This window comes from Pseudomonadota bacterium (assembly GCA_027624955.1).
Classification (GTDB): Bacteria; Pseudomonadota; Alphaproteobacteria; order UBA828; family UBA828; genus PTKB01.
Genome location: JAQBTG010000009.1, coordinates 56,983 through 99,479 on the forward strand (window position 1 = coordinate 56,983; position 42,497 = coordinate 99,479).

The window sequence follows — 42,497 nt, forward strand, 5'->3', positions numbered from 1 at the left end:
CTGTCCACGACGACAAATTCGTCGCCAGCGCTCGGCGGGCCGTTGAAGCCGAGCACTTCCACTGGAGTCGAGGGCAACGCCTCAACGCGGTTTTTCCCGCGCTCATCCGACATCGCGCGAACCCGGCCCCATTCCGAGCCGGCGACGACGATATCGCCAACACGAAGCGTGCCACGCTGCACCAAACAGGTACAAACGACGCCGCGTCCGCGATCGACTCGCGATTCAATCACCACGCCATCGGCGTCACGATTCGGGTTGGCGGCAAGTTCGAGAATTTCCGATTGCAGGATGATCGCTTCTTCAAGTTTGTCGAGATTAGTTTTTTGAATTGCGGAAACTTCGACGGACAATATATCACCGCCCATTTCCTCGGTGACGATTTCGTGCTGTAGCAGCTCTTGACGCACGCGGTCTGCCTTGGCGTCGGGCCGATCCATCTTGTTGATGGCGATGATGATGGGCGCGCCGGCTGCGCGCGCATGGTTGATTGCCTCGACCGTCTGCGGCATGACGCCATCATCGGCAGCGACAACCAAAACAACGATATCGGTGAGCTTTGCGCCGCGCGAGCGCATCTGCGTAAACGCGGCATGGCCTGGCGTATCGATAAAAGTAATGCGCACATCATTGGCAATCTGCACCTGATAGGCACCAATATGCTGTGTGATTCCGCCAGCCTCGCCCGATGCGATATCGGTCGCACGCAGCGCGTCGAGCAGCGATGTCTTGCCGTGATCGACATGGCCCATCACAGTTACCACTGGCGGACGGGGAACCAGACTACCGGCCTCATCCGAATCACCTTGCAGGCCAATTTCGACGTCCGAAGCGCTCACCCGTTTGATCTTGTGGCCGAACTCATGCACCACCAGTTCCGCGGTATCGCCTTCAATGGTTTGGGAAATCGAGGCGGCGATGCCCATTTGCATGAGCTTCTTCACAACCTCGAAGCCGCGTACCGCCATCCGGTTGGCAAGTTCTTGCACGGCGATGGTTTCGGGCACCACCACCTCGCGCACAACTGGTCCGGCCTCGTCACCGCCGCCGGCTTCCGCCGCCATGCGGCGCTCGCGCTCGCGTTGGCGTTTCAGCGAAGCGAGGCTGCGGCTGCGTTCATCCTCACCACCGGTTTCGAGCGCTCGTGAAACTGTAAGTTTGGCACTGCTGCGGCGATTTGCGTCGCGATCCCGTTTGCCGGCTGACGGCGGGCGGCGAACTTCAATGCGCCGGCGGCCGCGTCTCGGCGAGTCATCTTCTTCAGCTGTCGCTTCGCGTTTGACGCCGGCCCGCTCGCTGACTGCTGCGCCCGAGACCTCACCCGCTGTCTCTCCTGGCACGGCGAGCCGGCGGGCAGCTTCTTCCTCCGCCTGGCGGCGTTTTGCCTCTTCCGCCGTGCGCCGGGCTTCTTCGTCAGCGGAACGGCGTTCGGCCTCTTCACGCTCGACCGCCCGACTCTGGTCCTCTTCCGCACGAAGCGCGGCTTCGACTTCCGCTTCCTGGCGCTTGCGCCCCTCTTCTTTGACGGCGGATTCTACTGCACGGGCACGGGTGGCTTTTTCCTCATTCGTCAGGGTTCTCAAGACAACGCGGGATTTGGGGGTGTCGCGCTCGGTTTCGGTTTTCGCGAGCGGCGCCTCGGCGGTTTTTTTGACGGCGGGTTCAGCCGCTTTCAACGTTCCGACGGCGCGCGCCTGCGTCGGCGCTGCGCTGACGCCGCCACCTTGGGTGATGTTACGCTTTTTGCGAACCTCGACGGCAACAGACCGGCTGCGGCCATGCGAAAAACTTTGCCGCACTTGACCTGCATCCGCGGACTGATTTCCCTCTGGCCGCCCCTGGCGCTTTAACGACAGAGGCTTCTTCTCCAGGCCGCTTTCGATCGTACCGTCGTCACTCATTCGCTTCCTACTCGATCCGCAATTTCGTTTTGCTGTTTAGCTGATGGGGACCCGACGTCGACATCCCATTTCTCCGCCGGCAGGCGCGATTCTCCAACGGCGCGAAAGCCGGCGAGACGGCCGCATTCGCGCAAAAACATGTCGCACAAGCGTGACGGACGGAGCGCCACATGCACCGCATCGGCGCGTCCCAAAGCGTGCGATAATTCACCGCGCGTAAACATCTCCACCGCGGGCAGACCATTGGCAAGTGCCCGCAACCGGGCGCGGGCGGACGCCGCACCGTCAGCAGCCTGCACCAATACCGCTGCCCGCTTGCTGCTCAAATCGGCCCGAACCTGATCATGCCCGATCGCAATGGCGCCGGCGCGCGCACTGAGGCCGAGATAATTGAGGGCGCGCGCGGCAAGCTGTTCACCGACCTGCTCAGCCAGTTCCTCTTCCAAAGTGACGGCAGCGCGCGCTGCCCGGGAGAAACTGCCACTGGATCGGGCTTGATCTAGCGTCGCACGATTCGCACTTAGCCACAAGCCCCGACCGGGCAGGCGTTCAGCCAGATCGGGAACGATTCTATTGTCCGGGCCGGCGACGAAGCGGATGAGATGTGCAGTCGAGCATTCGCGCCGTGACACAATGCAGCGCCGATGCTTGACGGGCGAACGCAGCGCAGCGCCCGGCGCTTCGGCCGCGCTGCTAGCGCGCGGTTTCCGCACGCTGTTTGTCTTCGTTCTGCTCACGGCGTTCCCGTTTCCTCGCCGCGCACCGCACTATCGTCCTCCGCCATCGAATCCGCCACCGAATCCGTTGCCGAATCTGCATCTGATTCAGCCGGTTCGTCGTCGAACCAATGCGCGCGTGCGGACATAATGATGGCGTTCGCATTATCGGGATTGGGAGCGATGGCGCCCAAAATTTCGATCAATTCATCGCCGGCGAGGTCGCCGAGATCGTCCAATGTTTTGATCCCAGCTTCGCCGAGAATGACGAGCGCAACCGGGCTCAGAGCCTCAAGTTCGGCCAATTCATCCTGCACGCCCAACGCGATGCGTTTTTCAGACATTTCGTTATTGAGATTTTCCACATACTCCGCCGCGCGGCGCTGCAGTTCCTGGGCGATCTCCTCGTCAAAACTCTCCACCGATGCCAATTCTTCGGTCGGGACGAACGCCACTTCCTCAACACTGGCGAACCCTTCGCTGACCAGCAGATGGGCGATCACATCGTCCACGTCGAGGGCTTCCATGAACAGTTCGGTGCGGCTGCGGACTTCTTCTTGGCGGCGATCCGATTCTTCCGCCTCGGTTAATATGTCGATGTCCCACCCCGACAGCTGGGAGGCCAGCCGGACATTTTGGCCGCGCCGGCCGATTGCCAAGCTGAGTTGATCATCGGGCACCACGACTTCAATGCGTTTGGCCTCTTCGTCGAGGACGACTTTGGATACTTCCGCCGGCGCCAAAGCGTTGACGATCGAAGCGGCCGGATCGGGCGACCACTGGATAATGTCGATTTTTTCGCCTTGCAACTCGCTGACCACAGCCTGTACGCGCGAGCCCCGCATGCCGACACAGGCGCCGACCGGGTCGATGCTTGCGTCGTTCGAAAAGACTGCGATTTTTGCTCGGCTGCCGGGATCCCGCGCGACCGATTTGATTTCGATGATGCCATCGTAAATTTCAGGCACCTCTTGGGCGAATAATTTGGCCATGAAATTAGGATGGGTGCGCGAGATGAAAATTTGCGGCCCGCGCTGTTCGCGTCGGACATCGTAAATATAACCGCGCACGCGGTCGCCATTGCGGAACGATTCGCGGGGCAGCAAATCCTCGCGCCGGATCACGCCTTCGCCGCGGCCGAGATCGACGGTCACGCCGCCAAATTCGGCGCGCTTAACCAAGCCGCTGGCAATTTCGCCGAGACGATCCTTGTATTCTTCATACTGACGCGCGCGCTCCGCCTCGCGCACTTTTTGTACGATCACTTGTTTGGCGGTTTGCGCGGCAATGCGCCCGAAATCGATGGGCGGCAAGGCGTCTGCCAGGTAGTCACCGATTTGCGCGGCCGGATTGCGCTCCTGCGCGGTCGGAATGCTGATCTGTGTGGCCTCGTTTTCCACTGGATCGGCCACCTCGAGATAGCGCATCAAGCGAATTTCGCCGGTTTCCCGGTCGATCTCGGTGCGGATATCATGTTCCTGGCCATATTTCCGCTTGCCGGCGTGGGTAATCGCTTGTTCCATCGCCTCGAGCACGAGATCGCGCTCAATTCCTTTTTCTCGCGCTACTGCGTCAGCAACCTGCAGCAGCTCATGGCGTGCCAGACCAACTGTTTCCGTTTCCATTTGCTCTACATCCGTTTTTGCGACTGGGCGGCCGAAATCAGTTCGTCCGTCAGTATCAATTTTGCTTTCTTGATGGTCTCGAACGGCACCACCGCACTGCCATCGTCGGCGGAAATCCGCACCTTGCCGTTTTCTACGCCGAGTACTTGCCCACGCAAGCGCGTGCGGCCATCAATCGGCGCCGTCATTTCGATCTTTGCGTGGAAGCCGACGAAGCGTTCAAAATCGCTGATCCGCGTCAATGGGCGGTCCAGGCCGGGCGAGCTAACTTCAAGATTATAGGCGCCGCCGATAGGGTCTTCGACATCGAGCAAGGCCGAAATCGATTTGCTGGCCTTTGCGCAATCATCGACAGTCAGTGGCTCGTGGTCTCGTCGTTCAATCATGATCTGAAGGGTCGGGCGTCCGGGGCCGTCGTAGCGCACACGGACCAACTCAAAGCCAAGGGCTTCAAGAGACGGTGCGATCAACTCCTCGACACGGTGCGTCTGTTCCATGGTTGCACCACATCGCTAACGTGCCGACAGCACAAATGAAAAAGCGGGCCCGCAGCCCACCTCAAACTTCATCACAAAGACCAACCTCGTTAATAATTGCGCCTAACCTATATCTGTTTTGGCCGATGCTTCAAGCGCTTTGTGGTGTGTTGCGTGATCTCGCCGCCGCGGCGGCCTATGGTTGGCGCAAATAACGCAGAAAAATCGCTGCTCGCCCGGCTTCGCGCGCCTTCTGTTCGTAGCGTGTTTCGGGCCAATCTTCAGGCCGCTCGCGCCAGTCCTGCGGGCGCTCCGCCAGCCAGTTAAAACGCCTTTCTCGGTTCATGTGCAGCAGCGTCCAACGGGCGAGTTCGGCATGGTCGGTGGCAAATCTGAACTCGCCGCCCGCAGCGAGAACATCGGCGCAGCGGGCGATTATCTCCGGGCTGACGATTCGCCTTTTGTGATGCCGTTTTTTCGGCCAAGGATCGGGAAAAAGCATAGCTATCCGGGACACCTGGCCGGCGCCGAGGCGAGCTAGCAGGAGACGCGCATCCTCGGGGAATATTCTAACATTGGCTAAGTTTTCCTCTGCGACCCGGCTGAGCAGCGCGGCGACACCGTTCAAAAACGGTTCGCATCCGATGAACCCGACATCCGGACGGTGCGCCGCCTGCCAAGCCAAATGCTCTCCCGCGCCAAAACCGATTTCGAGCCAAACTTCATCTATGGCGGCGCCAAAATAGCTGCGCGGGTCGATGACATCCGCGCTCTGCTCTAAGTCGATTTCGATTTCCGGGAGAAGGTCGCGCATGAGCGCCTGGCGTTTGGGGCGCAATTTGTGGCCCCGGCGGCGGCTGAAAACAAGACTGCGGCGGACTTCCAAGTCATTTGTCCCGTCGCCGGTCATGCCCCGTTGCCAGTCATGTCGTGCGGCACGCTTAGGCGAGGGCGCGCTTCAACTCCGCGGCCAAATCGGTCCGTTCCCATGAAAAGCCACCGTCAGGCTCCGGTTCACGACCGAAATGGCCATACGCCGAAGTGCGCGCATAGATCGGCCGATTAAGTTTCAAATGTTGACGGATGCCACGCGGCGTGAGGTCCATGGCGTCGCCAATAGTCGCAGCGAGTTTGGCATCGTCAACCTGGCCGGTGTTGTGGGTATTGACATAGATCGACAGCGGTTTTGCCACGCCGATAGCGTAGCTGAGCTGGATGGTGCAGCGCTCAGCTAGTCCGGCGGAGACGATATTCTTGGCCAAATAGCGCGCTGCATAGGCCGCCGAGCGGTCGACCTTTGACGGGTCTTTGCCTGAAAAAGCGCCCCCACCATGCGGCGCCGAGCCGCCGTAAGTGTCGACAATGATTTTGCGCCCCGTCAGCCCGCAATCGCCGTCCGGCCCGCCGATCACAAACCGCCCGGTCGGATTGACGTAAAACTCTTCCTCCGGGCACATCCAGCCGTCCGGCAGCACATTGACCACATGGGGGCGCACGATTTCACGCACCTGCTCCTGGCTGAGGCTTGCCGAATGTTGGCTGGATACAACGATCGACGTTGCGGCGACGGGCATTCCATTTTCGTAACGCAGCGTCACCTGGCTCTTCGAATCCGGTAGCAAGCCTGGCTCAGCTCCAGAATGGCGCGCTTCGGCGAGAGAGCGCAGAATCGCGTGTGAGTAATGAATGGCGGCGGGCATGAGCACATCCGTTTCGCGGCAGGCATAGCCGAACATGATGCCCTGGTCGCCGGCGCCTTCGTCCTTATTGCCGGTGCTATCCACACCCATCGCAATATCGCCTGACTGCGAATGGATATGAACCTCGACATGAGCGCGTGCCCAATGAAAGCCGTCCTGCTCGTAGCCAATCTGACGCACAGCTTCGCGCGCCACATCTTCCATCACGTCATGCGTAACGGTTTCAGGGCCACGCACCTCGCCGCCCAAGACAATACGATTGGTCGTCACCAGGGTTTCGCATGCCACGCGCGCTTCTGGGTCGCGCGCCAGGAACGTATCGACAATGGCATCGGAAATTCGGTCGCACACCTTGTCGGGATGGCCTTCCGAAACAGATTCACTGGTAAATAAGTAATTGGATAATGTCAAAATACCGACTCCTCTTTTTTCGGCCTGAATTTTTTCCTGATAATGCCAAGCTTCGACCAGGCGCGACGATTCTGTCGCACCGGTTTGTGGCAATCTTTAGCGAGACGGTCAAGCGCTTTGCCCGGCCGCGGAAGGGCTAAATGGGAACGCAGAGCCGGTTAGGCGCCGTCGCCGCTTTTATCGCCCGAGGCCGGCTTGGCGACGGCTTTTACCAGTTCGAACACCCGCTTGCGCACGCTCGGATCGGTAATCCGATAATACGCCCGTACCAGTTCAAGCGTCTCGCGTTTGATGAGCGGGTCGCCCTGGAAAGAGGCGATCTTAACATCGGCCAGTCCGGGCGATTTGCTGGCGACGATTTCGGGCGGCAAATCATCGAAAAAATAAGAAACGGGAATGTCGAGAACTTGCGATAATTGATAGAGACGGCTGGATCCGATTCGATTCGTCCCACGCTCGTATTTTTGTACTTGTTGAAAAGTTAAATTGATCGCGTTGCCGAGCTTTTCCTGGCTCATGCCGAGTAACGTTCGGCGCAATCGAACACGTTTCCCAACGTGAATGTCTATCGGATTTGGGTGAAGTGCCATGGGTTCTCTATGTGGTTCGCTATGTCTGAATTAGTTGTTGCTGAATATCGCCGGCGGGTTGCGTTTTACGATACAAAGGATCGCAGTAAACGAAACTTCGAACGACAGTTTCTCTTAACCTATTTCATTTTAATATGTCAACAACCGCATGGTTTTTCTGGTTGTTGTTAGGGATAGAATTACTCAATTAGTTTAAGCTTTATTGAATAGAGTCATCTCGTTTCACGAAATGCGCGCAAAAATACTATGCCGAGTGAAATAATTAGAACTAGGATCATTGTCAAGTCGCCCATCATCGCGTATGGCGTGCGCCCTAGCGCCCTGGGTAGGGCGGCTAGCAGTACGCCTTCGGTGCCGAGCGCAAGACGCCCTACATAGCGGCCGAGCGGATCGATGACAGCAGAAATCCCGGTATTGGCGGCGCGCACCAGGGGCAGGCCTTCCTCGACCGCCCTCAGACGAGCCGCCTGCAAATGCTGATAGGGGCCGGCAGTATTGCCGAACCAGCCGTCATTGGTGATGTTGAGCAGCCAACCGGGGCGGCTATCGCGCGCTGTCACCTGGCCGGGAAATATCGCTTCATAACAAATTAGCGGACTGAAGGACGGCAGGCCGGGAACGGTTAGCGTTTGTGCACCGAGTCCCGCCGAGAAATCCAAATTACCATGGGTGAGTTTAGCGAAGCTCATGATGCTTCGGAGCGGCATATATTCGCCGAACGGAACCAGGTGGTGCTTGTCGTAAGAGGCGCTCAGGCCGCCTTTTGCATCAATCGCGTGCAAGCTGTTCCATAATATGGGCGCTTCGCCTGGCTCGCCGCCGCGGCGCAGTGCGCCGGTGAACAGCAAGCCGTCTTCGGGCACGGCGGCGGCGAGCCAGGCCGCGAGGCGCGGGTCATTGCTGACATCGTAAGGCACCGCCGTTTCCGGCCAAATGACATGGCTGAAGGAGCCGGGCGGCACGGCGAGCGTCATGCGCCGGTGTTTTTCCATCGATGCCTGGCGCGCGTCGGCGCGCCATTTTAGTTGTTGCGGTATATTGGCCTGGACGATTAGCAGTTTGACACCTTCCAGCGCGGCTGGATGCTGGACTGCAAGACGAACCGTTCCGCCCACCCAAATCGCCGCCAGAAGGAGGATCATCGCGGCCGGCACGCGCCAGTTTCTCACCGCGTCCGATTCTTCCCGATGCTCGGCCAGGAGGGCTGGGGCCGCTGCCGCCAAAATGGTGATGAAGCTGAGGCCGTAAACCCCGGCCACCGCCACCATCTGAATCATGCCCTCGGATATGGTCCAGGACGTGCCGATCAGATTCATCGGAAAGCCACTTAATAGATGGCCGCGCAGCCACTCGGCGACGGTCCAAAAGACGGCAAAGACGAGCAGGCGCGAAAAGCCGGTTCGCCGGCTGAGGAACACAGCCAGCGCGGCGAGCGCCGGGAACAACGCCAATCCGGCGCTGAGGCCGAGCACCGCCGGCGCCGCTACCCAGGCGAATTTGTCCGGATCGGTCAGCAGTGCCGCGCCGACCCAATAACAGGCGGCAAGAAAATGTCCGAAGCCAAACCACCAGCCTGATAAAGCGGCCCGCCACGGCGAGCGCGCCGCAGCGATCAACCACAATAGGCCGGCGAAAGCGGGCACCAGCAGTGGCAGCACATGGGCTGGCGGCAGGGCGCCGGCCGCGGCCACGCCCAAGCAAAAGCCGAGCAGCGAGCGCCGCCAACCGTCGAGCGCCGCAACATGGTTGGCAAGCGTCAGGATGAAGCCGTTCCCGCCATGCCAAAACACGCCGACGGTGCGCCTTGAATTCACGTCTGGTCGGTCTCGCCCGGTGGCGCTGCCGCGCTGACGCGCACCCGTTTTACCCGCCTCGGATCGGCGTCAACGATTTCAAACGTCAGTCCGGAAGGGTGGCTCAGCCGGTCGAAGCGCAGCGGCACTCGGCCGGCCAGGCGCGAGACCAGTCCGCCCACGGTGTCGATATCCTCATCGAGTTCATTGTCTCTGAGTTGCACGCCAAAATGCGATTCTAGCGCCTCGATTTCCGTGCGCGCATCGGCCTCGACGACACCGTCGGCAGAGATGCTGAGCGTCGGCGTCGACACAACGTCGTGCTCGTCTTCGATCTCGCCGACGATTTCCTCGACCAGATCTTCGATCGTGACGAGGCCGTCGGTGCCGCCATACTCATCCACGATGACCGCCATGTGCAGCCGGCTGGTACGCATCTTGGCCAGTAAAACGACGACCGGCATTGACTGCGGAACGAACAGCACGGGCCGGATAATTTGCGACAGCTGAAATTGCTTCGTCCCGCCCCAATACGACATGACGTCGCGGATATGCACCATGCCGATGATTTCATCCAGCGTGTCGCGGTATACCGGCATGCGTGAGTGTCCGCCCTGTCGGATCATCTCGACGATATCCTCGAGCGCGGCACTCTCCTCGACGGCAACGATATCCGGCCGCGGCACCATTGCGTCCTGGGCGTTGAGGCTGCCAAAGCGCAGCAGGTTCATCAGCAGATCTCGTTCTTCCGGAGTAATCTGCTCGGAGATATCGTCTTCTTCCTCGATCATTTCTTCGAGGGATTCTTGCCACGTCGCGTCGCCATTGCGCGCGAAGGCGCGGACCAGCCAGCCGCTTACGGAACGTACAATTGAAGGTTCGGGATGGCTCTCTTCACTGGTTGAGGCCGTCCCGTTTCTAGATGGGGGTTTGTCGCTATCGTTCATCATTTTTTACTGCGGTAAGTGGCGCGTAGGGATTAGAAATTCCGATACCCGCCAGCGTCCGAATCTCAAGTTCCTCCATTGTCTTGGCATCACCATCGGTGATGTGATCATAGCCCAACAGATGTAACACGCCATGTATTACGAGATGGCTTAAATGTTCGCTCAAGCTTATGCCCGAATCCTTGGCTTCCTGCGCAGCTCTTTCGAGCGAAATCACTACATCTCCCAAGGCGTCACTTTCAAATGGTGCCGGCGACGGATTGGAGTCCGCGTAGGCAAACGCTAGAACATTGGTCGCCTTATCGACGCCGCGATATTCAGAGTTCAGGCTGCGCAGCAAGTTGTCGTCGGCCAGCACGACGGCGAGCTCGGTGGCGATGGTCTCGGCTGTCGAGGCCAGCGCTGCCAAGGCTGCCTTCCGCGTCACGCGGCGCGCATCAGGAAGCGCGGTCCGCCATGCTGATTGGCGTATCGTTATCCCGATCTCCATCTCTACCTTTGCCGTTCTGTTCTCGGTCCTGCGGCCCCGCCCGCACATTGCTGGCCGGGTATTCAATGCGACTGTGATAGACGCCCATGACGAGAACCCGCGTGAATGATTCTTCAATATTGGCGAGGTCGGCAATGGTGAGCGCGCAATCCGATAATTGTCCATCCGCCATTTTCTCGGCGATGATTTTCCCGACCCGTTCCTTCAGCTCGGCCGGGCTTGGGTTTTTGAGCGCTCGGGTCGCGGCTTCAACGGAATCGCCGACCATCAGGATTCCCGATTCACGCGTCTGCGGCCGCGGGCCGGGATATCGGTAATCCGCTTCATTGACCGGTCGTCCAGAAGATTGCGCTTGTTCCAGAGCGCGCTGATAAAAAACGCGCAACAAAGTGGTGCCCTGATGTTGCGTCACCGCTTCGATTACAGGCCGCCCCAGACGATGCGACCGGGCAAGCTCGATGCCTTCGGTGATATGGGAAAAGATGATACGTGCTGAAAGCTCCGGCGGAAGGCCGTCATGGATGTTGCCCTCGCGCTGGTTTTCCGCGAAATAGACCGGCCGAACCGATTTTCCGATATCGTGATAAAGCGCCATGACGCGGCATTTAAGAGCGTTGGCGCCGATTGCCTCGGCCGCCGCTTCTGCGAGATTGGCGATCATTACCGAATGGTGGTAAGTGCCCGGCGATTTCATAGCCAGCGCCTTGAGCAACGGATGATCGCCGGAGGCGAGTTCCATCAACCGCACGTCGGTAACTTCGTCGAACACGTACTCGAACAACGGCAGCAAGACCATGGCGAACGCCGCGACCAACCCGCCTGACACCAACGCAAACACCAGCACGATCGGAATTTCTGCATAGGCTGTGCCGCCGGCGAGAATGAGCACGAGAGGCACGGTTGCCGCCTGGACGGCGGCCACCGCGGCACCGACCATCAGCAAGTCCTTGCGATGACGGCAAGGCCGCGCGCCGATACCGGCAACCAGCACACCAATCAGATAATAAGCGGCAAGCCAAATCCCGCCGTCGGCGTGATAGGTCACGAGCAGCGAGAGGGTAACGCCGACCATCAGGCTCACCCGTGCATTGACAAAGATCGAGACGATTACCGCCGCAAGGGCGACGGGGCTGAGAAACGCAGCAGCCGGGAGGTCGATGCCAATGCCTTCAGCGATGCCGCGTCCAGCAAAAATCGCGCCGATGCTAATGAGCCCGGTGATGCTGATCGAGGCGAGCGTGATGTAGCCGGTCTTGCGGGTAAAATGCAGCGGTTGGCGGCCGGAGCGAAAAAAGAACGCGCCCAACCCAACTAGGCCGGCGAGAAATACTGCGAACGCCACGCTATCGACCCAGCCAAGCCCGCCTTGGCGGGCGTCGTTCAGCGCCAAAAGGCGCGACTGAGCACGCCGCGTCACGCGGTCTCCCTCCCGCACGATCACCTCTCCGCGGCCGATATGCATGGTCACTTCTTCGACCGCGGCGAGCGCTGCTTCGGCGGCGCTCTCGGTGGCGGTGGGGTTGAAGGTGACGTTTTGTTCGGTCATCGCCAGCGCCGTTTCGAGGATCCAGGTGCGCAGGCTTCGCGCTGAGCCGTACGGCGCCTCACCCGCTTTAGCCCGCATCATTCGCCACGCCCCGGCGACGTCAATGATAGCGTCGAAATGGAATAGCTTGGCGCCTTCGTCGCTGTCGGCGCGGCGGAGTTCTATCGCACCGCTCTCGGGTAGCATGGCGCGGTCTTCCATCACCATGCGCTCGGCAGGCAGTGCCAGGAAATAGGACAATGCTTCGCCGGCGTTCTCGATCTCCGGCAGCCCTTCGAGCAATTCAAATACGCCGGCATTTACCGGTAAGCCGAGATCGGCCTCGAAGGCGGCGAGCCGGGCGCCGACTGTCAGCTCGGTTTGCGCCAGACGCGCTTTCAAATTTTCCATCGCCACGACGGCATCGTTGCGCCGCTCAAAGAGAAACTCGGGATCGTAATCAAAGCGCGGCCGCACCGTTGAACGTGCCTGTGCGCGGCGCAACGCGGTTTCTTCCGGGTCCGCCACTTCCAAGCCGCGATCTGCCCGGATGGTGTCCTGGGCGATACTGCCCAAGGCTGGGGTCGGCAGGTCGGACGAGCCGAATGGCGCAAACAGCGCAGTCATCGCGATAACAAACAGGACCAGCAATGGCCAATCCAACAGCGGTCGCGCGATGTTCCAGCGTTCCTCCGCCAGCGCGCGGATCGCCGAAGTTGACAGCAATTTGCGCTCCGCGATGAGGCTGCGCTCGAACAGAGTTTCAGATTCCTCGGTCACGTTCGTTGCGCCCCATCGCGCGCCGTCTGTGCGTCCTTCTCGCGCTTTTCGTAGGCGCGCACGATGCGCGTGACCAGGGGATTGCGCACGACGTCGTCACTAGAAAATCGAATGAATGCCGCGCCCTTCATGTTCTCCAGGACATCGACCGCTTCCGCCAATCCGGATCGTGCGCCGATCGGCAAATCGATCTGCGACAGATCACCGGTGACCACCATGCGGGAATATTCGCCAAGGCGAGTCAGAAACATCTTCATTTGAACCGGCGTGGTATTTTGCGCCTCATCGAGAATGACGATGGCGTTGGACAGCGTGCGCCCGCGCATGAACGCCAGCGGCGCAATCTCGATATCGCCGGACTCAATCCGCTTCAGCACTGAATCTGTTGGCATCATATCGTGCAGCGCGTCGTATAGCGGGCGTAAATAAGGATCGACCTTTTCCTTGATGTCACCGGGCAGGAAACCGAGGCGTTCTCCGGCCTCGACGGCCGGACGCGAAAGTATGATGCGGTCGACCTGACCCGACAGATACATCGAAACCGCAACAGCGACGGCGATATAAGTTTTTCCGGTTCCCGCCGGACCGAGGCCAAACACCAGCTCGTGCGAGCGCATCGCCTCGATGTAGGCGGCTTGGCGCGGCGAGCGCGGCTCGACAGGATGCTTGCGCGTTTGAATGGGCTCGATCCGCGCCCGCGGCGCGCCGCCGGCGTCCGCGGCACCCCCAACCTGGCCCCGTGCGCTGGCCATTCTAATCGTCCCGTCGACTTCACTGCTGTTCACGGCCAGCCCGCGTTTGAGCTTGTCGTACAATTCGTTCAGCACCGCCTTAGCTACGCCGACCGATTCGGGCGGACCGGAAATCTCAAGCTCGTTGCCGCGTGAGCCGATTATCACTCCAAGGGCGTGCTCAATTTGCGCGATATGGCGGTCATGTTCGCCAAATAGCATCGCCAGCACCGCGTTATCATCGAAAACTATATGGGTCTGAGCGCTCGGCGCACTGGACTCGCCGGATTTCCCAGGTTCGATGACAGGAAGCTGGCTCATCTGGGCTGCCCTGCGGCCCGCGCCGCCGTCTCTGTGGCCGTCTCTGTGGATATACCTGCGGTCATCTCTGCATGCGCCGCCTACGCCGCCACCGCTTGTCCCGCCAGGCTGTTTGTGTGCGCCTCGATGATCACAACATCGGCGATGCGGCCGCGATACTCCTCTGGCATGTCGGCATGAACCCATTGGCCGAAGGCGGTGCGCCCCAATAGCTGATTGGCATGGCGCCCGGGGCGCTCGAACAGCACCGGCAGGGTGCGGCCGACCATGCTGGCATTGAATGTGGATTGTGAGCGGCCAAGAAGCGTTTGCAACGCTTTCAACCGCTGGCCCTTAACATTTTCTGGAACCTGATCGTCATGATCTGCCGCTGGGGTGCCCGGCCGCGGGCTGTATTTGAAGGAAAACGCCTGGGCGTAATTGACGTCCCGCGCCAGCTCTAGGGTCGCTTCGAAATCAGCGTCGGTTTCGCCGGGAAATCCTACAATGAAATCGCTCGAAAGGGCGATATCCGGTCTCGCCCGGCGCAATTCCTCGATCCGGCGGCGATAGTCATCCGCTGTATGCTGGCGGTTCATCGCTTTGAGAATGCGGTCTGATCCGGACTGTACGGGAAGATGTAGAAACGGCATGAGCGCCGCAACATCGCCATGCGCGGCGATCAAATCGGCGCTCAGATCGCGCGGATGCGAGGTCGTGTAGCGCAACCGCTTTAACCCGTCTAAATCCGCCAAGTGGCGAATGAGGTCAGCCAGGGAGTACTCGCTGTGGCCGTCGCCTGCGCTGTCATTGGCGCCGTGATAGGCGTTGACATTTTGCCCGAGCAAGGTGATTTCGCGCGCGCCGAGGGCGATCAACCGGCGCGCCTCGGACTCGACTTGTTTCACCGGGCGCGAATATTCCGCGCCGCGCGTGTAGGGCACGACGCAAAACGTACAAAACCGGTCGCAGCCTTCTTGAATAGTGAGAAAGGCGCTGACGCCGGAATTGGCGGAGCCGGGTTCCGCGTCCGGCAAATGATCGAACTTGCTCTCGACCGGAAACTCCGTGTCGACCACGCCGCGCGCTTCGGCGCGGCGCAGCAATTCTGGCAGCCGATGGTAATTCTGCGGCCCCATGACAAGATCGACAAACGGGGCGCGGCGCAATAGCTCAGCGCCCTCGGCTTGGCCGACACACCCGCTGACGGCGAGCATCATGCGCCGCCCGGCGGCGCGCCGCGCCTGTTTGATCTGGTTCATCCGGCCGAGTTCCGAATAGACCTTTTCCGCTGCCTTTTCGCGAATATGGCAGGGATTCAGAATCACCAGATCTGCGTCGTCGGGCGTGCCCGTCGATGCATAGCCATGCGCCGCCAAGACATCCGCCATCCGGGCGGAGTCATAGACGTTCATCTGGCAGCCATAGGTCTTTACGTAGAGTTTTTTCGTCAAAATGTTATCCCGCTGCTGTCCGCCGCGCCGCATATTCAAGCGCGCCTGAACAGGGGCAGGCACAATGTTGTTTGGATGTTCTCATTCTAAGCTGGCAAATCTAACACTCGTCCAGACGCTGTCAAGCGGAGCGCATGCGCCTTCAGCTGTGGGTCAGGCGGTTTTCGAGGCCCACCACGCGTGTTTGGCGACTTTGCCAAGGCGCCCGTGAATGCCGCGCGAGACGCCATCGGACACCACACGCTGACAGTGCGCCGCCATCTCCTTGCGCGAGGCGAAGTCGGCTATGGTCACCGGATCATGGAATTCGACCGCCACGGTGGTTTGCCCGAGGCCGAAGACATTCCACAAATGGCCGGCCATTTCCATATCGCCGTACCAAGCGAAATACGGCCGATATCCGTGCCCAACCGGGATGCCGTCGAGATGCGTATAGGAAACCGATACCGGCTGGACGGTAAGCGGTTTGCCGTCGATTTCAATCTCGGCGGCGCCGAAAAACCCGCTTTTAAACGGCAGCACTCGGTTGCCGTCATTGCTGGTGCCTTCGGGGAACAAAACTAAATTGTCTCCCATTTCGAGCCGGCGGACCATTTCGTCGCGATGCTCCGCGGTGCGGCTGGCCTTGCGCTCGACAAAAACCGTGCGTTGCAAGCGTGCCAGTAAGCCAAATAGCGGCCAGGCGCGCACTTCGGCCTTGGCCACGAACGACGCTGGCAGAACGGCGCCCAACACGGAAATGTCGAGATATGAGGTGTGATTGCACACGAACAGAGTTGGTCGCGTACGCGATATCTCGCCATGCTGCTCGACGCGAAAGGCCAACAACCGGCAGACGCCGCGGTGGTACATCATCGGCAGGCGTTTTGCGAACGGCATGTTGAACCGGATCAGAAAGATTTGAACGGGCAACAGCACCGCCGTCCAGCCGGCAAAGCGCAGCGCGGTAAAAAACGCCGTCATGTTAGTTTGTCCAAATATTTGCGCGTCACCAAATCCGTTTTGACCACAATGCTGACATCGACGCTGTTCCATTGCGGGTCGATCACCGCGCCGTCACCGACGAACCCGTTGAGCCGCAAATAGCCTCTGATCAGCGGCGGCACGGTGCGGATCGCGGCGCGGCCGTTGACCTCTTCCTTGGGCAACAAGTCCATCTTGACGAAATGATCCGGCTGCGCCACCGGGCGCATTTCGGCCGGCGCGAGATGAAAATGATAAAGATAAGAGAGCGCCATCGCATGCTCGGCCGGGTCGGTGCCCGGGAAGCTTGCGCAGCCAAACATCAGCGGAATCTCGTAATGCTTGACGTAGGTGGCGATGCCGCGCCACAGCAGCGTCATGGTGGCGCGGTTGCGATAGGGCGCCTCGACGCAGGAGCGGCCCAATTCAAGAATTTCTCCGGGCTGCTCCAAGATGCGATCGATATTATATTCCGAGATAGAGTAAAACCCGCCGTCGCGTTCAGCGACCGAGCGGCGCAGCAGGCGATAGGTTCCAACTACTTGGTTACTGCCGATTGGCAGGTCGTTATCGATTACCAACAGATGGTCACAATATTGGTCGAAGCGGTCGAAATCGCGCCCTTTGGCGGCCATTTCTTCGCTTGGCCGCGCGGTCATCTCTTCGTAGAAAACCCGGTATCTGAGCGCTTGGGCGGCGTCGATATCCGAATCGCCCAGCGCCAGCCGAACCGCCAGGCTGCCCGTTGTAATCCCGTCCATGAATCTCTGTTCGCCCACGCCGCTAGTCATCCTTATCCGCCGTGCTTTCATCGAGAGGGACGGCATAGAGTTCGAGCTTGTGGCCGACCAGCTTGTAGCCCAGGCGCTCGGCGACAGCAGATTGGAGTTGTTCGATTTTGCGGTCTTGAAATTCGATGACCTTGCCGCTCTTCAGGTCGATCAAATGATCGTGGTGGTCCTGATCCGCCTGCTCATAGCGCGCCCGGCCGTCGCCGAAATCATGGCGGTCGAGAATATTGATTTCTTCGAATAGACGAAGGGTGCGGTAGACGGTCGCCAGGCTGATGCGGTCATCGATCGCACTGGCGCGGCGATGTACGACTTCCACATTCGGATGATCGTCGGCCTCGGACAGCACGCGCGCGATAACGCGGCGCTGCCCGGTCATTTTCAGGCCCAACTCCATGCATTGCTTTTCCAAATTTGTCCGGCTTGGTGTTTTGCCAGATTTCATCGCTCGCCGCCATTCCGCCTGTTGTTCGCTCATCGCCATTATAGGCGCCAGTTTTGCGACGTCCATGAGTGCAGATTATTGAGCCGCAGGAGTGTCCTGCGCGGCGGCTCGGGCGCGCAGGGGCCGTGTATCAGCGCGGTTGGCCAAGCCTGGTGCCGAGATCCATTTTTTTAGCAAGTTCACTCCGCTTTGCCGCGTAACTCGGCGCGACCATGGGATAATCCGAGGGCAGTCCCCAGCGCGCGCGATACTGCTCCGGTGTCATCCCATAGGCCCGCCTGAGATGCCGGCGCAGCATTTTCAGTTTCTTGCCATCTTCAAGGCAAACGAGAAAATCGCTCGATATGGAGCTTCCGATCGACACTGCCGGGTGGCGCGGACTATCGATAAATCTTAGCTGTTCGGCTGTGGCAGTGGAAAGTGAAGCATGTACGTTTTTGATGAAATTGGGCAAAAAATCTGGTGCTACGCTATTATTCGATACATGCGAAGTGACGATTTCGGCGGTTAATTCTAATAAAATCGTCGAATTATTTGCACTTGTCATACAAGTTCCAGTCAGAAAGAATCAATTTTCTATTTTATAGTTAATCATTAGAGTGAAGGCAATGTGGGTAAATCATCGGTTATCGGGATTTAGTTAGTTTTCACATCGTCCCGCCGATTTAAGATTGAAGCGAAGAGTCATCGCGTCGACACTTGGCCCATAGCGTCGCCGGTAATATTGCGGGCGCCTCCCGACGACCGCGAAGCCAAATTTCTGGTAGAGACGTCGCGCCGCCACATTGTCCTCCGCCACCTCGAGAAATAGCGCTTCAATCGCTTGGTTTGCAGCATGCCTCATCGCCGCGTCCAACAGCGCCCCGCCCAATCCGCTACGCCTTAGGCTTGGTGCCACGGCGAGAGATAGAATTTCACCTTCCTGTCCGCTCGAGCGGCACAGTATAAAGCCGACGGCCTTGCCGCTTGGACGGCTAAAAAAGCCAAATGCGCCGGGCGCCGATAATATCCTTCCCAGCAGCTCGGCATGCCAGGAATCCTCGAAACAAATTGCATGCAGCGACGCGATGGCCGGCAGGTCGTATGTCTTCACTATTTCGATTGCAAAGGCGTCGGGCGATAGCGTTTCCATCACACCCTCTCGCGATCCGTTGCGGCAGGAGTAACGCCAGGCTCGCGCAGGTAAAACGGCGCGACCGGGGTGTTTGCCGCAGGAACGAATCCGCGTGCTGCAACCAACGCCGCAATCGTTGCCGCGCTGGGAAAGGGCGGGCTCTCGGAATAGTGGTAAGGGTGCCGCGATTCGTCGAGCGCGCGGGCTGCCAATCCAGCACCGCTCCCGACCAGCAGAAGTGAAGCCGCGCCCGGAGAAATATTCTCGTAGCGGCCCGGTATCGCTGCAGCCGCGGCCGCGAATGGCTCGCTGGCGGCCTCGCCTTTCTTATCGAAGAATTGGCCATAGAGTTGGTCTCGCCGGGCATCTAATACGGCAAGGATTAGTCCGCCCCGGCGTTCGTCCGGCGGCGGCGCGGCGGCAAGCGCCTGCAAGGTGGTAATACCGGTAAGCGGTAGGCCGGAGGCGAGGGCGAGGCCGCGCGCTGTCGCCAGCCCGATGCGGACACCGGTGAACGAACCTGGTCCAGTGGTTACCGCGATCAAATCCAACATGTGATAATCGAAGCCGGCCTCGCGCATGGTGCTTTGCACCATCGGCATGAGAATTTCAGCCTGGCGTCTGTCGGCGGTTTCCTCGCGTTGGGCGATAACGGCGCCGCCCGACCAACAGGCCACTGAGCAGGCCGTCGTGGCGGCGTCGAGAGCAAGAAGCTTCATCGTTTTTCACGGCACTCTAATTTGTTATCATTCAGCCACTGGGACGCTATTCAGCCAATGGAAGCTATGAAACGGCGAATTTGAATTTAAGGCTTCCCTACCTCTAACATCGCCAGGGCGGCCTCGACAAGCTGATGGACGGCACCAAGGGCATCGGCGCGAATTCGCATCAATTTAAGGACTTGGCGGCATCTAGCAGCCGCTCCGGCATTATGACCCTGACCAGAATTTCCTCTCCTGAATATGATATTGAACTGGCGCTTGCCTATGCGACCGCGAACAATATTACCGGTAAGCCGATCTATCGGCACGCCGCCTGTTGGCTCCATAGCAATGCCGCCGGGGCGTTGGCCAGAGCAATTGTGCTGGCACGCGAACTGGATCTGAGGTTTCGAATATTTGATGCTTATCGGCCGGTGGAAGCGCAGTGGAAATTATGGAATCACGATCCCAACCCGGTCTTTCTGGCCGACCCGCGCAGCGGCTCGCCGCATTCGCGCGGCATCGCCATCGATCTTACTTTGGTGCGTCGCGCGGATGGTGTTGCGCTAGATATGGGCACGCCGTTCGACGATTTCAGCGCCCGGGCTTTTCACAACTGTCCAACTCTTGCGCCGGAGATTAGGCGCAATCGATATTTATTGCTGGGCCTGATGGCCAGTGCCGGGTGGGACCATTATTTAAACGAATGGTGGCACTATCAGCTTTACAATCCGCGCACATATCCGCTCTTGTGGGATAGCGCCGCGCGCACCGGGATGATGACGGATTGAAAAAGATGACGGGAACCATGCGGCTTGATCGCTGGACAAGATTGAAGATGGCGGCGGCGCTATTGTGCGCGGCCGTCGGAGTTCCGGCGGTTGGCGTTTCGGCTGTGGGCTTTCCGGCTGTGGGTCAGGCTGCGGATTCGGCGGTAATTTTGCAATATCACCGCTTTGACGAAGCCGATTTGCCGTCGACAAACATTACGCTAAAGCAATTCGAAGCGCATCTCGCCTATCTGCGATCGGGTAGCTACACGGTGTTGCCGGTACCGCATATCATTGCGGCGCTGCGTAGCGGGCAGCCATTGCCTGAGAAAACGGTGGGCATCACCATTGACGACGCCGCGAAATCTGTGATTAGCGAGGCTTGGCCGCGTCTGCGTGAGGCCGGTTTTCCATTCACTCTGTTTGTTGCCACCGATGCCATCGACCAGCAGCGGGTGCGCTCGATGAGTTGGGATGACATCCGCACCTTGGCCAATGCCGGCGTAACGATTGCTAATCACAGCTCCTCGCACGAGCATTTGTGGCGCCTTGATTTGGTGGCAGCGCGACGCGACATCGCGAGCGCGCAGACGCGTTTCCAGGCCGAACTGGGTTTTTCGCCGCGTCTGTTCGCCTATCCGTACGGCGAATATAATTTGGCGCTGCGTGGCCTCATTGAGGAGTTGGGGTTTGAAGTCGCGTTCGGACAGAATTCAGGCGTCGCCGACAAATCGGTGGATCCGTTCGCTTTGCCACGATTTTCCCTGAACGAAGCCTATGGCGGTATCGAGCGCTTCCGGCTGATCGTGAACACCCTGCCGATTCCCGTTCATGATGTCACGCCGGCGGAACCGATCGTGGTGCGCAATCCGCCCCATATCGGCTTTACTATTGACGAATCTCTAGAGGATATCGGCGCGCTGGCTTGTTTCGTATCCGGTCAGGGCCCGGTGCAGGTGGAATTACTGGGCGAAAGACGGGTCGAACTGCGCATGACAAAGCCGCTTCAGCGCGGGCGAAACCGTGTCAATTGTACACTCCCAGGTCCGGATAGGCGCTGGCGCTGGCTTGGTATGCAGTTTCTCGTTCCCTGAGTTTTCTCAGAGGTTTGGCGCAGCAATCAGGATTGCCGGCCTGGCAGGGCGGGAACGCCCAGGGTCCAGCGCTCGTCATGCAGCTGGGCATCGTCAAGCGGCGCCAATTCGTTAACGCGGATGATGCGCCGGATGGTCTCAACATAGGCCGCGCCGCGTTCGGAATACCGGATCAACTCTCCCGCCAATGTGAGGCCATCCATCGGCTTGGCGTGGCTGCGCAGCCATTTTCGCGCCGCTCGGAATTCACCATAGGCGCGATGGTAGTTCAAATTATGCACATAGGAACGCGTGCCCTCGACCAAGTTCGAATAGGCGCGCACAAGGTGATGCTGCCCGCTGGCGCGCTGCTCCGGCAACATGCCATGCGATGCCTTGTAGGTATATTGGCCAAACAGCGCATTGCCTTCACGCGCAAAGCGCGACGTTCCCCAGCCTGATTCCTCAGCCGCCTGTGCAATGGCGAGAGAAGGTGGAACAATATCGACCCGCTCCATGAACGCGTCCCAATCATAGGGAGCCGTTTCATAACGCTCGGCCATTTGGTGGAGCCAGTCACGCTGCGCGTCGGTCAACGATAGGCCGCTGTCCAATATCGCACGCAATTCTTGTAATCTCTGGCGCGCCGCGAGGATATCCTCGTTGACCCGAAGAACGACAGGCAAGACGGACTTGATGAAAATGCGCTTTCGCGTCGTGACGGACGGGACATCGGCAATGTCGGCCGGCAATTTATCAAGATAGAGGCGGGGTACGTTGTCGCCGCTATCGCGCACAGTCGCCAAATCGTAATCAATGCGCTCAAAATGGGCGTCCAATGCCGCGACACTTCCGATCTGGCCATCCAGAACAGGTTTCCCGGCGGGGTTGGGTACGGGTATCTTGACCGCAGCCTGTTTCGCCGCCTGTTCGACAGGCAATTCGAGCGTTGCTTGGGTGACAGGGCGGGCAATGCCATGCCGGAACCCTTTTAAATTCACGTTCTCCTCGGCTGCTTTTTGCTGCACAAATGCCTCAGCGGCAGCGCTGGGCAGGTTGCCGTCCACTTTGGCGAGCAGCAGCATGTTGGCGAGAGTGACGGCAGAAAATCCGCCGCGGTTGTCACTGTCGTCCGCAATGTCTTCGTCATCGACCTGGCTCAGGCGTTCCGTTCGCACCGGCCGAACCGCTCGTTGCGCCGCCGCAGCGATAGCGTGTTCGGAGGCCGGGGATTCCAGGTGAACGGAAACTTCCGCTGTTTGATTTTTGGGCGGCGTGAAAACCGCGAGGGCCGATACCGCAATGGCGGCGCTCGCCAACACCGCCAGCGCCGGCGCAAATAAAGGAACGTCGGTCCACGACAGCGCTCGATTCTGAGCATCGCCCGAATCAGCCTGCCTCGCTCTCACGGAATTAATTTGCACACTCACTCCCAGATCGGTGGGGTCTCTCTGCCCGCACTGCCGCCACAGAATTGTGCCGTCTAAACCGCGCGAACTTCGACGACTTCGGGGATGTAATGCCGCAGCATATTTTCGATGCCCATTTTTAAGGTCGCGGTTGAGCTCGGGCAGCCCTGACAGGAACCCTGCATCTGCAACATCACCACACCATTCTGAAATCCCCGATACACGATATCGCCGCCGTCCATAGCGACGGCGGGGCGCACCCGTGTATCCAGCAATTCTTTGATCTGGCCGATAATTTCGGCATCGGGACCAGTTTCATCGCCATCCGTATGGGCCGCACCGATATCCGCAGTATCCAGCATCACGGGTTTTCCCGAGACGAAGTGCTCCATGATAACGCCAAGAATGACCGGCTTTAGCATCTGCCAGTCGGCGTCTTCGGATTTGGTAACGGTAACGAAGTCGCTGCCAAAGAACACACCTTCGACCTCATCGACGAGAAACAGGCGCGCCGCCAAGGGCGAGCTCTGGGCCGCGTCCGCGTCGCGAATGTCCAGCGTTCCTTCTGCCAAAACCACTTGTCCCGGAAGGAACTTTAATGTGGCGGGATTGGGGGTTTGTTCAGTTTGAATAAACATTCCTGTGTCTTCCTGTGTCGGCAGGCAATCCTGAAGGGATTGCTCAATTTTGCGGGCGGAATGTGGGCCAGACGGTTCAATATATCAACCCTTGCGCGGAAGGCATTGGTTGTGAAGGTAAATATATAGTTAACAAAATCGGCTAATTCGGGAGGATTGCCATTTTGCCTGACTCGACGAATTCAGGCTTCCTTGGCCAGGGCGCCTTGGGCGGTCAGAATTTGCCTGCCTTTGGCTCTCGATTTCGATTTTTCAGGTCAAATTGCGGAGCTGTTGGTCACTCAGATTCCCAGGCACCACGACCAGCGGTATATTGAGGCGCCCAGCAAGCTGGCCGGCCAGCCACGATATCAAGGAGCCGTGGCCGTCGTCGGGCGGCGCCGCACCGACCACTAAAAGATCGATCGATTCGCTTTCTTCGATATGGGCCAAAATTTCCTCGCCGATGCGTCCTTCGCGGATATGCAGCGCCGGCTTCGCGCCGAGCAACGCTTCCACCTCGCCGGCCAGTTCGTTGAGCATCGCTTGCGCTTCTTCTTGGGTTTCCTCGCGCATGCGTTCGCCGACCGCTGCCCAATGCTGAAATTCGGGCGGCTGTGTCACATGCAGGAGCGCTACCCCGCCGCCGGAGTTTTGCGCCCGCATCGCCGCGAAGCGCGCGGCAACGGCGGAATGATCGTCATGTGCCACGCAGACAAGAAACGTAATCTCGCCGGCGATGTGCTCCCTGACGTGCGAATTCTTAGATTTTTTCATGGCAGCCCCTAAAGGATTGTCAATTTTTCCGGAAGGCGACGCCGCCGGCCCATCCTGCGAGCAGCGCCGCGGCGATGGCAATTAGGCCGTAGAGTGCACCCTGTCCTTTGGCGAAGTCATATATTTCGGCTGATATGCCGGATTTCTCGACCGTGAGATGCGCTTCCCGCCGGCTCAATATTTCGCCGTCGCGCACCAAGATCGTTTCCGCCACATACTCACCGGTCGGAACATTTGCCGGCAACGTCAGCGTGGCCCGGAACAAGCTATCGTCGATGATCACAATTTCACCGATTTCGGGCGCGTATAGGTCCTCCGTCATGCGCCCGCGCCGAACAGCTTCGCGGAAATTGTCGACCTCCTCCATGGTTCGTGTCCAGATCGTATTGAGAAGAATATGGTCGCTGCCGATCTGATTGCGGTTGAGTTCTTGCACATTCATTAACTCTTCGACCGGGCGAGAGGCGGCGAGCGCGTAATATTGCGGAACGTCGCGAAACGCGACCGAATCCCGATTGATCCAAATACCGGCAACCCGGCGCTTGCGGCGCACGACCACCGGCGCCTCCGGTCCACGCAGAGTGACAATGATGTCGCCCGGCACGGTTTTCACGCCGAATAGAATGACGGTGCTTCCGCTAAAGCTCGAATCGATCTCAATTCTTTGCGGCAGAAGATCGACGACGAGCGGTTCATTGCCGGCCCCGAGGCTGACATTCATCGGCGCGCCCATCAGGGCGCCGAACAGCACCAGCATCGCCCCGGCCATGAGGTTCCATCTGATCATCAGCGCATCACCATCAAGGTGGCGCTGTAAAGATCTTCGGGGCGTGCCACCAATCCGTACAGCAGTCGCCCGCCAACGGCCAATACCATGACCGCCAAGAGGCCGCGCAGATATTCTCCTTTGATCCGCTGGCTGAACCGACTGCCATACTGCGCGCCGATCACCGCGCCCACCGCGAGCAAGAGAGCCAGAATAATATCGACATTGTGATTTTGGACGGCGTGAGCAAAGGACGAGACGGTACTGACCACGACGATGCCGAACAGCGACGTGCCGACGACGACGCTTGTCGGCATGCCGATCAGGTAGATCATCACCGGAATCATGATGAAGCCGCCGCCGACACCCATGAACGCCGCCAGCAACCCCATCAAAAAGCCAACGACAATCGGCGGCAGCGCGCTCACATAAAGTTTTGAGCGCCGAAAGCGGAGCTTGAACGGCAGGCCATGGAACCAATTGTGCTGATGCGCCTTGCGCCGCCGGCTGGTGTTCCGCCGCAGCGCGGCGCGCACGCTTTCAGCGCCCATCAGGCTGCCGACGACGGTCAGGAAAACGACATAAAAAAGTGAGATCACCAAGTCGATCTGGCCGGCTTCGCGCAATGCCTTAAACAGCCACACGCCGAGCCAGGAGCCACCGATGCCGCCGCTGAACAGGAGCGCACCCATACGGAAATCGACATTTCCGCGCCGCCAATGCGCCATCATGCCAGAGACCGACGCCGCCACGATCAGATTGGTGCCGGTGCCGACCGCCACCGTTGGTGGCACGCCGAGAAAGATCAGCAGCGGCGTCATCAGAAAGCCGCCGCCGACGCCGAACATACCCGACAGAAAGCCGATCGCTCCGCCGAGGCCGAGCAGCAGAAACACATTGGTCGAGATTTCCGCTATCGGGAGATAGATTTCCATGGACGCCGCCTGTTGGGGCACGCTTTGTGTATCGCGCTTGCAGGCCCTTCAGCGCAAGAAAAATGTTAGCGGCCGAAATTCACAAGTAAATTTACAGGTCAATTCAGGGATCGAGAAGACCAATGATTTTCTTTATGTCGGCGAGGTTCGGATCAGCGATGCTGGCGGCACGTTCTGCGCCTTTGCGCAAGATATCGTCGATAAAGTCGGTCGATGCCATGAGCCGGCGCATCTCTGCGGCAATTGGTTCCAGCTTGGCGGCGGCAAGCTCCGCTAGCTCGACCTTGAATTCGGCGAATCCCTTGCCTTCGAAGCGCGATGTCACCGCCGCGACGGTTTCGTCGGCTAGCGCAGCGTAGATGCCGAGCAGGTTTGTCGCTTCCGGACGATTTTCCGGGTCGTAACTCATGCCCGGCTCCGAATCGGTTTTGGCGCGGCGAATCTTTCGCTGAATGGTATCGGCATCATCGGTCAAATTGATGCGGGAATTTTCGGACGGTTCCGATTTGCTCATTTTCGCGCGCCCGTCGCGCAGGCTCATCACCCGCGTCGCTTCGCCGAGGATCAGCGGCTCTGGCAATGGGAAATATTCCTGGTTGTAGCTCCGGTTGAAGGCGCCGGCGATATCGCGTGATAGTTCCAGATGCTGTTTCTGATCTTCGCCGACCGGCACATGGGTGGCGCGGTAGAGCAGAATATCGGCCGCCATCAACACCGGATAGGCGTAGAGGCCGAGCATCGCGTTGTCGCGCTTCTTGCCGGCTTTCTCCTTGAATTGGGTCATGCGGTTGAGCCAGCCGAGCGGCGTGAAGCAGTTGAGAATCCAGGCCAGTTCCGCATGAGCGGCGATCCGGCTTTGATTGAAGATGATGGAGCGCGCCGGATCGATGCCGGCGGCGATCAGGCCGGCGGTGACTTCACGCGTGTTGGCGGTGAGCTCGGTGGGGTCTTGTGCGACGGTGATGGCGTGCAGGTCGACGATGCAATAGATGCATTCGAAATCGTCCTGCATTTTGACCCAATTTTTGATGGCACCGAGATAATTGCCGAGGTGCAAATTGCCGGTCGGTTGAACACCCGAGAAAATTCGATTCATTGCGCCATGCTCCGAACTGGCCGTCAGACCGCGTCTGTTTGAACAAATAATTAGCGCCCGGGGCTCCCGGGAGCGCCGGATTTATGGCGCGCCGGCTCGCCCCGGTCAAGAGATGCAGGCAGGCCCGTTCAAGCGCCGTTGTTTTCGCCGCCGCCGCCGCCGCCAGCTCCGTCGGAGCGCCAAAAATCTTTCAAGTCGGTTAGATAGATGGCGCCGACGGCCCGTGCCATGACGCCATAGACGAGGACGCCGGTGAACATCAGCGCGATCAGACTGCCAATCCCGGTGCCAAGCGACGCGCCGAGCGGGCCCGACAGCGCTGACGAGACCGCCCACAGCGCCGCGGTCATCGCCGCCGTGGCTGCCAGCATGCGCGGCAGGCGGCGGCGCAGGCGTGCGTCGGCGGTGAAATAGCCGCGCCGATGCAGGCCGCGCGCCAACAAAGCTGCATTGAGCCAGCCTGCAAGTGTCGTCGCCAAAGCGATACCGACATGCCCGAGCGGGCCCATTAAAATCAAATTAAGCGCGATGTTGATCGTCAGGCAGACGATTGCAATGCGCACCGGCGTCTTCGTGTCCTGACGGGCGAAATAACCAGGCACCAAAACCTTGATCATGACGAAAGACGGCAGACCGGCGGCATAGGCAATCAACGCGTCCGCCGAGGCGCCGGTCGCCACAGAAGTAAAGGCACCGCGCTCAAATAGCACCGATAAGACGGGCTCAGCGATAATCATCAGCGCTGCTGCCGCCGGCAATGTCAGCAGAAGCGCGCCTTCGACGGCGCGGTTTTGACTATGCCCGGCGGCTTTGTCGTCGCCACCGCGGAGCTGGCGCGACAACAGCGGCAGCAGTGCCGTGCCGACCGCCACGCCGATCACGCCGAGCGGTAATTGGTTTATTCGATCGGCATAATAAAGGTACGAAATCGCGCCTTCCGGTAAGAGCGAGGCGATAATCACATCGACGAGGAGATTTACCTGAGCAACACCGGCGCCAAGCGCCGCGGGCGCAATGATGATCAACATATGTTTGACGCGCGGCGTCAGTCGCGGGCGCAGCAGCCTGAGCGCAATGCCGGCGCGCCGCAGCGCCACGATGAGCCAGGCGAATTGCAGTACGCCGGCGCCCGAAACGCCGATCGCCAACGCATGCCCTGGCGTTTCCGTCCAATGGGAGAGGCCGAGAAGTGCGGCGATCAAACACAGATTCAAGATGATCGGCGTGGCTGCGGCGGCGGCGAACTTGTATAGCGAATTCAACACGCCGCCCAGCAGCGACACCAGAGAAATGAATAGAATGTAGGGAAAGGCGATACGTGTGAGCTGTACCGTGAGGTCGAATTTTTCTGGGTCGTCGGCAAAGCCAGGCGCCAGGACGTACATCAGCCACGGCATGACAATCTGCGCCACCACCACGAGCAGCAGCAACACGCAGAGCAGAACCGCAAGCACTTCTTCGGCGAACGCCTTGGCCGATTCGCGGCCATGCTGTTCGAGTTCTCCGGCAAATAGCGGCACAAACGCCGCGTTGAAGGCGCCTTCTGCGAACAGGCGGCGGAGAAAATTGGGCAGCTTGAAGGCGACGAAGAATGCGTCTGAAACCGGCCCGGCGCCGAGAACGGCGGCAATCAAAATGTCGCGGACGAAGCCGAGCAACCGTGAGGCAAGGGTATAGCTTCCGACCGTCGCGACCCAGCGCCCCAATGCCATGATGCGGCGCTCTTATACCAAGGATCGGTGGTTTAGGTCGCTTAGGCTGCGCGGGGGAATCATCGCTATTCCGCCGCCGCTGTTGCAGCCACCGGCCTGACGCCCGGCTCCGGCTCATCCAAAGCGGCGAGAAGGCGCGTCCGCACGCGCTCGATTTCTGCATTCTTGGTCACCTGTAGTCCGTAGCGGTCCTTGACGTAAAATACGTCGACTGCCTGGGCGCCGTAGGTGGAAATATGCGCGGTCACGATCGACAGGCCGAGCTGGGTCAGCGCGCCGCCAATATCGTAGAGGAGACCCGGCCGGTCGCGACCATTGATCTCAATCACCGTGTGTTTGCTGCTGGCGCGGTTGTCGACCAGGACGCGTGAAATGACATGCGCGGCGCGGCGCCGTGCGGGCAGATCGCGTCTGCCGTCGAGCGCGTCGTCAAACGTCGGATCGCCGATCAACGCCTGCTCTAACAGACCGAGCATGCGTGCCAGTCTTTCCGCGTCTTCAAACGGGCCGCCGATGGCGTCCTGAACCCAAAATCCGTCAAGCGCCATGCCGTCGGATGTGGTGAACACCTTGGCGTCGACAATGCTGGCGCCGGCAGCAGCCATGGCGCCGGCCACGGCGGCGAACATGCCGGGCTGATCTTTGGCGTAGAGGGTGATCTCCGTTGCCGCGCGCTTCTCGTCGACCCGCGTATCCAGCTCCAAAAACGCGCCGCGCGCATCGGCGTCGCGGACAAGACGGGCGTGGCGCGCATGGGTGTCGCTTTCAAAAGCAAGCCAATAGGGCGGAAACAGACGGGTGGTAAAGCGGTCTATATCTTCGCTCAGCCAATCATCAAGGGTCGCGCGCAAGGCGTTCTGCGCGGCGGTGACACGCCCCGCCTTTCCTTTCGCTTCATGCCCGCCGGTCAGCACTTCTTCAGCGCGGTGATAAAGCTCGCGCAAAAGCGCGCCTTTCCACGCATTCCAGCGCCCCGGCCCGACAGCGCGGATGTCGGCTGCGGTGAGCACAGTTAACAGGCGGAGACGCTCCACCGATTGAACCTGAGCGATAAAATCGGCCAGCGTTTGCGGGTCGTTGACGTCGCGCTTGAAGGCGGTATCGCTGAAGATCAAATGATTGCGGACCAGCCAGGCGGTTTGCTCGGTTTCTTCCGCCGACAAGCCCAACCGCGGCCCCAGCTTATTTGCGATTCGCGCCCCCGCCTCCGAATGATTCCCGCGCCCACTCTTGGCGAGGTCATGCAGGAAGAGGGCAAGATAGAGGACGCCGCGCGATAGGATCTTGGGTGCGATTTCGGTCGCTAAGGGCAGCTCTTCCGCAAGCTCGCGGCGCTCGATCTGCGACAGGATTCCGATCGCACGCAGGGTGTGCTCGTCGACCGTATAGACATGGTACATATCGTGCTGGGTCTGGCCAACGATGCGGCCGAATTCGGGAATGAAGCGTCCCAGCACACCGGCTTCGTTCATCATGCGAAGCGCCTGCTCAGGCGCTTCAGTGTCGCTTAACAGCGCCATGAATAGGCGGTTGGCCTCGTCATCCGCGCGCAAGCTGCGGTCGATCAGGTGCAGGCGTTGATACACCAGTCTGAGCGTTCGCGGATGGATGTCGAGGCCACCGGTTTGCGCGAGGCGGAACAGTTTAATCAGACGCACGGGCCGTTCATCGAACGAATCCTCGGCCAATACAGTAAGGCGGCCGCCTTCGGTGCCCAATCCGTCTGCTGCCGGCGAGGGTCCGCCGGCGCCGATGCGCTGGGGCGCATCGTCCAGGTGGTCCGCTTCGAGCAAAGCGCACAGCACGCGGGTCAATTCTCCGACCGACTTGGCGACCAGAAAATAATGTTTCATGAAGCGTTCGACGGCGAGATTGCCGTCGCGGTCGTCGTAGCCCATGCGGCGCGCGATTTCGGGCTGAATATCGAACGTCAGACGGTCTTCAGCTCGGCCCGCGGCGAGGTGCAAATGCGCGCGCACTTTCCACAAGAACCCTTCGGCGCGGGCGAAACGGACCTGTTCCTTGCGGGTGAGCAAGCCGCGCTCGATCAAATCGGCGAAGCGCGGCACGCGATAGAGATATTTGGCAATCCAGAACAACGTATGCAAATCGCGCAAGCCGCCTTTACCGTCCTTGATATTGGGTTCCAGCAGGTAGCGTGAATCACCGGTGCGCTGATGGCGGGCATCGCGCTCGGTCAGTTTGGCGGCGACGAAATCGCCTTCGCCGCCGGGAACGATCTCGTCCCAAAAGCGCTGACGGAGTTCACGAAACAGAGCCTTGTCGCCCCGCAAATAGCGCGATTCGAGAATACTGGTGCGGATCGTCATGTCGCTGCGCGCGCGTGCCAGGCAATCGGCGATCGAGCGTGTCGCATGACCCACAGTCAGGCCCATATCCCACAACATATAAAGTACATATTCGATGATCTGTTCGCTGCGTGCAGTGAGTTTCCACGGATGGAGAAACAACAGATCAATATCCGAATAAGGCGAAAGTTCGGCGCGGCCGTAGCCGCCGACCGCGACAAAAGCCAACCGATTGCCGCTAGTCGGGTTGGGCCCGGGGAACAGTCGCTCCGCCGCATGGTCATAGAGAACGGCGAGAATTTCGTCGATCAAGAAGGTGTATCCGGCGACCAGGGCGCTGCCGCGCGCCCCGTGCTCAAGCCGCTCCCCCAGCACCGTGCGGCCCGCCGATAGATAATTCTTGCACAGATCAAGCGCTTCGTCGCGGCTGCCGCCGCCGCCCGGTCGCCATTCAGTGGCCGCCAGCGCCGCATCGAACGCACTACGGTCGATAATTTCGCTCTGCCGTCCGGCCTTGGTCATCTTTTTTGCTTCGTAGCGTCCCGGTCACAGGTTGCGTATATGGCCCCAGCCGCCGCTCGGCGCAACTGTTGCCGCTTATCGCAGAAGCATCGTATTTATACCGTTAAGCGCTTTGTAGAGAGTCTCAAACTGGCGCGTGAAGGCGCCAGGCGATAGTTTCTGTCCCGCTTTGCCAAGGCGGCGGCGGATTTCCTCCAGCCCGCAGTCGCCATCGACCAGAGCGGTTAGGGCCGCCGCTTGCTCGGGCAGCACAAGGCGAATCTTTGCGCCGTCGAAATCGAGCGACAGGGCAGGCGCGCCTTTTAAGCGGCCGGCCAGCGCCTCGGGCGAGACATTGTTGAGCACCGGAACCACACCCGCCATGCCCAACCGGAGCGGCACCTCGCGTGCTTGCCCGCACGACAAGTGCGCGGAAGGTACCAGATAACAGATATGAACCTTCATGTTGCCCGCTATGAGTTCGGCCGCGGCGCATTGCTCCGGCCAGGTCAGCGCCACCGCTTTCTTGCGCAGGTCCGCATTCCGCAAATAGTTGAGCGGATCGTAGCGCGCCGGCTCGATGAAGCCGGTGATTCTGAGATCGGCCTCGGCCGCCAGCGCAAATATTTCATCGACCAAATAGGCGCGGTCGCGGCGATGCAGGAGCAAGTCATAGATGCCCGCATCGCCGGCGTTCTGATGATCGCCGACATGAGAATTGCGCAGCAGCCAATTTGTCGGTGGCAAATCGCTGAGAAGCGCGCGGGCACTATCGATACGCGCCTGGTCGAGTGGATCATCCGCCAATAAACGCAGCAAAGATTGCGCCTCGTAGACACCGGTCCGTCCCAAACGGCCATAGAGCATGAGCCCGATGCCGCCGCCCGGCTTGAGCGCGTTCGCCAGCTCCCGCAGAACTTCCGCCGGCGATTCGAGATGATGCAGCACCCCGCAACAATCGATGTAATCGAACTTCTCGAGGCCAAGCGGCGCCAGATCGGTCAGAGAGGCCTGGAGAAATTTGATGCTGTCGAGGCGCCGGGCGGCAGCGCGGTCGCGCGCGATATCAAGCGATGCGGTAGAAATATCTATGTGGATTATTTCGGCGTCGATCGCGCGCGCGCGCAATTGGCTCGCTAGCATGATGGTCGCGTCGCCCGTGCCGCCGCCGGCGATCAAGACGCGGAACGGTGAGTCCGCCGTGCACCGTTCGCCGCGTACATAATGCTCGATTTCGAGCAGGCTGCTGGGCGAGCCGGTAATCAATCGCTTTGCTTCGTCCGCTGGGTCACGCGGCGGATAGGGATAGGCTTCGTACTGCCGGTGAACGGACCGATCCGCATTCCTTATCTTCGCCATGCCGCTGCCTACTATTTTGCGCCCTGGTTGGCTGCGAGATATTTTGATCCATGCATCGCGGTACAATCCGTAGCTCCGATACCAAGACAACTTGCCTTGACGGTGTGCGGGCTGCAAGCTTACGACCATGACGGATATCATGCGTGGGTATTTTGGCGTCGGCGTTGAGGGCGTGAGCAAGCCGTTCAATGTCGGCAATTTGATGCGCTCGGCGCATGCCTTCGGCGCGGGTTTCGTGTTTACCATCGCCGCCGAGTATGCTGGCGCCGGCTCAGATACCGCGAAGACGCACGAACATGTACCGTTTTATCGCTTCGCCAGCGTCGCTGAGTTGAATTTGCCTGATGGCTGCGCCCTTGTCGGAATCGAATTGATGGACGAGGCGGTTGATCTGCCGATCTTTCCGCACCCTCTGAACGCCGCCTATGTGCTCGGCCCAGAGCGCGGCTCGCTGTCACCGGAACTTGTCGAGCGTTGTGACCATGTGGTGCGGATTCCGGCGCGTTTCTCGATAAATCTCGGGGTTGCCGGGGCGATCGTCATGTATGATCGCATGCTGGCGCTTGGCCGCTTTGGTGACCGTCCGCTCAATCCGCGCGCCCCATCGACGCCGCGCCCAGCCCATGTCTATGGCGCACCGACCCGGCGCCGGCCGAAGCCAGTTTGAGCCTCTCCCGATCAAGTATGGAAAATGCCCTGGAACCTGGCTGGCTATCGGGATATCCTAGTCACATGCGCGTGCAATTCCTGAGACTCTTTGGTTCACCGTCCCTCGCCGTTAGTGCCCTCTTCTTCGCCGCCCTTGTGGCGGTGGGCGGCGTGGCCGGCCAAGCGCTGGCGCAGGAAGAATTGAGCAAGAACGGCGCTTGGACGGCTTTTACCTACAAAGAAGGCGGCAAGCTGACGTGTTACATGTACGCGCAGCCGACCAAGCAGGAAGGCAATTACACCAAGCGCAGCGCGCCGAACGCGATGATCACACGGCGCCGCGGCTCCGTCGTGGTCGAAGAAGTGAGTGTCACCTCGGGCTATCCCTACAAGGATGGTTCGCCGATCAGCTTACAAATTGATGGCCGCGGTTTCAAATTTGGCATCATTCAGGACGAACATGCCTGGGCCAACAACGCCGATGAAGACAAAGTCGCCGTCCAGGCGATGATCCGAGGCAGTAATTTGACCGTCCGCGGAACCTCCCGAAAAGATAGCTATTCGCTTGATACTTATTCGCTGAAAGGCTTCAGCAAGACGCATAAAGCGATCGTTAAGGCCTGCCCGTAATCATTTGTTTTTACGTATTACTGCGCCACGCCGGTTCACGGTTGTGGAAATTTTCGCCGCAGGCACGTATATCAACCGCATGAAAGACGTAAGCGCATCGGCGGTGGACGAACGTGTGAGCCTGATCGGTATGGATCGGGCGGAGTTGGCGCAGGCTGTGGCGCACATCGGCGAATCCGAAAAAAGCGCAAGTCTGCGCGCCAAACAGCTCTGGCATTGGATTTATCATCACGGCGTGGATGATTTCTCACACATGTCGAGTTTGAACGGCGCGCTGCGCGAAGCATTGGCGGCCGCCTATACTCTGGCGCGGCCCAAAATCACCCGCGACCAATTGTCTGAAGACGGCACGCGCAAATGGCTGTTGCGCTTTCCCGACGGGCAGGAAGCCGAAAGCGTCTACATTCCCGAAGAGGACCGCGGCGCGTTGTGCATGTCGGCGCAAGTGGGCTGCACCTTGACCTGCGGTTTTTGCCATACCGGTACCCAGCGCCTGGTGCGCAACTTGGAAGCGCGCGAGATCATCTCGCAGTTCCTGGTGGCGCGCGACAGCTACGGCGAATGGCCATCGCCCCAGGACGGCAGAATGATCTCTAACATCGTCATGATGGGTATGGGCGAGCCGCTGTTTAATTATGAGAATGTCGCCAAGGCGATCCGTATCGCCATGGACCCCGAAGGGCTGTCGATATCGCGCCGTCGCATCACGCTTTCAACCGCCGGCGTGGCGCCGATGATCGAGCGTTGCGGCAAGGAGCTCGGCGTTGGCCTGGCGATATCGCTGCACGCCGTGACCGATGAACTGCGCGACGAATTGATGCCGATCAACCGCAAATATCCATTGGCGGAATTGCTCGACGCCTGCCGGCGCTATCCCACCGCGTCGAACGCAAGGCGCATTACTTTCGAATATGTCATGCTGAAGGGGATCAATGATTCGCCGGCGGACGCCAAAGCGCTGGTGCGCCTGATCGCTGGGATTCCGGCCAAAATCAATCTCATTCCGTTCAATGCCTGGCCCGGCGCGCCCTACGAATGTTCAGAGCCCGAAGACATCGCGAAATTCGCCACCATCGTCAACAAGGCTGGTTATTCTTCGCCGGTGCGGACACCGCGCGGGCGCGATATTTCCGCCGCCTGTGGGCAGCTCCGCTCCGAGAGTCTGCGCACACCGCGCGCCGCACGATTGTCCAAACCCGGTCCAGCGGCCGCGCCTCAGGCGGCGCTCACATGAGGCGCTAATGAATCCGCCACTTCTGATTATTGCTTCCCTGGTATTCGCGCTGGTCGTGATCTATCCGCTGTCGCGTATCTGCAAGCGGGCTGGACTGCCCTGGTGGCCGGCCTTGGTTGTCTTTGTTCCGATCATCGGGCCGCCCATCACCGCTTATCTGCTGGCGGCCAGCCGCTGGCCGAGCCACCCATTCGGGCGCTAGGAAAAAAGCCATGCCGGTAATACACGGAATGTTGAACCTCGTCATGCTGGCGGTTACCATTTGGTGCTATTGGCGAATTCTCAACAAAGCGGGGCTGAACCCGTGGTGGGCCTATGCGCTATTGGTGTCGTTGGCGATTGCCTATGTGACCAGTATTTATCAGAGCCCCGTTGTACTATTTGCGCCCTATATCGTGCCCGCCGTGTTGATTTGGATTTTTGCTTTCGTCCGCTGGCCGAGCTATGAGAAATCGCCCGGCGCGGATGAGCCCAACCGCTATATGCCGTACCAATATAAGCGCTCCGACGTCTCGCCTTCGGCCGATCCCCATCGCACCGTGAATCCAAAATTCGGCGATGCCGCGGCCGATCGCGAGGGGCGCCGGCTTCCGGACAAGAAACAATAGTTCAATTTCTGAGCCGGCCGTTCTTGCCGCGCGTTCGACTTTGCCTATACTGCGCGCGCTTCCCATCAAGCGCGGCGTAACATCATGAAAAATAGTTCAGACCGGCCGATCAAGAAAACCGTCCTCGCCTATTCGGGCGGGCTCGATACGTCGATCATCCTGCGCTGGTTGCAGGAGCAATATGGCTGTGAAGTGGTAACGTTCACCGCCGATCTCGGCCAGGGCGAAGAACTCGACTCGGTACGGACCAAGGCCGAAGCCATGGGCGTCTCGGAAATCTTTATTGAAGATTTGCGCGAGGAGTTTGTGCGTGATTACGTCTTTCCGATGTTCCGTGCCAACGCGCTATATGAGGGTGTGTATCTGCTCGGCACCTCGATCGCGCGCCCGCTGATTGCCAAGCGGCAAATCGAGATTGCCCATCAAGTCGGCGCCGATTCGGTCGCGCATGGCGCCACTGGTAAGGGCAACGATCAAGTGCGCTTTGAACTCGGCTATTATGCCTGCGATCCGGACATCCACATCATCGCGCCGTGGCGCGAATGGGATTTGGCGTCGCGCGAGGATCTGGTGCGCTATGCCGAGAAGCACCAGATTCCCATCCCGCGCGACAAACGCGGCGCGCCGCCCTATTCAACCGACGCCAATCTTCTGCACATTTCCTATGAGGGCAAGGTGCTGGAAGATCCCTGGGTCGGCCCCGACGAAGAGATGTACACGCGCTCGGTGGCGCCGGAGGCCGCGCCCGATACGCCGCTTATTCTAGAAATCGACTTTGCCGCTGGTGACGCGGTGGCGCTTGACGGCGAAGCCTTGTCGCCGGCCACGCTCCTCACCCGGCTTAACGAAATGGCGGGCGCGCATGGCATCGGCCGCATCGACATCGTTGAAAACCGCTTTGTCGGCATGAAATCACGCGGCGTTTATGAGACGCCGGGCGGCACGGTTCTGTTGCAGGCGCATCGCGCCATCGAATCGCTGTGCCTCGACCGCGGCGCTGCGCATCTCAAAGACGAGCTGATGCCGCGCTATGCCGAGCTTATCTATAACGGCTTCTGGTTCTCGCCGGAGCGCGACATGATCCAGGCCGCCATCGACGACAGTCAAAAATCGGTCGAGGGTACTGTGCGCCTCAAGCTCTATAAGGGCGGCGTCTATGTGCAGGGGCGAAAATCCCCGACCAGCCTCTATAGCGAGGACCACGCCACATTCGAGGCCGATACAGTCTACGATCAGCGCGATGCCGAGGGCTTTATCAAGCTCAATGCGCTGCGTCTTCGGCTACGCCAAAAATAGCGTCGCTAGCGCATTCTAATTCCTGCAAATGCATCGTCGCAGGTGATTCTACCTGCTCGGAATTTGCGCTAGCCCGGCAGGGCGCTGAAGCCGATCACATGCTCGTGGGCGAATAGAATCACGAGGTAAAGAACCAACGCCGCAACAATTCGGACATATCCGATTTCCCTCAGGCTGGGCCGTCCTTTACCTCGTAGCGCGGCGACGAACGGAATGGCCGAGCTGCCCGCAAATTTCTCAGCCCAGCGTTCGGGCTCCTCGCGGCGGATTCTGGCGTCTGCCAGCGGTTGGTCGATCAGCGCGAACAGGGCGAGGGCGCCGAACAGCATCAGCGAAGCGGCGTCGCCGTTTGTCGGGATGTGCGCCGCCGCCCATAGAAAGAGCGCCCACAATAGGGGGTGGCGGGTGACTTTCTGCATGCCGGGCGCGGACATACCGGCGAGCAGTATCAACACCAGCGGCATCACGGCGAGCGGGATCAGCTGGGTCCAGCCCGGCGCCTCCCAGAGCTGCGTGTAGGGCGCGTCCATATGGGCGAAGACAATCCACACCGTGCCGCCAATGGCGATCAGCGAAAAAACGGCGCGGTAGGCTTGCTTGCCCAGCGCGCCGCGTAGCGTCTTGCGCAGGCCCGGGACGCCAGGCATCAAGTGAATGCCAATAAACACGACCAGTGCGATCGCCAAACTCCATAAACTGCCGGTCATGCTAAGCCCGTTCTCCCGGTTTGCGGTTTCACCCGGCCGTTACTCGGGCTCGGGCACGCCGGCCTGGCGGCAAGCGGCGGTCAGGGTATTTTTCAACAGGCAGGCAATGGTCATCGGGCCGACGCCGCCCGGCACTGGCGTGATCGCGCCGGCGACTTTGACCGCTTCGTCGAAATCGAGATCGCCGACCAGCCGCGTGCCGGATTTCCTGCTGGCATCGTCGATCCGGTTGATGCCAACGTCGATCACCGTGGCGCCGGGCTTGATCCAGTCGCCCTTCACCATGCTCGCGCGCCCGACCGCGGCGATGACGATATCGGCGCGCCGGCATTCGGCCGCGAGATCGCGGGTGCGCGAGTGGGCGATGGTCACGGTGCAATGCTCCTTCAATAACAGTGCCGCCATCGGCTTGCCGACGATATTGGAGCGCCCGACGACGATCGCCTGCATGCCGCTGAGGTCGCCGATGACCTTCTTCAGCATCAGCAGACAACCGACCGGCGTGCACGGCACCATGGCGTCCTGACCACTGTGGAGGCGCCCGACATTCAGCGTGTGAAAGCCGTCGACATCCTTGTCGGGATTGATGGCGTTGAGGATGGCGTCTGAATCGACCTGATCGGGCAGCGGCAATTGCACCAAGATGCCATGCACCGTGGGGTCGTTGTTCAGTTCCACGACCTTGGCCATGACTTCATCATGGCTGGCGCTGACGGGTAGTTTATAGGTGTTCGAATTCATCCCCGCTTCGAGCGTCGACTTGCCCTTGTTGCGCACATAAACCTCGCTCGCCGGATCTTCGCCGACCAGCACCACCGAGAGGCCCGGTGTCACGCCATGGCGCTCTTTCAGAATTGCCACCCGGCGGCCGATATCGGCGCGCAGATCGGCGGCCATGGCCTTGCCGTCGATTATCATGGCCTTGCCGTCGGTTATGTTGGCGTCGCTCATGTTAATTCTCCACAAAACAGTTCGAGGCGTTTTTTAAGGTCCGTTTGGTCGCCGACGATTTGTATCGTTTTTTGCCGCGCCGTGGCGCCGGACGCTATATGCATCGCTGACGCTGGCAGGCAGAGTTCGCGTGCCAACAGTTTGAGGAGGGCGCGGTTGGCTTTGCCGTCTTCAGCCGGCGCGGCGACTGCGGCCTTCACATAGGCCGCGCCGTCGGCCGTCTGCGCGATGCCGTTAATGCCGGCGCGTCCGGCCTTCGGTGTCAGGCGGACGGCGAGGCGGACGCCCGAATCATTCATGCCATAGGGAGTGTTTTCGGGCGTGTTTTCGGGTGGCAGGCGATGCCTCACCTGAGATTGCCGACCCTCAGCCGAGATTGTCGACAATGAGACTGCGGATGAAATAGAGCGCGAGAATCAGGATCATCGGCGAAAGATCGACGCCGCCGAGCGACGGGATGATGCGCCGGATCGGCCTGAGCGCCGGTTCAGTGATGCGGTAGAGAAAGCCCAGCACGGTATGTATAAACTGGTTCTGGGTGTTCAATATATTGAAAGCGGTGAGCCAACTGATAATGGCTGTGGCGATGAGCACATAGATATAAATCGAAAAAACAGCGTAAATAAGGTCTGCTAAAGCATTCATGGTTTTCTTTCGTGCAAGGCCGTGGCTCGGGCGGCGGCCAGTATATCCCAAAGCGAAAAGAGGACCAGCCTTTCTCATCTGGCCGCGCGCCTTGACAGGCCCGAAAAACCGGCCACATTATCCGCCACCGCGCCGGCTCGTCCGGTCGCGCACCCGATACGCTAACGGGGCCGTAGCTCAGATGGGAGAGCGTCGCGTTCGCAATGCGAAGGTCAGGGGTTCGATTCCCCTCGGCTCCACCAGCATCCCCTCCAGGCTTGTCTAGTATAGACCGATTTATCCGCAGGTTTCTGGGATTTTCGGCATCTCATCTCTATATCCGTCCGAGCTGATCTGATATAATACAGGCTCAAAGTGTCACTATAAGTGTCACTAGGAAACACAATCTAAAGCGTGGTGTTTTTTGCGTGTTCTGCAACGAAACCACACCATGGAGGCGATTCAGCCAACGCGGTAGTGGTTGGGCAGGAAAGGGGAGAGCCAGATGAACAACGCCAAGCTAAAGGCTTTATCGAGCCCAGGCCGTTACGCCGATGGCTCTGTCCGAGGGCTTTACATCCAGGTACAGAAGGGAGGGACGAAATACTGGATGTTTCGGTACAAGCGCGATGGTGAGCAGAAGTATATGGGCCTCGGTTCATACCCTGTCATCAGCTTAAAGGGAGCTCGAAACAAGGCTCTGAATCTTCGCAAGCACATTGCCGAAGGTATCGACCCGAAAGAGGAGAAGCGAAAGGATGAGGCTGTGGCGGCGGCTTCAAGTAATACATTCGAGGCTGTCGCTAGACGGTGCTCGGCCTCAAGAGAACAAGCATTCCGAAACGAGAAACATATCTGGCAATGGCTGAGAACTCTCGAGATGTATGCTTTCCCCTATATCGGAAACATTAAGATTGGGGAAATCCGTCACCCAGACATTGTTAGGCTGTTAGAGCCAATTTGGTTAACAAAAGCTGAAACCGCAAAAAGGACCAGACAGCGTATCGAAAGTGTTTTTGATTTTGCCGCAGCACACGGAATTTTTGACCGAGCGAATCCTGCCAACATCGCTTTACTCAAAGATGCTTTACCAAGGCGCGCAAAGCACCTGACCAAAAGCAAACCCCACCCAGCCATGCCAGCATCGCAAGTCCCCTCCTTTTACGCTGCTTTGTGCCGTCAAGGATCGATGTCGGCGCTGGCGCTACGTTGGACAATCCTGACAGGTGCTCGAACAGACGAGACTTTAAAGGCTACATGGGATGAAATATCTCGCAAAGATAAGGTCTGGGTGATTCCTCCAGAGCGGACAAAAACATACGATGAGTTTGTGCTCCCACTGACAGATGAGATGATGGACCTGCTCGATAAACTTGAAGAAGTACGCAACAACCATCCTTACATATTTTGGTCACCGATGGCGCCCGACAAGCCAATGAGTGACGCTACAATGAGGATACGGCTCCGTAAAATGGGCATCGCTGTAGAAACCGCAAGCGTTCATGGGTTTAGGGCTTGTCTAAAGACATGGGGGCTTGATCAAGGATTCAGTGAAGAAGTAACGGAGGCGGCACTGGCGCATAAATTCGGGAACAAAGTCAGCCAAAGTTATAACAGGACTGATCTGTTGGAGCAGCGAAGGGGGCTTATGGCGCAGTACTCACTTTATGTGACAGGCGCTCATTGTGCTGCTTCCCAAGCGGAGCGCGCTTTGTTGTAACGTTTCATCGTATCTCTGATGTGTGTTAGCCCAGATTCCTCAGTGAAGAATATGACGCCCCTTGTAGGATGTTTACCCATATCAATTAGGTCTCCCACTTGGGCGGCTCTAAGACAAAACTCCAGGAATGCTTTAGGTTTTGGTCCTGCTGTCGCTGGCTCTCTCGCGTAGCTAGGCCACAAGCCTGTGCACAACCTATATATATCTGCCAGTGACAGTATCCAACGATCTCTTAATTCCTGGTAACTCCTCGCCCTTCTGTGGGTGGACGTATTTTTATCGATTTTTACCTGCGCAGCGTCATGAACCCACAACATACGCCAGGACGATCTTATATCTAGTTCAGAATCTTTAATTTTTTGGTCCTGAATATATTCTTCGTACTGGCCTATCTCTTGTACTTTTTCTGAGAGAAAGTAGTTCAATTCCTTAAGCCTGCGAAACGTATCCTGCGGCAAGCCCACGTGAGCCAGAGCTTCTAGAACTACCACTTCACCATCAGACATGCCGCCATCACCCAACTTGTGCATTACAGACCAGCCCTCCCCCGTTTGAGCTTCCTCTGCTTCCTCTTCTTCAAATGTAATAGCTGATAGTATGGGATAGATACTCAGCAATTTTTTCAGCGAAGGTATGAAGCTTGCGGCGGCACCGCTACTCGTCCTGTCTAACTTTTCCAGCGCCCTCCTACCTGATTTTTTGCCCTTGTTCTGCCTACCTGCAATCTTCGCATTTGCCCAAATCCCATAGCTGACTATTCGGCACGCCTCGTTCACAGCGGACGCTTCATCTTCCGACAAGCCCTCTGCCACTTTGAAAACACCAGCAGGGTCATAGCCTTCGGGCACCATGTCGCCATCGAGCGGCAGCAAACCATCCAGCCAATGCGGCCCTACCAACCAATCGATTACTTCATCCGTTTCCGATGGGGCGTTATCTTTGTTTTCCGTCATTTTCACACCATAGCCGCTTTTCGGCACGCCCTCCATATTGGCCGCACACGCAACGGAGGAGGCCAGTGATGGACCGAAAAGCATACTCAGTAGCAGAAGTCGCTCAGGCGCTAGGTAAGAGCCAATCAACCATATGGAAATGGCTGGCCGAAGGTGTCTTAACGCGACATCGGCTTGGTGGAAGTACCCTCATCCCAGCGGAAGAAGTGGATGTCCTTGGGAAGAAACACTCCCAGGAAACCACGTTAAGAAACCCTGAGAATATGAGTCACTACGGCGACTTAGGCTCCACCAACAAAAACCATTAAAAATCTCTTTCTGCAATTTTGATAGCAACCTAGTGCATGAG

At 59.0% G+C, this 42,497-nt stretch carries 42 protein-coding genes and 1 tRNA gene (1 of these 43 running past the window's edge); 10 read left to right on the forward strand and 33 right to left on the reverse strand.

The window, feature by feature from the left end; all coding sequences use genetic code 11:
* From infB to tsaB, 19 genes are all read right to left on the reverse strand, one after another.
* Window positions 1-1,901, reverse strand: partial view of a translation initiation factor IF-2 gene (infB, locus tag O3A94_05315; GenBank protein MDA1355674.1) — the 5' portion only. Its footprint begins 742 nt before the window's first position; the window shows 1,901 of its 2,643 coding nt (coding positions 1-1,901); its start codon is at window positions 1,899-1,901; the stop codon falls past the left edge of the window.
* Window positions 1,898-2,638 (reverse strand): RNA-binding protein, encoded by a 741-nt coding sequence (locus O3A94_05320; GenBank protein MDA1355675.1) that lies wholly within the window; start codon window positions 2,636-2,638, stop codon window positions 1,898-1,900. Before O3A94_05320 ends, infB begins: the two co-directional genes overlap by 4 nt.
* Window positions 2,635-4,242 (reverse strand): transcription termination factor NusA, encoded by a 1,608-nt coding sequence (gene nusA, locus O3A94_05325; GenBank protein MDA1355676.1) that lies wholly within the window; start codon window positions 4,240-4,242, stop codon window positions 2,635-2,637. The genes O3A94_05320 and nusA overlap by 4 nt, the downstream gene beginning before the upstream one ends.
* A 5-nt stretch (window positions 4,243-4,247) precedes the next feature.
* Window positions 4,248-4,739 (reverse strand): ribosome maturation factor RimP, encoded by a 492-nt coding sequence (rimP, locus tag O3A94_05330; GenBank protein MDA1355677.1) that lies wholly within the window; start codon window positions 4,737-4,739, stop codon window positions 4,248-4,250.
* 175 nt (window positions 4,740-4,914) lie between these two features.
* A complete protein-coding gene (trmB, locus tag O3A94_05335; GenBank protein ID MDA1355678.1) occupies window positions 4,915-5,628 on the reverse strand; it encodes a tRNA (guanosine(46)-N7)-methyltransferase TrmB in 714 nt (237 codons plus the stop codon).
* A 31-nt stretch (window positions 5,629-5,659) separates the two neighbouring features.
* A complete protein-coding gene (metK, locus tag O3A94_05340) occupies window positions 5,660-6,829 on the reverse strand; it encodes a methionine adenosyltransferase (GenBank protein ID MDA1355679.1) in 1,170 nt (389 codons plus the stop codon).
* 158 nt (window positions 6,830-6,987) lie between these two features.
* Window positions 6,988-7,419, reverse strand: coding sequence for a helix-turn-helix transcriptional regulator (locus tag O3A94_05345; protein ID MDA1355680.1), 432 nt, complete (start codon window positions 7,417-7,419; stop codon window positions 6,988-6,990).
* A 212-nt stretch (window positions 7,420-7,631) separates the two neighbouring features.
* Window positions 7,632-9,233 carry an apolipoprotein N-acyltransferase gene (gene lnt, locus O3A94_05350; protein ID MDA1355681.1) on the reverse strand — a complete coding sequence of 534 codons (1,602 nt, stop codon included), beginning with the start codon at window positions 9,231-9,233 and terminating at the stop codon, window positions 7,632-7,634.
* Window positions 9,230-10,162, reverse strand: coding sequence for a hemolysin family protein (locus O3A94_05355; GenBank protein MDA1355682.1), 933 nt, complete (start codon window positions 10,160-10,162; stop codon window positions 9,230-9,232). Before O3A94_05355 ends, lnt begins: the two co-directional genes overlap by 4 nt.
* Window positions 10,149-10,649, reverse strand: a complete 501-nt coding sequence (gene ybeY / locus O3A94_05360) for an rRNA maturation RNase YbeY (GenBank protein ID MDA1355683.1) — start codon at window positions 10,647-10,649, stop codon at window positions 10,149-10,151. Before ybeY ends, O3A94_05355 begins: the two co-directional genes overlap by 14 nt.
* Window positions 10,597-12,954: an HDIG domain-containing protein gene (locus O3A94_05365; GenBank protein ID MDA1355684.1), complete on the reverse strand. Its 2,358-nt coding sequence runs from the start codon at window positions 12,952-12,954 to the stop codon at window positions 10,597-10,599. Before O3A94_05365 ends, ybeY begins: the two co-directional genes overlap by 53 nt.
* Complete coding sequence (locus O3A94_05370; GenBank protein ID MDA1355685.1) at window positions 12,951-13,907, reverse strand: PhoH family protein; 957 nt, start codon at window positions 13,905-13,907, stop codon at window positions 12,951-12,953. Before O3A94_05370 ends, O3A94_05365 begins: the two co-directional genes overlap by 4 nt.
* 179 nt (window positions 13,908-14,086) lie before the next feature.
* Entirely contained in the window at window positions 14,087-15,439 is a 1,353-nt protein-coding gene (gene miaB / locus O3A94_05375; protein ID MDA1355686.1) for a tRNA (N6-isopentenyl adenosine(37)-C2)-methylthiotransferase MiaB, read from the reverse strand.
* Window positions 15,440-15,592: 153 nt separating this feature from the next.
* Window positions 15,593-16,402 carry a lysophospholipid acyltransferase family protein gene (locus O3A94_05380; GenBank protein ID MDA1355687.1) on the reverse strand — a complete coding sequence of 270 codons (810 nt, stop codon included), beginning with the start codon at window positions 16,400-16,402 and terminating at the stop codon, window positions 15,593-15,595.
* Window positions 16,399-17,193: a GNAT family N-acetyltransferase gene (locus O3A94_05385; GenBank protein ID MDA1355688.1), complete on the reverse strand. Its 795-nt coding sequence runs from the start codon at window positions 17,191-17,193 to the stop codon at window positions 16,399-16,401. The genes O3A94_05380 and O3A94_05385 overlap by 4 nt, the downstream gene beginning before the upstream one ends.
* A complete protein-coding gene (locus O3A94_05390; GenBank protein MDA1355689.1) occupies window positions 17,186-17,638 on the reverse strand; it encodes a Fur family transcriptional regulator in 453 nt (150 codons plus the stop codon). Before O3A94_05390 ends, O3A94_05385 begins: the two co-directional genes overlap by 8 nt.
* Window positions 17,639-17,768: 130 nt before the next feature.
* On the reverse strand, window positions 17,769-18,185 hold the full coding sequence (locus tag O3A94_05395) for a MucR family transcriptional regulator (GenBank protein MDA1355690.1): 417 nt from the start codon (window positions 18,183-18,185) through the stop codon (window positions 17,769-17,771).
* A 93-nt stretch (window positions 18,186-18,278) separates the two neighbouring features.
* On the reverse strand, window positions 18,279-18,770 hold the full coding sequence (rimI, locus tag O3A94_05400; GenBank protein ID MDA1355691.1) for a ribosomal protein S18-alanine N-acetyltransferase: 492 nt from the start codon (window positions 18,768-18,770) through the stop codon (window positions 18,279-18,281).
* Entirely contained in the window at window positions 18,770-19,471 is a 702-nt protein-coding gene (tsaB, locus tag O3A94_05405; GenBank protein ID MDA1355692.1) for a tRNA (adenosine(37)-N6)-threonylcarbamoyltransferase complex dimerization subunit type 1 TsaB, read from the reverse strand. Before tsaB ends, rimI begins: the two co-directional genes overlap by 1 nt.
* Before the next feature lie 134 nt (window positions 19,472-19,605).
* Between tsaB and ddpX the strand changes: the two genes are divergently transcribed.
* Together ddpX and O3A94_05415 are read left to right on the forward strand one after the other, a co-directional pair.
* Entirely contained in the window at window positions 19,606-20,244 is a 639-nt protein-coding gene (ddpX, locus tag O3A94_05410) for a D-alanyl-D-alanine dipeptidase (GenBank protein MDA1355693.1), read from the forward strand.
* Between the two features lie 5 nt (window positions 20,245-20,249).
* Window positions 20,250-21,317 carry a polysaccharide deacetylase family protein gene (locus tag O3A94_05415; protein ID MDA1355694.1) on the forward strand — a complete coding sequence of 356 codons (1,068 nt, stop codon included), beginning with the start codon at window positions 20,250-20,252 and terminating at the stop codon, window positions 21,315-21,317.
* A 26-nt stretch (window positions 21,318-21,343) separates the two neighbouring features.
* Here O3A94_05415 and O3A94_05420 read toward each other — a convergent pair whose 3' ends face one another.
* From O3A94_05420 to O3A94_05460, 9 genes are all read right to left on the reverse strand, one after another.
* Window positions 21,344-22,720 carry a glucosaminidase domain-containing protein gene (locus tag O3A94_05420; protein MDA1355695.1) on the reverse strand — a complete coding sequence of 459 codons (1,377 nt, stop codon included), beginning with the start codon at window positions 22,718-22,720 and terminating at the stop codon, window positions 21,344-21,346.
* A 59-nt stretch (window positions 22,721-22,779) separates the two neighbouring features.
* Window positions 22,780-23,343, reverse strand: a complete 564-nt coding sequence (locus O3A94_05425; GenBank protein MDA1355696.1) for a NifU family protein — start codon at window positions 23,341-23,343, stop codon at window positions 22,780-22,782.
* 252 nt (window positions 23,344-23,595) lie between these two features.
* Window positions 23,596-24,099 carry a universal stress protein gene (locus tag O3A94_05430; GenBank protein ID MDA1355697.1) on the reverse strand — a complete coding sequence of 168 codons (504 nt, stop codon included), beginning with the start codon at window positions 24,097-24,099 and terminating at the stop codon, window positions 23,596-23,598.
* 19 nt (window positions 24,100-24,118) lie between these two features.
* The gene (locus tag O3A94_05435; protein ID MDA1355698.1) at window positions 24,119-24,886 is read right to left on the reverse strand and encodes a TIGR02186 family protein; all 768 of its coding nucleotides are present in this window, start codon (window positions 24,884-24,886) and stop codon (window positions 24,119-24,121) included.
* A complete protein-coding gene (locus O3A94_05440) occupies window positions 24,886-25,800 on the reverse strand; it encodes a sulfite exporter TauE/SafE family protein (protein ID MDA1355699.1) in 915 nt (304 codons plus the stop codon). The genes O3A94_05435 and O3A94_05440 overlap by 1 nt, the downstream gene beginning before the upstream one ends.
* Before the next feature lie 103 nt (window positions 25,801-25,903).
* Window positions 25,904-26,896 carry a tryptophan--tRNA ligase gene (trpS, locus tag O3A94_05445; protein MDA1355700.1) on the reverse strand — a complete coding sequence of 331 codons (993 nt, stop codon included), beginning with the start codon at window positions 26,894-26,896 and terminating at the stop codon, window positions 25,904-25,906.
* Window positions 26,897-27,024: 128 nt separating this feature from the next.
* Window positions 27,025-28,608, reverse strand: a complete 1,584-nt coding sequence (gene murJ, locus O3A94_05450; protein ID MDA1355701.1) for a murein biosynthesis integral membrane protein MurJ — start codon at window positions 28,606-28,608, stop codon at window positions 27,025-27,027.
* 65 nt (window positions 28,609-28,673) lie between these two features.
* Window positions 28,674-31,439, reverse strand: a complete 2,766-nt coding sequence (locus O3A94_05455) for a [protein-PII] uridylyltransferase (protein MDA1355702.1) — start codon at window positions 31,437-31,439, stop codon at window positions 28,674-28,676.
* Between the two features lie 75 nt (window positions 31,440-31,514).
* Complete coding sequence (locus tag O3A94_05460; GenBank protein MDA1355703.1) at window positions 31,515-32,777, reverse strand: methyltransferase; 1,263 nt, start codon at window positions 32,775-32,777, stop codon at window positions 31,515-31,517.
* A gap of 127 nt (window positions 32,778-32,904) precedes the next feature.
* On the opposite strand from O3A94_05460, the gene O3A94_05465 reads away from it, so the two are divergent.
* The 6 genes from O3A94_05465 (at window position 32,905) to O3A94_05490 (ending at window position 37,193) form a co-directional block, all read left to right on the forward strand.
* The gene (locus O3A94_05465; protein MDA1355704.1) at window positions 32,905-33,444 is read left to right on the forward strand and encodes an RNA methyltransferase; all 540 of its coding nucleotides are present in this window, start codon (window positions 32,905-32,907) and stop codon (window positions 33,442-33,444) included.
* A gap of 65 nt (window positions 33,445-33,509) precedes the next feature.
* Window positions 33,510-34,055, forward strand: a complete 546-nt coding sequence (locus O3A94_05470; protein MDA1355705.1) for an invasion associated locus B family protein — start codon at window positions 33,510-33,512, stop codon at window positions 34,053-34,055.
* A 79-nt stretch (window positions 34,056-34,134) separates the two neighbouring features.
* On the forward strand, window positions 34,135-35,289 hold the full coding sequence (rlmN, locus tag O3A94_05475) for a 23S rRNA (adenine(2503)-C(2))-methyltransferase RlmN (protein ID MDA1355706.1): 1,155 nt from the start codon (window positions 34,135-34,137) through the stop codon (window positions 35,287-35,289).
* Between the two features lie 7 nt (window positions 35,290-35,296).
* Entirely contained in the window at window positions 35,297-35,491 is a 195-nt protein-coding gene (locus O3A94_05480) for a hypothetical protein (GenBank protein MDA1355707.1), read from the forward strand.
* A gap of 10 nt (window positions 35,492-35,501) precedes the next feature.
* The gene (locus O3A94_05485) at window positions 35,502-35,897 is read left to right on the forward strand and encodes a hypothetical protein (protein ID MDA1355708.1); all 396 of its coding nucleotides are present in this window, start codon (window positions 35,502-35,504) and stop codon (window positions 35,895-35,897) included.
* Window positions 35,898-35,981: 84 nt separating this feature from the next.
* Complete coding sequence (locus O3A94_05490; protein ID MDA1355709.1) at window positions 35,982-37,193, forward strand: argininosuccinate synthase; 1,212 nt, start codon at window positions 35,982-35,984, stop codon at window positions 37,191-37,193.
* 68 nt (window positions 37,194-37,261) lie between these two features.
* On the opposite strand, the gene O3A94_05495 is transcribed toward O3A94_05490, so the two are convergent.
* Genes O3A94_05495 through O3A94_05510 form a run of 4 tightly spaced genes read right to left on the reverse strand, consistent with a single transcriptional unit; the run spans window position 37,262 to window position 39,496 of the window.
* On the reverse strand, window positions 37,262-37,900 hold the full coding sequence (locus tag O3A94_05495) for an NnrU family protein (GenBank protein ID MDA1355710.1): 639 nt from the start codon (window positions 37,898-37,900) through the stop codon (window positions 37,262-37,264).
* Window positions 37,901-37,939: 39 nt separating this feature from the next.
* A complete protein-coding gene (gene folD / locus O3A94_05500) occupies window positions 37,940-38,851 on the reverse strand; it encodes a bifunctional methylenetetrahydrofolate dehydrogenase/methenyltetrahydrofolate cyclohydrolase FolD (protein MDA1355711.1) in 912 nt (303 codons plus the stop codon).
* Window positions 38,848-39,201, reverse strand: a complete 354-nt coding sequence (locus tag O3A94_05505) for a DUF167 family protein (protein MDA1355712.1) — start codon at window positions 39,199-39,201, stop codon at window positions 38,848-38,850. The genes folD and O3A94_05505 overlap by 4 nt, the downstream gene beginning before the upstream one ends.
* Window positions 39,202-39,217: 16 nt before the next feature.
* Window positions 39,218-39,496: a YggT family protein gene (locus O3A94_05510; protein ID MDA1355713.1), complete on the reverse strand. Its 279-nt coding sequence runs from the start codon at window positions 39,494-39,496 to the stop codon at window positions 39,218-39,220.
* Window positions 39,497-39,662: 166 nt separating this feature from the next.
* Between O3A94_05510 and O3A94_05515 the strand changes: the two genes are divergently transcribed.
* A tRNA-Ala gene (locus tag O3A94_05515) sits at window positions 39,663-39,738 on the forward strand.
* Between the two features lie 242 nt (window positions 39,739-39,980).
* Window positions 39,981-41,195 (forward strand): integrase arm-type DNA-binding domain-containing protein, encoded by a 1,215-nt coding sequence (locus O3A94_05520; GenBank protein ID MDA1355714.1) that lies wholly within the window; start codon window positions 39,981-39,983, stop codon window positions 41,193-41,195.
* On the opposite strand, the gene O3A94_05525 is transcribed toward O3A94_05520, so the two are convergent.
* The gene (locus tag O3A94_05525) at window positions 41,156-42,232 is read right to left on the reverse strand and encodes a hypothetical protein (GenBank protein MDA1355715.1); all 1,077 of its coding nucleotides are present in this window, start codon (window positions 42,230-42,232) and stop codon (window positions 41,156-41,158) included. The genes O3A94_05520 and O3A94_05525 overlap by 40 nt on opposite strands.
* Window positions 42,233-42,497: the final 265 nt, after the last annotated feature.

What these genes read in the sequence shown, in the direction of transcription:
- O3A94_05435 (MDA1355698.1), bottom strand. Translation starts at nt 24,886, where the DNA reads ATGATCAGATGGAACCTCATGGCCGGGGCGATGCTGGTGCTGTTCGGC.
- rimI (MDA1355691.1), bottom strand. Translation starts at nt 18,770, where the DNA reads ATGGAAACGCTATCGCCCGACGCCTTTGCAATCGAAATAGTGAAGACA.
- O3A94_05415 (MDA1355694.1), top strand. Translation starts at nt 20,250, where the DNA reads ATGACGGGAACCATGCGGCTTGATCGCTGGACAAGATTGAAGATGGCG.
- trmB (MDA1355678.1), bottom strand. Translation starts at nt 5,628, where the DNA reads ATGACCGGCGACGGGACAAATGACTTGGAAGTCCGCCGCAGTCTTGTT.
- O3A94_05430 (MDA1355697.1), bottom strand. Translation starts at nt 24,099, where the DNA reads ATGAAAAAATCTAAGAATTCGCACGTCAGGGAGCACATCGCCGGCGAG.
- trpS (MDA1355700.1), bottom strand. Translation starts at nt 26,896, where the DNA reads ATGAATCGAATTTTCTCGGGTGTTCAACCGACCGGCAATTTGCACCTC.
- rlmN (MDA1355706.1), top strand. Translation starts at nt 34,135, where the DNA reads ATGAAAGACGTAAGCGCATCGGCGGTGGACGAACGTGTGAGCCTGATC.
- O3A94_05390 (MDA1355689.1), bottom strand. Translation starts at nt 17,638, where the DNA reads ATGAAATCTGGCAAAACACCAAGCCGGACAAATTTGGAAAAGCAATGC.
- rimP (MDA1355677.1), bottom strand. Translation starts at nt 4,739, where the DNA reads ATGGAACAGACGCACCGTGTCGAGGAGTTGATCGCACCGTCTCTTGAA.
- O3A94_05345 (MDA1355680.1), bottom strand. Translation starts at nt 7,419, where the DNA reads ATGGCACTTCACCCAAATCCGATAGACATTCACGTTGGGAAACGTGTT.
- O3A94_05355 (MDA1355682.1), bottom strand. Translation starts at nt 10,162, where the DNA reads ATGATGAACGATAGCGACAAACCCCCATCTAGAAACGGGACGGCCTCA.
- O3A94_05490 (MDA1355709.1), top strand. Translation starts at nt 35,982, where the DNA reads ATGAAAAATAGTTCAGACCGGCCGATCAAGAAAACCGTCCTCGCCTAT.
- O3A94_05395 (MDA1355690.1), bottom strand. Translation starts at nt 18,185, where the DNA reads ATGACAAGTGCAAATAATTCGACGATTTTATTAGAATTAACCGCCGAA.
- O3A94_05470 (MDA1355705.1), top strand. Translation starts at nt 33,510, where the DNA reads ATGCGCGTGCAATTCCTGAGACTCTTTGGTTCACCGTCCCTCGCCGTT.
- ybeY (MDA1355683.1), bottom strand. Translation starts at nt 10,649, where the DNA reads ATGGAGATCGGGATAACGATACGCCAATCAGCATGGCGGACCGCGCTT.
- O3A94_05520 (MDA1355714.1), top strand. Translation starts at nt 39,981, where the DNA reads ATGAACAACGCCAAGCTAAAGGCTTTATCGAGCCCAGGCCGTTACGCC.
- O3A94_05485 (MDA1355708.1), top strand. Translation starts at nt 35,502, where the DNA reads ATGCCGGTAATACACGGAATGTTGAACCTCGTCATGCTGGCGGTTACC.
- O3A94_05370 (MDA1355685.1), bottom strand. Translation starts at nt 13,907, where the DNA reads ATGCTATTTGGCGAACATGACCGCCATATCGCGCAAATTGAGCACGCC.
- O3A94_05380 (MDA1355687.1), bottom strand. Translation starts at nt 16,402, where the DNA reads ATGACGGCGTTTTTTACCGCGCTGCGCTTTGCCGGCTGGACGGCGGTG.
- O3A94_05480 (MDA1355707.1), top strand. Translation starts at nt 35,297, where the DNA reads ATGAATCCGCCACTTCTGATTATTGCTTCCCTGGTATTCGCGCTGGTC.
- O3A94_05495 (MDA1355710.1), bottom strand. Translation starts at nt 37,900, where the DNA reads ATGACCGGCAGTTTATGGAGTTTGGCGATCGCACTGGTCGTGTTTATT.
- O3A94_05460 (MDA1355703.1), bottom strand. Translation starts at nt 32,777, where the DNA reads ATGGCGAAGATAAGGAATGCGGATCGGTCCGTTCACCGGCAGTACGAA.
- ddpX (MDA1355693.1), top strand. Translation starts at nt 19,606, where the DNA reads ATGGACGGCACCAAGGGCATCGGCGCGAATTCGCATCAATTTAAGGAC.
- O3A94_05425 (MDA1355696.1), bottom strand. Translation starts at nt 23,343, where the DNA reads ATGTTTATTCAAACTGAACAAACCCCCAATCCCGCCACATTAAAGTTC.
- O3A94_05385 (MDA1355688.1), bottom strand. Translation starts at nt 17,193, where the DNA reads ATGACTAGCGGCGTGGGCGAACAGAGATTCATGGACGGGATTACAACG.
- tsaB (MDA1355692.1), bottom strand. Translation starts at nt 19,471, where the DNA reads ATGAAGCTTCTTGCTCTCGACGCCGCCACGACGGCCTGCTCAGTGGCC.
- O3A94_05525 (MDA1355715.1), bottom strand. Translation starts at nt 42,232, where the DNA reads ATGCTTTTCGGTCCATCACTGGCCTCCTCCGTTGCGTGTGCGGCCAAT.
- murJ (MDA1355701.1), bottom strand. Translation starts at nt 28,608, where the DNA reads ATGGCATTGGGGCGCTGGGTCGCGACGGTCGGAAGCTATACCCTTGCC.
- O3A94_05440 (MDA1355699.1), bottom strand. Translation starts at nt 25,800, where the DNA reads ATGGAAATCTATCTCCCGATAGCGGAAATCTCGACCAATGTGTTTCTG.
- O3A94_05510 (MDA1355713.1), bottom strand. Translation starts at nt 39,496, where the DNA reads ATGAATGCTTTAGCAGACCTTATTTACGCTGTTTTTTCGATTTATATC.
- nusA (MDA1355676.1), bottom strand. Translation starts at nt 4,242, where the DNA reads ATGGAAACGGAAACAGTTGGTCTGGCACGCCATGAGCTGCTGCAGGTT.
- O3A94_05465 (MDA1355704.1), top strand. Translation starts at nt 32,905, where the DNA reads ATGACGGATATCATGCGTGGGTATTTTGGCGTCGGCGTTGAGGGCGTG.
- folD (MDA1355711.1), bottom strand. Translation starts at nt 38,851, where the DNA reads ATGAGCGACGCCAACATAACCGACGGCAAGGCCATGATAATCGACGGC.
- O3A94_05455 (MDA1355702.1), bottom strand. Translation starts at nt 31,439, where the DNA reads ATGACCAAGGCCGGACGGCAGAGCGAAATTATCGACCGTAGTGCGTTC.